The 57,176-nt window shown below is 57.1% G+C and carries 53 protein-coding genes (1 of these 53 running past the window's edge); 37 read left to right on the top strand and 16 right to left on the bottom strand.

What is annotated here, in order from left to right:
• Positions 1–293: 293 nt before the first annotated feature.
• The gene (locus PZA18_RS10960; RefSeq protein ID WP_284100884.1) at positions 294–713 is read right to left on the bottom strand and encodes a GNAT family N-acetyltransferase; all 420 of its coding nucleotides are present in this window, start codon (positions 711–713) and stop codon (positions 294–296) included.
• A 250-nt stretch (positions 714–963) separates the two neighbouring features.
• Here PZA18_RS10960 and PZA18_RS10965 point away from each other — a divergent pair, with 250 nt between their 5' ends.
• The 3 genes from PZA18_RS10965 (at position 964) to PZA18_RS10975 (ending at position 6,518) form a co-directional block, all read left to right on the top strand.
• Positions 964–1,554, top strand: coding sequence for a CHRD domain-containing protein (locus PZA18_RS10965; protein ID WP_284100885.1), 591 nt, complete (start codon positions 964–966; stop codon positions 1,552–1,554).
• A gap of 720 nt (positions 1,555–2,274) precedes the next feature.
• On the top strand, positions 2,275–3,447 hold the full coding sequence (locus PZA18_RS10970) for an efflux RND transporter periplasmic adaptor subunit (protein ID WP_284100886.1): 1,173 nt from the start codon (positions 2,275–2,277) through the stop codon (positions 3,445–3,447).
• Complete coding sequence (locus tag PZA18_RS10975; protein WP_284100887.1) at positions 3,444–6,518, top strand: efflux RND transporter permease subunit; 3,075 nt, start codon at positions 3,444–3,446, stop codon at positions 6,516–6,518. The genes PZA18_RS10970 and PZA18_RS10975 overlap by 4 nt, the downstream gene beginning before the upstream one ends.
• A 71-nt stretch (positions 6,519–6,589) precedes the next feature.
• Here the strand turns inward: PZA18_RS10975 and PZA18_RS10980 are convergent, their stop codons facing one another.
• Positions 6,590–6,931, bottom strand: coding sequence for a DUF4267 domain-containing protein (locus PZA18_RS10980; RefSeq protein ID WP_284100888.1), 342 nt, complete (start codon positions 6,929–6,931; stop codon positions 6,590–6,592).
• Between the two features lie 280 nt (positions 6,932–7,211).
• Between PZA18_RS10980 and PZA18_RS10985 the strand changes: the two genes are divergently transcribed.
• The 5 genes from PZA18_RS10985 (at position 7,212) to PZA18_RS11005 (ending at position 11,395) form a co-directional block, all read left to right on the top strand.
• On the top strand, positions 7,212–7,580 hold the full coding sequence (locus PZA18_RS10985; protein WP_284100889.1) for a hypothetical protein: 369 nt from the start codon (positions 7,212–7,214) through the stop codon (positions 7,578–7,580).
• A gap of 122 nt (positions 7,581–7,702) precedes the next feature.
• Entirely contained in the window at positions 7,703–8,191 is a 489-nt protein-coding gene (locus PZA18_RS10990; RefSeq protein ID WP_284100890.1) for a GNAT family N-acetyltransferase, read from the top strand.
• A gap of 8 nt (positions 8,192–8,199) precedes the next feature.
• Positions 8,200–9,078, top strand: a complete 879-nt coding sequence (locus tag PZA18_RS10995; RefSeq protein WP_284100891.1) for a hypothetical protein — start codon at positions 8,200–8,202, stop codon at positions 9,076–9,078.
• A gap of 89 nt (positions 9,079–9,167) precedes the next feature.
• Entirely contained in the window at positions 9,168–10,574 is a 1,407-nt protein-coding gene (locus tag PZA18_RS11000; RefSeq protein ID WP_284100892.1) for a 3'-5' exonuclease family protein, read from the top strand.
• Positions 10,575–10,669: 95 nt separating this feature from the next.
• Positions 10,670–11,395, top strand: coding sequence for an SDR family NAD(P)-dependent oxidoreductase (locus tag PZA18_RS11005; RefSeq protein ID WP_284100893.1), 726 nt, complete (start codon positions 10,670–10,672; stop codon positions 11,393–11,395).
• Between the two features lie 94 nt (positions 11,396–11,489).
• Here the strand turns inward: PZA18_RS11005 and PZA18_RS11010 are convergent, their stop codons facing one another.
• Positions 11,490–12,122, bottom strand: a complete 633-nt coding sequence (locus tag PZA18_RS11010) for a TetR/AcrR family transcriptional regulator (protein WP_284100894.1) — start codon at positions 12,120–12,122, stop codon at positions 11,490–11,492.
• Positions 12,123–12,304: 182 nt separating this feature from the next.
• Between PZA18_RS11010 and PZA18_RS11015 the strand changes: the two genes are divergently transcribed.
• The 4 genes from PZA18_RS11015 to PZA18_RS11030 all read left to right on the top strand — a co-directional run bounded on the left by PZA18_RS11015 (position 12,305) and on the right by PZA18_RS11030 (position 17,441).
• Positions 12,305–13,327: a zinc-dependent alcohol dehydrogenase family protein gene (locus PZA18_RS11015; protein ID WP_284100895.1), complete on the top strand. Its 1,023-nt coding sequence runs from the start codon at positions 12,305–12,307 to the stop codon at positions 13,325–13,327.
• A gap of 112 nt (positions 13,328–13,439) precedes the next feature.
• Positions 13,440–14,003, top strand: a complete 564-nt coding sequence (locus PZA18_RS11020) for a carboxymuconolactone decarboxylase family protein (RefSeq protein ID WP_284100896.1) — start codon at positions 13,440–13,442, stop codon at positions 14,001–14,003.
• 178 nt (positions 14,004–14,181) lie between these two features.
• Positions 14,182–16,461, top strand: a complete 2,280-nt coding sequence (locus tag PZA18_RS11025) for a peptidase associated/transthyretin-like domain-containing protein (protein ID WP_284100897.1) — start codon at positions 14,182–14,184, stop codon at positions 16,459–16,461.
• A 200-nt stretch (positions 16,462–16,661) separates the two neighbouring features.
• Positions 16,662–17,441, top strand: a complete 780-nt coding sequence (locus tag PZA18_RS11030) for a DUF5602 domain-containing protein (RefSeq protein ID WP_284100898.1) — start codon at positions 16,662–16,664, stop codon at positions 17,439–17,441.
• A 121-nt stretch (positions 17,442–17,562) separates the two neighbouring features.
• Here the strand turns inward: PZA18_RS11030 and PZA18_RS11035 are convergent, their stop codons facing one another.
• The 3 genes from PZA18_RS11035 to PZA18_RS11045 form a co-directional block, all read right to left on the bottom strand.
• A complete protein-coding gene (locus PZA18_RS11035) occupies positions 17,563–17,853 on the bottom strand; it encodes a YciI family protein (RefSeq protein ID WP_284100899.1) in 291 nt (96 codons plus the stop codon).
• A 307-nt stretch (positions 17,854–18,160) separates the two neighbouring features.
• The gene (locus PZA18_RS11040) at positions 18,161–19,780 is read right to left on the bottom strand and encodes a hypothetical protein (RefSeq protein ID WP_284100900.1); all 1,620 of its coding nucleotides are present in this window, start codon (positions 19,778–19,780) and stop codon (positions 18,161–18,163) included.
• Positions 19,781–20,363: 583 nt separating this feature from the next.
• Positions 20,364–21,530 carry a pyridoxal phosphate-dependent aminotransferase gene (locus tag PZA18_RS11045; protein ID WP_284100901.1) on the bottom strand — a complete coding sequence of 389 codons (1,167 nt, stop codon included), beginning with the start codon at positions 21,528–21,530 and terminating at the stop codon, positions 20,364–20,366.
• A 186-nt stretch (positions 21,531–21,716) separates the two neighbouring features.
• Here PZA18_RS11045 and PZA18_RS11050 point away from each other — a divergent pair, with 186 nt between their 5' ends.
• The 5 genes from PZA18_RS11050 (at position 21,717) to PZA18_RS11070 (ending at position 26,898) form a co-directional block, all read left to right on the top strand.
• A complete protein-coding gene (locus tag PZA18_RS11050; RefSeq protein ID WP_284100902.1) occupies positions 21,717–23,327 on the top strand; it encodes an ABC-F family ATPase in 1,611 nt (536 codons plus the stop codon).
• A 226-nt stretch (positions 23,328–23,553) separates the two neighbouring features.
• A complete protein-coding gene (locus tag PZA18_RS11055) occupies positions 23,554–23,712 on the top strand; it encodes a hypothetical protein (RefSeq protein WP_284100903.1) in 159 nt (52 codons plus the stop codon).
• 161 nt (positions 23,713–23,873) lie between these two features.
• On the top strand, positions 23,874–24,614 hold the full coding sequence (gene fabG, locus PZA18_RS11060; RefSeq protein ID WP_284100904.1) for a 3-oxoacyl-[acyl-carrier-protein] reductase: 741 nt from the start codon (positions 23,874–23,876) through the stop codon (positions 24,612–24,614).
• A 174-nt stretch (positions 24,615–24,788) separates the two neighbouring features.
• A complete protein-coding gene (locus PZA18_RS11065) occupies positions 24,789–26,183 on the top strand; it encodes an RtcB family protein (RefSeq protein ID WP_284100905.1) in 1,395 nt (464 codons plus the stop codon).
• 100 nt (positions 26,184–26,283) lie between these two features.
• Positions 26,284–26,898, top strand: a complete 615-nt coding sequence (locus tag PZA18_RS11070; RefSeq protein WP_284100906.1) for a prolyl hydroxylase family protein — start codon at positions 26,284–26,286, stop codon at positions 26,896–26,898.
• Here the strand turns inward: PZA18_RS11070 and PZA18_RS11075 are convergent.
• A complete protein-coding gene (locus tag PZA18_RS11075; RefSeq protein ID WP_284100907.1) occupies positions 26,863–27,894 on the bottom strand; it encodes an NAD-dependent epimerase/dehydratase family protein in 1,032 nt (343 codons plus the stop codon). The two genes, PZA18_RS11070 and PZA18_RS11075, sit on opposite strands and share 36 nt — an antisense overlap.
• A 96-nt stretch (positions 27,895–27,990) precedes the next feature.
• Here PZA18_RS11075 and PZA18_RS11080 point away from each other — a divergent pair, with 96 nt between their 5' ends.
• Together PZA18_RS11080 and PZA18_RS11085 are read left to right on the top strand one after the other, a co-directional pair.
• Positions 27,991–28,893: a LysR family transcriptional regulator gene (locus PZA18_RS11080; protein WP_284100908.1), complete on the top strand. Its 903-nt coding sequence runs from the start codon at positions 27,991–27,993 to the stop codon at positions 28,891–28,893.
• Positions 28,894–29,066: 173 nt separating this feature from the next.
• Positions 29,067–29,828 (top strand): substrate-binding periplasmic protein, encoded by a 762-nt coding sequence (locus PZA18_RS11085; protein ID WP_284100909.1) that lies wholly within the window; start codon positions 29,067–29,069, stop codon positions 29,826–29,828.
• Positions 29,829–29,922: 94 nt separating this feature from the next.
• Here the strand turns inward: PZA18_RS11085 and PZA18_RS11090 are convergent, their stop codons facing one another.
• The 3 genes from PZA18_RS11090 to PZA18_RS11100 form a co-directional block, all read right to left on the bottom strand.
• Complete coding sequence (locus PZA18_RS11090; protein ID WP_284100910.1) at positions 29,923–30,771, bottom strand: polysaccharide deacetylase family protein; 849 nt, start codon at positions 30,769–30,771, stop codon at positions 29,923–29,925.
• Between the two features lie 91 nt (positions 30,772–30,862).
• Entirely contained in the window at positions 30,863–31,687 is an 825-nt protein-coding gene (gene queF, locus PZA18_RS11095; RefSeq protein ID WP_284100911.1) for an NADPH-dependent 7-cyano-7-deazaguanine reductase QueF, read from the bottom strand.
• 63 nt (positions 31,688–31,750) lie between these two features.
• Positions 31,751–32,947: a methyltransferase gene (locus tag PZA18_RS11100; RefSeq protein ID WP_284100912.1), complete on the bottom strand. Its 1,197-nt coding sequence runs from the start codon at positions 32,945–32,947 to the stop codon at positions 31,751–31,753.
• A 321-nt stretch (positions 32,948–33,268) separates the two neighbouring features.
• Here PZA18_RS11100 and PZA18_RS11105 point away from each other — a divergent pair, with 321 nt between their 5' ends.
• Together PZA18_RS11105 and PZA18_RS11110 are read left to right on the top strand one after the other, a co-directional pair.
• Positions 33,269–34,444, top strand: coding sequence for an FIST signal transduction protein (locus PZA18_RS11105; RefSeq protein ID WP_284100913.1), 1,176 nt, complete (start codon positions 33,269–33,271; stop codon positions 34,442–34,444).
• A gap of 20 nt (positions 34,445–34,464) precedes the next feature.
• Positions 34,465–35,982: a sensor histidine kinase gene (locus PZA18_RS11110; RefSeq protein ID WP_284100914.1), complete on the top strand. Its 1,518-nt coding sequence runs from the start codon at positions 34,465–34,467 to the stop codon at positions 35,980–35,982.
• Positions 35,983–36,035: 53 nt separating this feature from the next.
• Here PZA18_RS11110 and PZA18_RS11115 read toward each other — a convergent pair whose 3' ends face one another.
• The 4 genes from PZA18_RS11115 to PZA18_RS11130 are packed head-to-tail and all read right to left on the bottom strand — an operon-like array spanning position 36,036 to position 39,771.
• Complete coding sequence (locus PZA18_RS11115) at positions 36,036–37,625, bottom strand: DHA2 family efflux MFS transporter permease subunit (protein ID WP_284100915.1); 1,590 nt, start codon at positions 37,623–37,625, stop codon at positions 36,036–36,038.
• A 5-nt stretch (positions 37,626–37,630) separates the two neighbouring features.
• Positions 37,631–37,951, bottom strand: a complete 321-nt coding sequence (locus PZA18_RS11120; RefSeq protein WP_284100916.1) for a darcynin family protein — start codon at positions 37,949–37,951, stop codon at positions 37,631–37,633.
• 16 nt (positions 37,952–37,967) lie between these two features.
• Positions 37,968–39,113 (bottom strand): HlyD family secretion protein, encoded by a 1,146-nt coding sequence (locus PZA18_RS11125; RefSeq protein WP_284100917.1) that lies wholly within the window; start codon positions 39,111–39,113, stop codon positions 37,968–37,970.
• Between the two features lie 13 nt (positions 39,114–39,126).
• Positions 39,127–39,771 (bottom strand): TetR/AcrR family transcriptional regulator, encoded by a 645-nt coding sequence (locus PZA18_RS11130; protein WP_284100918.1) that lies wholly within the window; start codon positions 39,769–39,771, stop codon positions 39,127–39,129.
• A 288-nt stretch (positions 39,772–40,059) separates the two neighbouring features.
• Between PZA18_RS11130 and PZA18_RS11135 the strand changes: the two genes are divergently transcribed.
• Positions 40,060–40,782, top strand: coding sequence for a pirin family protein (locus tag PZA18_RS11135; RefSeq protein WP_284100919.1), 723 nt, complete (start codon positions 40,060–40,062; stop codon positions 40,780–40,782).
• A gap of 279 nt (positions 40,783–41,061) precedes the next feature.
• Entirely contained in the window at positions 41,062–41,676 is a 615-nt protein-coding gene (locus PZA18_RS11140) for a Smr/MutS family protein (protein WP_284100920.1), read from the top strand.
• Positions 41,677–41,719: 43 nt separating this feature from the next.
• Here PZA18_RS11140 and PZA18_RS11145 read toward each other — a convergent pair whose 3' ends face one another.
• Positions 41,720–42,400, bottom strand: coding sequence for a cation transporter (locus PZA18_RS11145; protein WP_284100921.1), 681 nt, complete (start codon positions 42,398–42,400; stop codon positions 41,720–41,722).
• A gap of 62 nt (positions 42,401–42,462) precedes the next feature.
• Between PZA18_RS11145 and PZA18_RS11150 the strand changes: the two genes are divergently transcribed.
• Positions 42,463–42,876 carry a MerR family transcriptional regulator gene (locus PZA18_RS11150; protein WP_284100922.1) on the top strand — a complete coding sequence of 138 codons (414 nt, stop codon included), beginning with the start codon at positions 42,463–42,465 and terminating at the stop codon, positions 42,874–42,876.
• Positions 42,877–42,924: 48 nt separating this feature from the next.
• On the opposite strand, the gene trxB is transcribed toward PZA18_RS11150, so the two are convergent.
• Positions 42,925–43,881: a thioredoxin-disulfide reductase gene (trxB, locus tag PZA18_RS11155; RefSeq protein WP_284100923.1), complete on the bottom strand. Its 957-nt coding sequence runs from the start codon at positions 43,879–43,881 to the stop codon at positions 42,925–42,927.
• 322 nt (positions 43,882–44,203) lie between these two features.
• On the opposite strand from trxB, the gene PZA18_RS11160 reads away from it, so the two are divergent.
• The 13 genes from PZA18_RS11160 to bamA all read left to right on the top strand — a co-directional run.
• Positions 44,204–44,932, top strand: coding sequence for an ABC transporter permease (locus tag PZA18_RS11160; RefSeq protein ID WP_284100924.1), 729 nt, complete (start codon positions 44,204–44,206; stop codon positions 44,930–44,932).
• Positions 44,933–44,940: 8 nt separating this feature from the next.
• On the top strand, positions 44,941–45,495 hold the full coding sequence (locus PZA18_RS11165; RefSeq protein WP_284100925.1) for a hypothetical protein: 555 nt from the start codon (positions 44,941–44,943) through the stop codon (positions 45,493–45,495).
• Complete coding sequence (locus PZA18_RS11170) at positions 45,492–46,460, top strand: MlaD family protein (protein WP_284100926.1); 969 nt, start codon at positions 45,492–45,494, stop codon at positions 46,458–46,460. Before PZA18_RS11165 ends, PZA18_RS11170 begins: the two co-directional genes overlap by 4 nt.
• Entirely contained in the window at positions 46,453–47,286 is an 834-nt protein-coding gene (locus PZA18_RS11175; RefSeq protein WP_284100927.1) for a tetratricopeptide repeat protein, read from the top strand. Before PZA18_RS11170 ends, PZA18_RS11175 begins: the two co-directional genes overlap by 8 nt.
• A gap of 168 nt (positions 47,287–47,454) precedes the next feature.
• Complete coding sequence (rpsB, locus tag PZA18_RS11180; RefSeq protein ID WP_284100928.1) at positions 47,455–48,177, top strand: 30S ribosomal protein S2; 723 nt, start codon at positions 47,455–47,457, stop codon at positions 48,175–48,177.
• Between the two features lie 141 nt (positions 48,178–48,318).
• Entirely contained in the window at positions 48,319–49,194 is an 876-nt protein-coding gene (gene tsf, locus PZA18_RS11185) for a translation elongation factor Ts (protein WP_284100929.1), read from the top strand.
• 142 nt (positions 49,195–49,336) lie between these two features.
• Positions 49,337–50,053 carry a UMP kinase gene (pyrH, locus tag PZA18_RS11190; protein WP_284100930.1) on the top strand — a complete coding sequence of 239 codons (717 nt, stop codon included), beginning with the start codon at positions 49,337–49,339 and terminating at the stop codon, positions 50,051–50,053.
• Between the two features lie 172 nt (positions 50,054–50,225).
• Positions 50,226–50,783: a ribosome recycling factor gene (gene frr, locus PZA18_RS11195; protein WP_284100931.1), complete on the top strand. Its 558-nt coding sequence runs from the start codon at positions 50,226–50,228 to the stop codon at positions 50,781–50,783.
• A 277-nt stretch (positions 50,784–51,060) separates the two neighbouring features.
• On the top strand, positions 51,061–51,747 hold the full coding sequence (gene uppS, locus PZA18_RS11200; protein ID WP_407951184.1) for a polyprenyl diphosphate synthase: 687 nt from the start codon (positions 51,061–51,063) through the stop codon (positions 51,745–51,747).
• Entirely contained in the window at positions 51,741–52,556 is an 816-nt protein-coding gene (locus PZA18_RS11205) for a phosphatidate cytidylyltransferase (protein ID WP_284100934.1), read from the top strand. The genes uppS and PZA18_RS11205 overlap by 7 nt, the downstream gene beginning before the upstream one ends.
• A 91-nt stretch (positions 52,557–52,647) precedes the next feature.
• The gene (gene ispC / locus PZA18_RS11210) at positions 52,648–53,853 is read left to right on the top strand and encodes a 1-deoxy-D-xylulose-5-phosphate reductoisomerase (RefSeq protein WP_284100935.1); all 1,206 of its coding nucleotides are present in this window, start codon (positions 52,648–52,650) and stop codon (positions 53,851–53,853) included.
• Positions 53,854–53,857: 4 nt separating this feature from the next.
• Positions 53,858–55,204, top strand: coding sequence for an RIP metalloprotease RseP (gene rseP, locus PZA18_RS11215; protein ID WP_284100936.1), 1,347 nt, complete (start codon positions 53,858–53,860; stop codon positions 55,202–55,204).
• A 58-nt stretch (positions 55,205–55,262) separates the two neighbouring features.
• Positions 55,263–57,176 carry the 5' portion of an outer membrane protein assembly factor BamA gene (bamA, locus tag PZA18_RS11220; RefSeq protein ID WP_284100937.1) on the top strand. Its footprint extends 375 nt past the window's final position, so the window shows 1,914 of its 2,289 coding nt (coding positions 1–1,914); the start codon lies at positions 55,263–55,265; the stop codon falls past the right edge of the window.

Genomic DNA, 57,176 nt, shown 5'->3' on the forward strand with positions numbered 1-57,176 from the left:
TCGAGTTTTGGGGCAGGGCTAGGCAGGGTGAGTGCAGTTTAGCGAGCTAAATAAGCGAACCCTAACGACGCCATGCCCCAAAAATCGACCCGGCCCGGAGGGTTTCGCCGGATTTGGGCCTGCTGCCGCGTTAAAAATCGCTTGCTTAGTCCACTAAGCGGCGCGTTTTTCGCCTTGCATCAGGTCCAAATCCGACGAAACGCGATCCGAAAACAAAACGTCAACAGAGCCTAGGTAGACGCTACCAAGCATCTCCGCGTCCGGTAAAAATGGCCCGGCAGGGTGACGATTCCTTACTCCGTCAGCGTCTTGGTCATGAAGTGCTTGCAACCCGTGCGTGGATAGCCTTCCTGCGTCCATTGCACGGTGTAGCCATAGCGTTCATAAAACGCCCGGGCCTGGAAATTGAGGGTGTCGAGCAAGGCATGGCGACAGCCGCGTTCAATTGCCTGCTGTTCGAGCTTGGCCAATAGCTGGCTGCCCAGATTTTGACCTCTCAGCGACTCGCTGACCCAGATATTCTCGATCAAAAGCCAATCGCCAAATGTTTTGGCCGTGGCACCCGCCTGTAATTCGCCGTCTTCATTTTCCACGATGATGGCTAGTGGATATTTCTGCTTTACCTCCCAATGCTGCACATTGAATTCAGTGATTTTCTGATCAAGCGTTTGCATCAGCGTATCGCTGGGTTGATGAATGATTTTGAGCGGCATGTTTGCTTTCCTGAACAGGATGTTCTTGATTGTGATGACCAGCGGCATATCTGGCTGACCAGTGCCAATGGGCTGACTATGCTGAAGGTAGCTTTTCGCGCTGACCTGAACGGGATGTTGGGGCGTTTGCCATGCAGGCAATGGGGGGTAACCACGCCGCCCCAGCGAGGGCTTTGTCCGGTGCATGCGACCAAGCATCAGCGCGTCTGATGAGGGCCGATTTCAAATGAAAGGGGAAATGGAAATGACGATGCAGAAACTACTACCTTTGGCAGCGTTGGTTCTGGTGGCGCAGATGCCTGCAGAGGCGCGGATCTATACCTTCGTGAATATGCCGTTGACCGGTAGCCAGGCCGGTAACCCGACCAGCTCGGGCAAGGGCTTTGTGAATGCGATGTACGACACGGCAACCAAGACGCTGACGTATCACGTCAAATTCGAGCTGACACCGAATGCCACCGCAACGGCCGCCCATATCCATGGCCCTGGTGACGTTGGCGTGCAAGGGCTGCCAGTGAAGTACGAACTGACAGGGGTTCCGTCGGCCGACAACGGCAGTTTTGGCGGGACGCTGGTGATTTCGGGGACTGATGAAACCGAGCTGCTGACCGGAAAGTGGTATGTGAATATCCATAGCAGCCAGTTTCAGAGTGGCGAGATTCGCGCCCAGCTATTCGAGAACAGCTCGTCGTATAGCGGGGTGGTCTACGATAGCTCGACCAATACCTTCGCCATCAAAGACATCGTGATACCCAAGGTGGGCGTCTACGATGCCGAATTCCTGATCCAGCAAAGCAATACCCTCGGCTTTACGGTGACCAAGGCGGGCAAGACACGCTGAGTGCTGAGGCTGGCGCTGCGCATCTGCCGCACGTTTTCGGCAGATGCGGGGCGTCGCCGTGACTCTGGGATAGACCGCGCCTGGAATCGGCCTGTATTTCCCTATGGGCCGGTTTCTGTGCGGCGCGTGATCGTTTGAAACACTCATCCCTAAGAAGCTGTTTGCAAAAATGAGCGAGGGGTCGTCAGCCGGGGGCGCCCAGCGCGCAGAAACCGGAATGTACTGGTGTACATGAGGATTTCGAGCACTGCGCAACCCCGGATTACGGCCACGCAGCAATTTTGCAAACAGTTTCTCAGAATGGCCGGTTTCCACCCGGATAGGTGCCCGACTCCAGTGCTTGCTCGTCAGCTGCCTTGTCGAAGTGTCCAATTTGTATCAAAAGGTAAAACCGCTTTACCGCCGGAACTCAGGGAGGCTATATAAGGTCGCTTCCGAGAGACGGTCATCGAAACCCGTTCCGCTCTACCCAGGATGCTGTTGACGTTTTGTCCCCTCTGGGTCGGGTCGATTTTTGGGGCATGGCATTGTTGGGGGGCGCATAGTCGCCTCACTAAACTGCGCGCACCCTGCCCCAAACCCGACCCGGCACGACCGGAAACAAGACGATAACAGAGCCGAGTTTCCGGCTGAGAACAACATTCAGCAGAACTCCGGGTCTGAACGGGCTTCCGACCAAGCCGCCCGCCGATATTGCACCTGCATCTACCGAGAGTTTCCATGCCTTCCAAGAAGTCGATCATCATCATTGTGGGCCTTGCCGCCGCTGTGGCTGCGGGCTTTGCCTGGAAAGACCGTCAGCCCAAGGCGGCAGACGCTGGCCCCGAGCGTGCGGGCAAGGGCGACAGCCGCCCAACCCCGGTTACGGCCCTGATTGTTGCCAAGCGTGATATCCCGATGCGCCACGAGTTCTCTGGCACCGTGGTTTCCGCCAATCAGGTGGACTTGCGAGCGCAGGTGGCAGGTACGGTTGCTGCCATCAAAGTGGCCGAAGGGGCGAGCGTCGCCAAAGGCGATCTGCTGGTCGTGCTGGATGACCGTGCCGATGCTGCCATGCTGCAAAAGCTCGACGCTCAGATCGCCCGAACCCGAGCCCAGTTGGCCGATGCCCAGCGGGCGTTAAACCGCAGCCGGGAGCTGGTTGCACAGGGTTTTGTATCGAAAAGTGCCACGGATACTGCAGAAAGCAATGCCAGCGCGCTCACTGCTGCTCTGGCAGCTGATCAGGCAGCGCTGGCTGCGGCCAGAGTCGAGTCGGGCTATCGCCGGATCGTTGCGCCCATGTCGGGCCGGGTCGGGGCGATTGCGGTGCGGCCGGGGAGTCTGGTGCAGCCCTCGGGTGCCCCCTTGCTGACGCTGACCCAGTTCAACCCGATCGAAGTGAGCTTCTCGGTGCCGGAGCGCTTGCTCAGCCAGCTGATCACCGCCCGGCAAGCCGATGCGGTCGAAGTCAGGCTGAGCGTGGCTGGCAAACCGATGGCTGGCAAACTCAGCTTTGTTGATACGACAGTCGATGCCGCCAGTGGCGCCATCAAGGCCAAAGCCACGTTTGCCAACCCGCAAGATCTGCTGTGGCCGGGAGCCCAGCTGCAGGTCGAGGTGACCTTGGGCACCTTGAAAGACGCAATCGCCGTGCCCGCACAGGCGGTGATGAATGGGCCGAACGGTAGTTTCGTCTACCAGATTGGCGACGATGCCAGCGCCAAGCCGCTACCCGTCAGGCTGCTGCGGTTGGGGGAAGGGCTGGCCGTGGTGGAAGGCATCAGCCCCGGCACCAAGGTGGTGGTGGAAGGTGGCCCGAATCTGCGGCCCGGCGCCAAAGTGCAGGAGGCCAAGCCGGGGGATGGCCCGGCTGGCAAATCCGAGCGCAAGCACAAAAAGGCCGACGCATGAACCTTTCTGAACTCTGCATCCGCCGGCCGATTGCCACCGTTTTGTTATGTATTGCAGCCATCGTGGCGGGGCTGGTGGCCTATCGCAAACTGCCGATCGCCGCTTTGCCAAGCTTTAACTCGCCAACCATCAATGTCTCGGCCAATCTGCCCGGCGCCAACCCTGAAACCATGGCTGCCGCCGTCGCAACGCCCCTGGAAAAGCAGTTTTCCACCATCGCGGGCATCGAAACCATCAGCTCGACCAATACACTGGGCAATACCTCGATCACCCTAGAATTTTCGGCCGACCGGGATATCGACGCTGCGGCCGTCGATGTGCAGGCCGCCCTGTTGCGGGCGCAGCGTGCGCTGCCGGCAGAGATGACCTCATTGCCGTCCTATCGCAAGGTCAATCCGGCGGATTCGCCGATTCTGCTACTTGGCCTGTCGTCACCATCGCTATCGCTGGCAGCCATCAACGAGTTTGCGGATTCGGTGATATCGCCCAGCCTGTCCACCATCAATGGTGTGGCGCAGGTGCAGAACTTCGGCCAGAAGCGGTATGCGGTGCGGGTGCAGGTAGACCCTGACCGGCTGGCGGCGCGCAATCTGAGCTTTGATGAGCTGGCAGCTGGACTCAAGACGGCCAACTCGAACAGCCCGCTGGGAGTGATCGAAGGGCCGCGCCAGGTGCTGACTTTGCAGTCGAACCGCCAACTGCTGAACGCCGCTGAATTTGCCGAGCTGATCGTGGCGGTGCGCAACGGCCAGCCGGTGCAACTGCGCGATGTGGCCACTGTCAGCGATAGCGTTGAATCGGTGAAGACGGCGAGCTGGGTCAACGGTGAGCGTGCCATCGTGCTGGCCGTGATGCGCCAGCCCAATGCCAATACCGTAGCAGTGGTCGATGCCATCAAGGCAGCGTTGCCCCGTTTTCGCAGCCAGCTACCGGGCTCGGTCAAGCTGGAAGTGATGAACGACCGCTCGCAGTCGATCCGCGAATCTTTGCACGACGTCAATCTGACGCTGGGCTTGACTGTGGTGCTGGTGGTGCTGGTGATCTTCCTGTTCCTGCGCCGGGCCATGGCCACCTTGATACCGGCACTCTCGCTGCCGGTCTCATTGATTGGCACCTTCTCGCTCATGTATTGGCTGGGATACAGCCTCGACAATATCTCGCTGCTCGGGCTGACGCTGGCGGTAGGACTGGTGGTTGATGATGCCATCGTGGTGCTGGAGAACATCGTTCGGCACATCGAGGAAGGCATGCCGCCGTTCGAGGCCGCTATCAAGGGGTCGAAGGAAATGGGGTTCACCATCATTTCGATTTCGGTATCGCTGGTCGCGGTGTTCATCCCGATTTTCTTCATGCCGGGAGTGATCGGCTTGCTGCTGCATGAGTTCGCCGTAGTGGTGTCGTTGGCCGTGCTGGTGTCGGCGCTGGTGTCGCTGACCTTGATCCCGATGTTTGCCAGCCGTTTCCTGCACCATGACGACCCCTCGCGGGAGCCCGGCTGGAGCCGGCTGGCCGAGCGTGGCTTCCAGAAGGTGCTGGATGCCTATCGCCATTCGCTGGATCTGGCGCTACGGCATCGGCGCTGGGTACTGGCTGCCGCGCTGGCGACCTTTGCCGGCAGCGTCTGGCTGTTCGTGGCGATTCCCAAAGGCTTTTTCCCTAACGAGGATATCGGCCAGCTGATCGTCAACGTCGAGGCGGCGCAGGACGTGTCGTATGAGCGGATGCTGGTGCTGCGGCAGCAGGTCGGCCGCATCATCGAGGCCGACCCGGCGGTGGCGACGGTCACTGCTTCGGTCGGGCAGGGCGGCAGCAACAACGCCCGTTTTTTTGTGTCGCTCAAGCCGCGCAGTCAGCGGCCGCATATCGACAAAGTCGTGGAAGGCATGCGTCGCAAAACCGGCTCGGTGGCGGGTGTCAGCGTGTTTTACTCGCCGACGCAGAATCTGCGCATCGGCGGCCGGCAGGCCAAGAGCCGTTATCAGTACACCTTGCAGAGCGTACACGCGGAAGAGCTGAACCAATGGGCCGAAAAGATGCGCGAAACCTTGCGCGGTGACCCGATGTTTCGCGATGTCACCAGCGATGCCCAGCTGCGTGGCCTGCAGGCGATGGTGGAAATAGACCGCGACCGCGCAAACCGGCTCGGGGTGGCCTTGCAGGATATCCGTAGCGCCCTCTACAGCGCCTTTGGTGACCGGCAGGTGGCGACCATCTACACGGCGACGGATGACTATCAGGTCATTATGGAAACCAGCCCGCAATTCCGCGCCGACGAAGCAGCGATCGGCCGGCTGCAGATCCGCTCGCGCAATGGCAATCTGGTGCCCCTATCGAGCATGGCCACGGTCAAGCGTATGGCGGCGGCGACAGCGGTCAACCATCAGGGCCAGCTGCAGGCAGTGACGCTATCGTTCAACACCGCGCCGGGCGTGCCGCTGGGCGACGCGGCCCGTCGTATTGATGAACTCAAGAACCGGCTCGGCCTGCCGCCAACGGTACTTGGAGGATTCGCCGGTGATGCCGCCGCTTTCCAGCAGACCCAGGGAAACCAGGTGTGGCTGATCGTGGCAGCGGTACTGGTGATCTACGTCTTGCTGGGCGTGCTCTACGAGAGCTTCATCCACCCGATCACCATCCTTGCCGGCATTCCGTCAGCCGCGATCGGTGCGCTGGGTGCGCTGTGGCTGCTTGATCTGGAACTGACAGTGATTGCCCTGATTGGCTTGTTGATGCTGATTGGCATCGTCAAGAAAAACGCCATCATGATGATCGACTTTGCCCTGGTGGCGCAGCGCGACCACGCGGCTGAGCCTGCCGCAGCGATCCGTGAAGCCTGCCTGCTGCGCTTCCGGCCGATTCTGATGACGACCCTGGCTGCGCTGATGGGCGCGCTACCGCTGGCCTTTGGCTGGGGGGCAGGGGCCGAACTGCGCCAGCCGCTTGGCGTTGCGGTAGTAGGGGGCTTGATCTTTTCGCAGCTGATTACGCTCTACATCACACCCGTGCTCTATCTGTACTTCGAGCGCCTGTCGGCCAGCCGTGCCACGGCCGGAGCATTGCAGACGGCATGAAGCGCGGATCGTGGCCGCATTGCGGCCTTCCCCGCCAGCAAGCGCCGTGGGTGCGGATGCGTTGGCCGCCATCAGTCCGCCCGTTTGGCATTGCGATAGAGCGCAATGGTCAGGACGAATGAGCCAATCGCCGCCAGAAAATGGGGGGTGCTGGCTATTCCAGTTTGAGCGCCGGTGATGCAGGCATCTGCCAGCGGGATAAGGCTGCCAACGCCGAAAATGATCAGCACGGCACCTGTCTGGCGCAGGCGCAGCGCCAGCAACATCACCAGTCCGTAGACGAACTGGCGAATGGTGACCCGTTGCAGGCGCGCCGGTTCGGAGCCGGGGTTGAGCATGCCCAGAAACTGGTCGGCGAGTTGCGGTAGCAAGGCAAACAGGCACCCCGTCAGCAGCAGGAAAATCGCCAGCACGGTAGCGAAACGCAGGGGTCAGGCAGACAGGGTGGAAAGTTGGTGTCAGTGATGTTGCAACGTTCCGCAAGCTGTTCAAACAGGTTGCTGGCGCCACCCCTCTGCAATATCGCAAGCGCTTTGGCAGTGTGAAAGGATAACGGTGTGTCGTGGTCGGTAAATTCGGTGTAAATTTTATCTGGAGTTTTTTGGGGGGCTGAGGGGGCTGTCTGCTACGTAGTAATCAATATCGCTTTTGATGGGAAAATACTTATAAATTGGGTATGAAAGGAAAGGGAATATGAAAAAGCTGACCCCGTCAAAAAAGAATGAATTCCCCATGAATGCACGGCCAGAATGGGCAATTAGCCTGATCGGTTTTTTTGGTTCAACTGCCGTTGCTCTTCTGTTTGGAGGAATGTTGACGGGAAATACCTGTTTGTTTATTAAGCTGGGTGTCGGGGCTCTGGGGATTACGTTTATTTTATTTGGCGTGTTTGCATTGTGTTTTTCCTGGACTTTCCCGATTCAGTATTCTCACAAGTCATCTTCCAGAAAAACAGACCCTCTTTTTTGGTATACTATTTGCCTTGGGTCTATATTGACGGGTGTCATGTGTTTGATGCCGGCATTAGGCTTGACTGCTGAAATGGCAAAGATGTGTGGATGAATTCCGCGTTGCTGGGTGGATTTTTTATTGACGCAACTCGTTTACGTGAATCATTTATGAATACATAGTGTCTGATTGTTGGGTATAAATAAGATCTCTCCTGTTTTAAATTGCAGCAACGGATGGTTTGGCAAGTGCGGGGCAATATAGTGTGTTTAACATATGAATTGCAGACTACTGCAGCGGCGGATGCTGAGCAGATTTACCAGATCGTCAAAGCCACCATGTACGAGATGGCTGTGGCCGTACATGGCAGCTGGAATGAAGGTGGTGCGCGTCGCCATACCGAGGAACATGCTCGCTCCGGCGAATATCAGCTGATCAGGTGCGGTAGGGAAATCGCTGGTGCGATGCTTTTGAAACGACATGCCGATCATTTTCAGCTGGAATCGCTGTACATTCTGCCGCCTTGGCAAAAACAGCAGATTGGCAGCCGGATCTTGGCCGATATCCAGGCCGAGGCCCGTGCCTGCCAATTGCCGGTGCGATTGCGGGTTTTATCCAATAACCCGGCGCGCGAGTTTTATCGTCATTATGGTTTCGTGGTGGTGGATTCAACACCTGAACGATTTTTTATGGAATACCGGCCGGAATCTGGCCTAAATCAATAAGGAAAATCATGCATCGAATACGGGGTCTGATCGTTAGTCTCTTCCTGTTGGCAGCAGGGGGCATCAGCTGGGCCGTGGCGCCCTTGCAAGCCGGAAAAGGCAGTTTTGTATTCGAAACGGCACAAGCTGCCGATAATAAACCATTAACGGTTTGGTATTACAAGCCGGCAGGTTTGAAGCCGGATGCCAGAGTCTTGTTTGTGATGCATGGGGTAAAGCGGAATGGCGAGAAATACCGGGATGATTGGATACGTTATGCCGATCAATATAAATTCTTGCTGATTGCGCCAGAATTTTCAGAAAAATATTTTCCTGGTGATGCGTATCAATTTGGCAATATAAAAAACCCGAGCTTTACCGAGTGGAGTTTTATGCGGATCGAGCAATTATTTGCCGAGCTGAAACAAGCCGAGGGTTTGCAAGCGGATCAGTATTCATTATTTGGCCATTCAGCCGGGGCCCAGTTTGTGCATCGCTTCATGCTGTTTACCCCCATCAATAAGGTAGACGTTGCCATCGCCGCCAATGCCGGCACTTACACCCTGCCTTATTACGCCAATGCCGGGGAGGCTGGGTTTCCGTGGAGCCTGGATCGCAAGTGGGTGGACGAAAACCAGCTCAAGGCGGTGTTTGGCCGCAAGCTGTGGGTCTTGCTGGGCGAGGCGGATATCGACCCCGACCACAAACACCTGTCGAAAAAGCCTGCTGCCATGGCAGAAGGCGCCAATCGGCTGGAGCGTGGCAAGCGCTTCTTTGCGACGGCCGAGAAGCTGGCGGCCAGCCTGAACACGCCATTGAACTGGCAGTTGAAGACGGTGCCGGGAGTCGGGCATAGCGACCAAGGCATGGCTAAAGCCGCCGCAAGGTGGTTGTTTGAACAGCGTTGAAAGCAGGCTGATTGGTTTGCCAGACCGGAATAAGCGGGGGTTTCCGGTAAACTGCCGCCTTTCCCCGAAGCTCTCGCTGTGTATTTGCCATGCTGCTCTTGAACGCCCCCGCCATTTTTATTGACCTGGAAACCACTGGCGCCAACGCCGGCCGCGACCGCATCACCGAGATTGGCGTGGTGGAAGTCGGGCCCGAGGGCATGAGCGAGTGGAGCACCCTCGTCAACCCGAAAACACCAATCCCGCCTTTCATCCAGCGCCTGACGGGTATCAACGACGAAATGGTGGCCGATGCACCGACCTTCGCCGAGCTGGCGGAGGCGCTGCACGAGCGATTGGCGGGCCGCGTGTTCTATGCGCATAACGCCCGTTTCGACTACAGCTTTCTGAAGGCAGAATTTGCGAGGGTTGGGCTCAAGTTCCGGGCCGATGTGGTCTGCACGGTCAGGCTGTCGCGCAAGCTCTATCCAAACGAATACCGACACAATCTGGATACGCTGGTGGCCCGACATGGTCTCGGTGAAGAAGTGCGGCACCGCGCACTGGGCGATGCGCGGCTGATCTACCGCTTCATGCAGATCGTGCGCCGCGATATCGCCGAAGACACCATCGAAGCCGTACTGGCCGAGCTGAGCAAGCGGCCCACCCTTCCTCCCGGGCTGGATGCCGAGCAGCTCGACGATCTGCCGGAAGGCCACGGCGTTTATCTGTTTTACGGCGATAACGATCTGCCCCTGTACGTGGGCAAGAGCAATACCTTGCGCAAGCGCGTGTTGTCGCACTTCACGGCGGACGCGACCAAGCAGGATCAGGATATTGCGCGGTCGATCAAGCGTATCGACTGGATCGAATGTGCTGGCGAGCTGGGGGCCTTGCTGCAGGAGGCCCGTCTGGTCAAGGCGCTGCAACCCCTGCATAACCACCGGTTGCGGCGGCATGGCGAGCTGTGTGCCTGGCGTTTTCTGCCGAATGCCGAGGGCAATGCCAGGCCGGAGCTGGTATTCGCGCACGACGTTGATTTTGGCAAGACTACTGATCTGTATGGCTTGTATGCCAGCCAGCGTGAGGCGACCAACACCCTGCGCAAACTGGCGGAAGTGCATCGACTGTGCCATATCGCACTGGGTCTGGAAAAGGCCGGCAAGCGTGCGGCATCCCCGTGTTTTGGTTTCCAGATTGGCAAGTGTCGGGGCGTCTGCGTGGGCAAGGAAGACAAGCTCGCCCATCAGGCCCGCGTCAGCAGTGTGTTGGCCAAGCTCACCCATGCCCGCTGGCCTTATCCTGGGCCGATTGCGGTGGTCGAAACCGAAGAGCGCACCGACTCGACTCAGCTGCATGTCATCGACCGCTGGCACTACCTCGGCTCCGCCCGCGATGAAGCGGAACTGGCCGAGTTGGTGGCAGAGCGTGACAACGCTGAGTTCGACGTGGATGTCTACAAGATCCTGGTGAAGTTCCTGAGCGCTAAAAAGGCGGTTCAGGTGAAGGTTTTATAGGGCGGGTGTTTTGAATGGCATCCCGCCACACGGTCAGGCATATCCATCGCGCCCTGTGCAGAGGGATGACGGCAATAAGCAGAGGAGGTCTCTAGATGAAACTGGCTTTGATTACCGGTGGCTCGAAGGGTTTGGGGGCTGCATTGGTGCAGCAGTATTGCGATGCCGGCTGGCAGGTGCGTGAGTATTCGCGGTCGGGTAGTGCTGCCGGCCACGTCGATTGCGACTTTGCCGATCCGGCCGTAGTAACTGAGGTGTGCGGCAAGGATTTTGCTGCGCTGGCAACCGAGCAATGGGATGAAGTGGTGTTGATTCTGAATGCGGCGGTGCTCGACCCAATCGGGCCGCTGGCTGCATCGACCCCCGCCGACTGGCAGCGGCATCTGACGGTGAACGTAACGGCCACCATCACCGCACTGGGGCTGTTCATGCAACATTTTCAGGCGCTGCCCGCTGCCAAACGGGTGGCAGCAATTTCTTCTGGTGCCGCGCGCAAAGCCTATAACGGCTGGAGCCTTTACTGCGCAAGCAAGGCGGCGCTGGAGCATATGATCCGCTCCATTGCCATCGAGCAGCTGGCCGAGGCGCATCCGATTACCGCGATCAACATTGACCCCGGCGTCATTGACACCGCCATGCAGGCGACGATCCGCGCGGCGGGGGAGGATCGTTTTCCTGATCATGAGCGCTTTGTGCGCTATCACGCCGATGGTGTACTCAAGCCACCGGCACGCGTGGCTGCGGCGATTCTGGCGATACTGGCCGACCCCTGCATTGGCGGAGAGCGCTATTCGGTCGAAGATCGTTTGGGTGGCCGTTAGGCGCGGTTGACGTCTGGCTGGCTGATCGTCTTTGCCGATGCGACGGCAAGCCTTGGCGGTCAATCTCCCTGCGCCACGGGCGCACCCTTCCGTTTCACGTATTGGCTGGTGGAGGCGGTGAGACGGGCCAACTCTGCATGGCCAGCTCGGCAGACTGCAGCAATACCTCCTGGCTGGCGCCGTCGTGCGCCTGCACGGCCATTCCCTGAATCACCAGCGAGTAAAAGGTGGCGAGCGCCAGCGTGTTGGTGCCCACCGGCAATTCGCCTTCCACTATCGCCTGGTCGAGACGCTGCTGCAAAGCCTGTAAGGCGTCGCGTCGCATCTGGCTGAGCGTTTCTGCTATCAGCAGATGATCGCTGGCACATTGCACGTTGGCGGTTGCCACCATGCAGCCCGGCACATGGCCGGCGCCAGTGAACTGCCTGGCTGCACCTTTGAGTACGGCATGCATCGCGGCAAACCCGCTGGTTTGTTCGGCCAATGCCTGCCTGAAGTATTCGGCATGCTGTTGCTGATAGAGCTTGAGTGTCTCGAAGTACAGCGCATCCTTTGAGCCAAAGGCCGCATACAGGCTGGAGGACGTGATGCCGAGAGCCTCGATCAGCTGCGCCGTAGACGTACCTTCGTATCCCTGCTTCCAGAAGAGATCAAGTGCGGTGGCCAAGGCGGCTTCTCGGTCAAAAGCACGCGGGCGTCCTGCCTTGCGCCGGCTGACTGCGTCCAAGATGTTTACTCCTCATAGTCAAATGGGGGATGGCGGCACGTAATGGCCGCCTTGCTTGCGCGCTGAGCGTGCTGAATTCATCCCCGGATTATATATTGGAATGGTCAATCCAAAAATAAATTGACGAGTGCGATGCCTTGCTCATATTATGGAATGGTCAATCCATAATTGAGGTAAAAATCATGTTGCACACTTCCCGTCGTTACACCCTGGAGCCTTCTCCTGAGCGGTTTGTTTTGCAGCGCAGCGTTGGGACTACCGCTGAACTCTCACCAAAACAGGTGCTTATCCGTGTTGCGGCTGCCAGCCTTAACTACCGTGACTGGTTGGTCCTGCATGGTGTGCGGGATAACCGGGCCGGGCTGGTGCCACTCTCTGATGCTGCAGGGACGGTCGTTGCTGTTGGCAGCGACGTATCGCGCTGGCAGAGCGGTGATCGTGTCAGCCCTTCCTTTTTCTCAGCCTGGCATGACGGTGCCTTCCGGCCGCACCATCTGGCATCGGCTCTGGGTGGGGGGCAAACGGAAGGGGTGTTGGCGGAATACATTGTGGCGGATGAATCAGCCGTGGTTGCCGTGCCAGAGCATCTGAGTCTGGCTGAAGCCGCTACTTTGCCCTGTGCCGGCGTGACGGCATGGCATGCCCTGTTTGAGCGTGGCCAGCTGCAGGCCGGCGAGACGGTATTGGTCCAGGGTACCGGCGGGGTGGCCATGTTGGCACTGCAGCTCGCAACGGCGCATGGAGCGAAGGTCATCGTGACATCTTCCTCCGATGACAAGCTTGATCGGGCCAAGGCGCTCGGGGCTTGGCAGACCATCAACTATCGTCGGGATGAGAACTGGGATCAGGCCGCGCTGGCGCTGACCGATGGCCAGGGCGTGGACCACATTCTGGAACTGGGCGGGCCGCAGACCTACGCCCGCTCACTCAATGCGGTGGCGCACGGCGGGCGAATTGCGCAGATCGGCGTTCTGACAGGGTTTGACGCCGCACCACACATCACGCCGATGCAGTTCAAGAACGCCAGCATCCACGGCATCTGCGTAGGCTCGGTCGCCCACTACGCCCGACTCAATCAATTCATCACCCAACACCAGATCAAACCACGGATCGACCGGGAGTTCTCGTTTGAGGATGCTCCGGCCGCTTATCAGACGCTGGCCGATGCCGGTCATGTGGGCAAGCTGGTGATTCAACTCAACTAATTGTGTTGCGCGTGCTTGGCATGTGCCCAAGACCCGGTTTGCTGAATCGCCGATTCGGCAACCTTCGACCTGGATTTTCTTACCCCTAGTTTTTCCTTACAGGAACTTGACCATGAATACCCCATTTGCCCTCCATACCCAGGAAACCGCCCCAGTGGCCAGCCAGTCTTTATTGCAAAGTGCCAAAGCCAACTATGGTTTTGTACCCAATCTGTTCGCGGGTATGGCCGAGAGCCCGCAGCTACTGGAAGCCTATCTGGCAACCAGTGCCGTGTTCAATCAGACCGAACTGAATGACACCGAAAAACAGGTGGTCATGATGACGGTCAATCGCCTGAACGACTGCACCTATTGCATGGCGGCGCACTCCATGGTTTCTACCATGAGTGGTGTGGCGCCAGATGTCCTGCAGGCACTGCGGGCCGGTACCCCGATTGCCGATACCAAGCTGGAGGCACTCCGCCTGTTCACGGTACGCATGGTGGAAAGCCGTGGCTGGCCAAGCGAGCAGGATCTGCACGACTTGTATGCCGCAGGATATGGTCGCCGGACAGCAATGGACGTTGTCTTGGGTATTGGCCTCAAGCTCATGTCGAACTATGCCGCTGCTATGGCCGACACCCCGCTGGACACCGTATTTGCGCCCCACGCCTGGTCAGCAACGCCCCATCGCTGACCAGACCCATGCACCTCCCCCGCCCAGAGTACTGATCGCAAACGGCGCCTGTACCTCCGGCAGCGACCGCCTCCCGCAGCGAGGGCTGCCGACAGACGGCCGGCAATCCTCTCTGGGTAGGCAGTGTGACTTTCTATACTGAAATCAGTTGTTTGCTCTATTTCAGACGGGGGAAGTCATGAAGCCGAATCGGGTATTGCCATGGATGGTGGCCATGGCGCTGTGGGCACCGCCAAGTCTGGCAGGTGTGCCAGGGGAGTTTGTGCTGGCAGGCAAATCCAGTGGCGGGGCCAGCAAGCTCACCTTGAATCTGGATTTACGCCCGGCAACGGCCGACGTCGGCAAGAACGGCGTCGTCTTCGTCGCGGCATTCTGGCGGGGGGCGATTGTGTTCCTGACGCCCTCCGGCTGGGTGCCGGCTACCGGCGCCCCGATTCCGTTGCAGTCCGGCGTGCTCGCCACTGGCACGATCCCGCTCTTGAAGGATGCGGATGTCGCAGCCTTTGATTGTGCGCAAATCTATGCCGGCTATGGTACGGACTACAGCAGCATGCTGGCCAACCGCAGTTTTGGCCTGATCTACGGCACCAGCGGCGCCAGCAATGGGACGTGTGACAATACCGCGCTGGCGCCATTCAATGGCCTGGGGGCTGTCGAGGGTTATCTCTACAGTGGTAGCGGCGGACTGCAGCTATCGCCCAAGTCCACACCGCCAAGCGGGACTTCCGCGCTGTCCGGGGCGACGGTGGCCATCGGCAGTGTGCAGGGCACAACCGACAGTACAGGCTATTTCAGCCTGCGGGGCGTGCTGGCGGGGGGCGGCAAGCTGAAAGTCACGGGTGCGACGAGCGGCGAATTCGGGGTGACGGTGGTGTCCGATACGCTGACGACACTGGGTACCCCAAGTGTTAGCCGCCAGCAGGCAATCGAGTTGGTAAAGGCCGAAGCGACCAAGGTTGGCAAAGTGGCAAGCATGCTGATCATGGGCAGTCAAAACCCCTTGCCGACAGCTACCCGCGTGCGGTCGGCGCTGAAAAGTACCAGCGAACCGCTGGCATTTCGTACCTTGCCGGCACCTTCCTGGCTGTTCTGGGTGGACTTCGAACCTTATCTGGCGTTTGGCCACGCTACCGCCGTGGTGACCGTCGATGCCGAGACCGGCGCCGTGCAAAGTACCTTGATGAACAGCTGGCCGTCGATCAATGGCAGTGAGTTCTATCGTGGCGAGTACAACAAAAACTCGGACGACCTCGTGTCATTCCCGACCGAAGAACCGACCGCTGCGATTCCCCTGGCTTCGGTGGCTACCCTGTACGACATCCCGGCCGAAGCTTACGAGCCCGCGCCAGTCATGAATGACCACGTTGCTGGCTGTACCGACCCGAAAACCTACGCGCTGCTGGTGCGGGGCTATGACGAATCCGACAGCGCCCGTGATGTTGAAAACATCAAGAAGATCATGGGAACACGCGGCCTTGGCGCCAATCCCGACATTAGCGAATACCTGGCGGGCAAAGATACCGACCCGGTATCGGTACTACGGGCCAAATTCACCGAGCTGTACGCCAAAATGCGGCCGTGTGACACCTTCTTCCTCTATATATCGGCCCATGCCACCAAGCCCAACGACTTCACCATCAAAGGCGTGAAACTCAAAATGGGCGGCGTGCAGCTGGAACGCAAAGTCACACCACCTGTCGCAGACGACGCTGGAACGGCAGATGAGTTTTCCGTCATAGATGCCCAGTTCGAGAAAATGCCGGCCTGCCATCTCTATACCATTGTCGATGCCTGCTACTCCGGGGCCTGGATCCCCGAAATGAAGCGCGAGCTGGAAAACCGCACCGGCTTGAAAGCATTTGTGTTTACCTCCACCACCGATGCCGCCAAATCGGTCGGCTACAAATGGTGGTGGCCTACCGCCAGCACGGGTGGATGGTTCACGACCCAGCTCACCAGCGCCTGGCAGGATAGCTCGACCACCGCACAGTCTTCCGACCCGCCCGAACTCAGCGGCACCGAAGCTGGCAAGGCGTTCTCCAAACCCTATAACAGCTACCGCATTGGCTTACCGGGCATCATTGGCCAGAAGCCGCAGTTCTGGATTCGCAACAAGCCCGATGAAACCTGCGGGTGCAGCCTGGGCTTCAGCCTGACCAAGCCCACCACCGAAGTCGCCGCTGCCTTTACCAATGGAACGGGCAGCTGCGGTGCCAATACCACCTTCAATGACACCTTCAGCTTCAAGCAGGCTTGTTCCAGCTTCACCATGACTGAGTCGAACGGTAGCAGTTTCACCGGCACCATCGACGATGCCGGCAATGTCGCCGCGAGCCGGGGCGGCAGTGAGCAGATGAGCGTCAAGCTACAAACCAGTGGTAGCGGAACCGGCAGCTATGCCTTTACCAATGCCCAAGGTTGCAAGACGGTGTGGCAGGTGACTTTTACCCCCAAATAAGGAGGGATTGACCATGCCCGATGGCTGAGTGAGCCGGTGCAGACATCGGGCGGAGGGTTCTGCGGCGTGAGGTGAGAGGCTCATATTGCCTTTCAGGAGCCAAGATCGTTGGAAATCCCTACACCTCTCACTTGCACTCCGCACTTTCATGCTGCCTTGCGCGAAGGGCAGCCATGCTTTCATTTTCAGGAGCACTATCCATGCGGGTTGATCAGCTAGGCGTTTGCGTTTCACTGTCCATTTCCGCTGCCCTGTTAGGGCTAACGACACAGGCTGTGGCGGAAGAGCAGGTGTTTACCGGGGAAAAGGTACATTTAGGAATGGGCAGTGCCCAAGCCTTTGTGCGTAGTGAAAATGGACAGGCAACCGCTGTTGGCATCATGTTGAGCGCCGACTCGCTCAATGGCTTATCCAAACCCCAAAAAGGGCGCAGTGCTTATGCTTCATATTTAATTAAATTGCCTGCCAGTGGACCTAAAACAGTATTCGATCATATCGAAATCAATTGGGAGCCCAAAGGCCACCCCCCACCCAAGGTTTACGATAAACCACATTTTGATTTTCACTTTTATCTGAGTGGTCAACAAGCGCGGAATCAAGTGCATTTCAAGAGCGATGCCGATTCTGCTGATCCAAGCCAACAACCGCCCGCCGAGCAATTGCCTCAGGGCTTTATCGTGCCACCTGGAACTGCGGTAAATCGGATGGGGGTTCATGCGATCAATCCGGCCAGTCCGGAATTTCAAGGCAAGCCATTTACCAGCACCTTCATCTATGGCTATTACAATAAGCAACTTTCATTTTTTGAGCCGATGGTATCCCTCGATTTCTTGAAATCGAAGCCGCAGTTTTCAGAAAAGGTAGCGCGACCTGCAGCTTATGCCAAACCAGGCGCTTATCCCTCTGCATATTCAATTAAGTATGATGATCAAACTAAAATGTACACCATTGCTTTGGAGGAATTGAAAGAAGGGGGTTGATATATCCGATTGGTGGTGGAGGATTATCTGGCGTTACGATGAACTATCTATTAATCCCTATCTTCCGGTCTTGTTGATGGGTTTATATATCCATCAACAAGACCGATTTGCGATAAAACGTTCAGATTGGTATTAATCCTGCTAATTCTGGCGAAGCCATACCAGGAATAAATTCGATACATTCATAATCGGCGACCCCTGCCTGATAAAAGGGGTCGCACTGAATGATTTGATCAAGTACTGCCCGACTGGCTGCGTTGGCAATAATAATGCCACCCGTCCGAGGCTCTTTACGACCGGAAAGCACAAAATGGCCTGCCGCATAATGCTCTTCGAGAAATTTTCGATGCGCCGGCACCAAGCGGTCAACTTCTGAAAGGGCCGCTTTGTAATTAATTAAAACGATAAACATGCAAGGGTGCCTCATTTGCCTTCGTTGATTTGAATTAATCAATGCGTCGCTGATGACTTTATAAGCGACTGATTGAAATGTGTTATTTGGATTTTTCGAGTGGCGTTGATAGCAACCAATGACCCAAAGGCATCCAGAGAAATGAGGCCTGGTTTGATGAGGCCACTTTATAAATAAGGCCTGAGTCTGGTGTGCTATCGCATCCAGTATTTCAAGAATACACCTTATTATTGGTATGAGGTGTCAGAGCCCAAACAAAATCGCCACCTTTAAAGGTGGCGATTTTGTTTGGGGGTGAGTTGGTCAGTTACAGCTTCTCCAACACCTTGAAGTTCGCCAGCACGTTATCCGGCAAAGCTTCGAGGGGGGGCATCAGGTGGATGCGGTAGCGCTTGCTTTGCGCGGAGAGGATCAGCTCGCGTTCGGCCTCGTACTGCGCGGCTGGAATCACCATGAAACGCCCCAGCTGCGGATTGGGGCTTTCCGGCGCGTACACCGCGAAGAACGGATGGCTGCCGTCGGTGGGCGTCAGCTCTACCAATACCGGCGTTTGCGAGATCAGCTCGACCCCGACATTGACCTTGCCTTCGCGGTTCTTGGTGAGACGGCGCACGATACCGACCGCGAATTTGGTGTCCTTTTCTGCTTTGGCACCAATCAGCTCGCCGATTTCCAGTGCGTCGTCAAACGCGGCCCGGTAGTTGGCGCCGATGCCGGTAACGCTTTCATTTTCGACAATCCACTCTTCATGGTCGGGGGCGAACAGCTCGTTTTTATCCTTGTCGCCAGTGATGGTGGCCGGGCCAACGAACTGCACTTTCATCTGATTGCTGGTCGGTGCCTCGTTTTCGGGCTCGCGCATCTTCAGATTGGGCGAGTGCATGAGCTTGATGATGTCATCCAGGCTGTAGACAACGCGTACGCGCTTATTGGTGCTGGTGCGCTCATGCCGGCGGGCGAGGTTGACGCCATCGCGTGACCAGGCCAGCGCCACTTCGCTCAGCAACTGGCCAATGGCAGGCGCACGACCAGAGTCGAGATCACCCAGCTCGGGAGGGAACTTGCCTTGTTTGACCTTTTCCACGAGCTTCTGAACGTGCGCCACCAGATCGTCGGTTTGAAAGTAGCGGTAACGGTCTCCCACCATATTGCGGCGCAGCTTGGTGGGTGGGCGGGCATCGTCGAGGTTGACGGCAAATAGTTGGCGATGTGGCTTGATGTGATTTTCAAACTGCACCAGCGAGATCCAGTTGGGTAGCCAATGGTCGAGCAGCTCGATCTGCTCGGCCCGGCGCTTTTCGGGAATGGCCAGATGCAGCATCAGCAGGCGCAGATATTCCGCTTCGATGGTGGTGGGCTTCTGCCCTTCAAACATGGTGAGTGGCTTCTGGTGATAGCCCTCGGTGGTGGCATACAGGTAGAGCTTGTGTGTGTTGCGCCAGATGCGGGAGTCCACCTCGACATAGCGGCAATAGGCCCATTTGGCCTGCATGGCGAAGTAGTGCAGGGCACGCAGGTTGACGAGTTCGAGCTGCGGTTCCAGTGCCCGGCTCGGGCTGTCGGAATACTGTTTGATACAGACTTTGTAGCCATTGGCCATTTCATGCCAGAACGACATCAGCGTCGGCAGGACATGGCGCGGCTGCACTTCAGGGATGAATTCGTCCCCCTGATAGACAGCGATCAGGTAGCGTTCGAGCGGTTGGGCCTTTTCATCCAGATAGAGCACCGTCCGGAAACGCTCTTTGGCCTTGATCTTGGGATTGTGGTTGAGTCCGTTGAGTGCCTTGACGATTTCGACCAGCGCCTGCTGCATGTCGCTACGCGGCAACTGTTCCATCCAGGTGGTGGCAGACTTGATGTCATGCACCCCTTGCTTGCTATCCCTCCCGAAGAGGGCATCGACCATCCCTTTGAAATCAAACATGGTTGTTTTGTCCTGTCGGTGTTCGCTTGTTATTTAGGTTCTGTTGACGTTGGGTTTACCGTCGCGCCGGATCGAGCTTTGGGGCAGGGCTAGGCAGGGTAAGCGCGGTTTAGCGAGCTAAATAAGCGAACCCTAACGACGCCCTGCCCCAAAAATCGACCCGGCCCGCAGGGTTTCGCCGGAAAACGGCCTGGCCCTGTGTTGCAGCGCGCTTGCATAGAATGACTATGCGGCACGCTCTGCGCCTTGTTCCAGGCCGTTTTCCGACGAAACGCGACTGCAAACCTAACGTCAACAGAACCTAGATGCTATGTCCGGCTGGCTGGCCGCCCGCCGGAATGTCCCTCGTTTTGCTGCTGGCCTGTACAGAGTCCGGGCCGTGACCGATCAGCTGGTCAGGTTGTTTGCCTGAATCGAAGCGATGTGTGGCTTCAGCCATGTGGGTGACATCGCAACTTGACCGGTTCCCTTCGCGACCAACCCGCACGAACGGTGGGCGGCCAGTACCGATACGGTTGCGTTGCAATCTCGCCATACTTTGGTTGAACAAGATGACTGTGCTTCAAAGCCGCCATCTGCTTAGTTATGGCCGGGCATCTATCAATTTGGCAACCCTGAGCAGTGCCTCCTCTATGCGATCAGCATCGGTAGTATAGGCAAACCTTACATAATCACCGGGCTGATGCAGACAAAAGTCCAGCCCCGGTGTGATGGCAACGTGGGCATGTTCCAGCAGACGTTCGGCCAGGGCTTCGCCATCGCCCAAAGCGGCGCAGTTGGCCCAGACATAGAAAGCACCTTCCGGCATCAGGGGGATCGAGAATCCGAGCCGGCGCAAGCCGGCGACCAGCAAGTCGCGCCGGCTGGCCAGAATCTGCCGGCGGGCTTCGATAATGGCGTGGGTATCCGCTGAAAACGCTGCCAGTGCCGCGTACTGGGCGACTGTCGGGGGTGAGAGGAACAGGTTCTGGGCAAGCTTTTCGATGGCGGGAATATAGTCAGTGGGCACTACCAGCCAGCCCAGGCGCCAGCCTGTCATCTGGAAGTATTTGGAGAAGCTGTTGACCACGAATAGCTCGTCGCTGACCGCGAGAGCGGTTTCATTCGGCGCGTCATAAACCAGCCCCTGGTAGATTTCATCCACGATCAGCCGACCTCCCCGCAGCCGGATCGCTGTGTTCAGCCGGGCTATAGCCGGATTGGGCAGCAAGGTACCGGTCGGGTTGGAGGGAGAGGCGACCAGCGCGGCTTGGCTCCGTGGCGTCCAATGGCGTGTCAGCAAGGTTTCATCGAGCTGGTAAGCCGTCTGTGGACCGACCGGAATGTTCACGGCCCGCCCCTCCAGCAGCGCAACAAAATGCCGGTTGCAGGGGTAGCCCGGATCGGTCAGCAACACCTCATCATCCCGACCGATCAAGGCGGCCAGCGCCAGCAGCAAAGCCCCGGAGGCACCGGGGGTGACGATGATGCGGGCAGGGTCTACTTTTACGCCAAAGCGCTGCCAATAATGGCCGGCGATGGCCTCACGCAGTGCCGGGATGCCGGCGGCCGGTGTGTAGTAGGTACGACCATCCTGCAAGGCGCGGATGCCGGCATCGACGATGGGCTGCGGGGTCGCGAAGTCCGGTTCGCCCACTTCCAGATGGATGACATCGTGGCCGGCGGCGCTGAGCTGATGGGCGCGTTCGAGTATCCGCATGACATGAAAGGGCTCTATGGCGTCAATGCGGGCGGCAAGCGGGTGGGGCATGGGCTTTCCTCGGCTGGGGGGAGGGGTTGGCTATGGTAAAATGACGGTTTTCCATCCATTCATATTGCATAGCAGGCTGTCGCAACAGGCTGACGGGTGCGCGAATCCGTCGCAATGGCGGCGATCCCCAACCCGGCTTTGCTGCTTCTTCACCGCTATTTCTTATTTCTATCTAGGGTCGGTCCAGTGATTACCACTTCCAACATTACCATGCAGTTCGGCTCCAAGCCGTTGTTTGACAAGGTTTCGATCAAGTTTGGCGACGGCAATCGCTACGGTTTGATCGGCGCCAACGGCTGCGGCAAATCGACATTCATGAAGATTCTGGGCGGCGACCTGGAACAAACCGCCGGCAATGTCTCGCTGGAGCCCGGCGTGCGTCTGGGTAAGCTCAAGCAGGATCAGTTTGCTTACGAAGAGTGCCGAGTGCTGGATGTCGTATTGATGGGCCACACCGAAATGTGGGAAGTCGCCCGCGAAAAAGACGCGATCTACGCGAATCCGGACGCAACCGAAGAAGATTACATGCGCGCCGCCGACCTCGAAGCCAAGTTCGGCGAGCTGGGTGGCTACGATGCCGAGGCCCGTGCCGGGGCGCTGTTGCTGGGGGCGGGCATCCCGACCGAGCAGCATAATGGCCCGATGAGCGAAATCGCCCCCGGCTGGAAGCTGCGGGTTTTGCTGGCACAGGCGCTGTTCAGTGACCCGGACGTGCTGCTGCTGGACGAGCCGACCAACAACCTTGATATCAACACCATCCGCTGGCTGGAACACACGCTGAATGATCGTGAATCAACCATGATCATCATTTCGCACGACCGACACTTCCTGAACCAGGTCTGCACCCATATGGCCGATCTGGACTACAACACCATCCAGATTTATCCCGGCAATTACGACGACTACATGCTGGCGAGCATGCAGGCGCGTGAACGTCAACTCAGCGCCAACGCCAAGGCCAAAGAAAAAGTATCGGAACTGCAGCAGTTTGCCGCCCGCTTCGCTGCCAACAAATCCAAGGCTCGTCAGGCTACCTCACGATTGCGTCTGGCGGACAAGATCAAGTCAGAGATGGTCGAAGTCAAACCTTCCTCCCGCCAGAACCCGTATGTCCGCTTCGATCTGGAAGACAAGCAAAAGCTGCATCGTCAGGCATTCGAGGCAACCGAGGTGTCGTTTGCTTATGAAGAGGGCCCCACCATCCTCAAGGATCTCAACCTGATCTTCGAAGCCGGCCAGAAGCTTGCGGTGATCGGTGGCAACGGGGTGGGTAAATCCACACTGATGAAGCTGCTGGTAGGGCAGCTCAAGCCCCAGACTGGTTTTATCAAATGGGCGGATAAGGCAGAAGTCGGCTACTTCGCGCAGGATCATGAAGAAGACTTCTCGGAAGACATCACCCTGTTTGACTGGATGAAGCAGTGGAGCCAGCCAGGTGACGATGATCAAACCATCCGTGGCATTCTGGGCCGTCTGCTGTTTAGCGGCGATGACGTGAAAAAGTCGGTGAAAGTGCTGTCCGGCGGCGAGAAGGGGCGCATGCTCTACGGCAAGCTGATTCTGGAGCGACCCAATGTGTTGGTTATGGATGAACCCACCAACCACATGGACATGGAGTCGATCGAATCGCTGAATATGGCACTCGAACTCTACAAGGGCACGCTGATTTTCGTGTCGCATGACCGACAATTCGTCAGTTCGCTTGCCACACAGGTCCTCGAACTGAAGGGTGACGGCAGCTTCGTTCATTACATGGGCAATTATGAAGATTATCTTTCAAGTCAAGGACTTGAGTGATTTTTCTTGCTATTTTGCAGCGCACAAACTAGCTCTAGAGTAAGTGCCTCTTCAAAAAGTTCCTGGTTGGAGTATTTACTCTGTAAACGTTGTGTTTATAATGCGCGCCATCATGTAGCGAACGACAGGCGACAACAACTGTCGGCTACAGGCCAAATCGGTGGGCAGCTAAAGCCGGCCCCCGTCTGTGATGGCGCTCCTTGTTGAGCGCATCAACCAAGAGTGAATGCCGCAACGGCAACTCGACCGGATATTACAAAGAAGATGGATGGAGAAGGCCAGCACAACCGCCCGCGAGGGCGGTTGTGCTTTGCTACGGCTCAGCCTGCTCTGGCAGGCCCGCAAGCCACTGTTTGCTGCCCGTTTGCGATATATGGGCTCTTAGAACCTGTTTGCAAAGTGGCTGTGCGGCCGTAGTCCGAAGATGGGCAGCGCTCGGGACCGTCATGTATCACCCATACACTTCCGGTTCCTGCGTGCTACGCACATTCGGTTGACGACCGCCTGCTCTGTTTGCAGACAGCTTCTCACTCCTAGGAGATCGTTATGCGTTTGAAAGACAAGGTATCAATCATCACCGGCGCGGCCAGCGGTATTGGCCACGCAACCGCTCTACGCTTTGCTGCCGAAGGTGCAAAGGTTGTGGTGTGTGATCTCAACCGTGAAGGCATTGATGCCGTGGTGAGTGAGATCAAGCAAGCGGGTGGTGAAGCTGTCGGGTTTGAAGTCAACGTCACCAACAAACAGCAGCTTGCTGACATGGTGGCTGGCGTGAAAGACAAGTATGGCCGCATCGACGTATTGGTAAACAACGCCGGTATCGTTGCGGATGCACAACTCTACAAGATGACCGAAGAGCAGTTCGATCGCGTCATCGACATCAACCTCAAAGGTGTCTACAACTGCACCAAGGCGGTGGTAGATCACATGTTGGAACAGGGTTCCGGCGTGATTCTGAATGCCTCCAGCGTCGTTGGTCTCTACGGCAACTTCGGCCAGACCAACTACGCGGCAGCCAAGTTTGGCGTTATCGGCTTTACCAAGACTTGGGCCAAAGAACTTGGCCGCAAGGGGATTCGCTCCAATGCGGTTTGCCCTGGTTTCGTGGCGACCCCCATCCTCAAGTCGATGCCTGAGAAAGTCATCGCTGCGATGGAAGACAAGGTGCCGATGAAGCGCCTGGCCAAGCCTGAAGAAATTGCCAGCGTTTATGTCTTCCTGGCATCTGATGACGCCAGCTATATCAATGGCGCGGTGATCTCGGTCGATGGCGGTATGGTCATCTGATTTGCGCTGACCCAGCGTGCTGAGTGCAACAAAACCCCGCCCTCTGCGGGGTTTTGTTTGCGTGGTAGCTTGGCATTCTTTACTATCCAGCCCTTCCTTCTTGTTGCTGCTGCAAGCGAAGGAGTCGAAGCCGGCAATGCCGGCGGTTCGTACTCGTCTTGCGGAGTCTGCAACATGTCGCACTTCCAGCGTCTCGAAAAGGCGCTAAAAAAACTCAACGTTACCGTTAATTTTGAACGCGGTATCTATCGACTGTCCCGTCCGGATAGCGAAGCCACCGTATTACTTCCTGAATCCCTGCCGCTCGAAGCCAAGGCGGTCAAACAGCTGCTGGACTTTGCTGCGGTGCGTCAGCCTGGCCACGAAGGCCACGTCTGCAAAGCCTGTGCGACGCCAGACTTTCATCCTGGCTCAATCGCTCCGGTTGGCTCGGTGGTTGCTACGACGCCAGATTTGGTGATCCCGGCCGCCATTGGTACCGACATCAACTGCGGCATCCGGCTGATCGCTACAGGCATGGATCAGGCACATCTGGCACCGCATGCGGATGCCTGCATTGCCGCCTTGCGACGATGCCTGCTCGAAAATGGCCGCAATGTGCCAGTGCCCTCGAAAGCTTTTCACGCCTTGTTTGAACACGGTCCGGAAGCCTGGCTGGCTGCATTACAACGGGAAGGTGTCTGGGCCGGGGCGGATTTTGATCGGTTGTATCTGGAAATGGCCGAAGCCATTGGCTTGGACCGCTTTGAATCAGCGGCGCGCCATGCCCCGCCAGCGCTGATGCCAGAGCGTGAAGTCGTGCGGGACCCCCAGCTTGGCACGGTCGGCTCGGGTAACCACTTTGTCGAGCTGCAGGTAGTCGATGCAGTGCTCGACCGGCATCTGGCCTATCGCCACGGTTTGCGGGCCGGTATGGTCATGGTGATGATTCACAGCGGTTCACGCGATGTCGGCTTTTATGTTGGCCAGCGCTGGATGGATCGCGCCCGTGCCGAATGGCCGAAGGCCGTCAGTCACCCGGAATCCGGCCTGTATGGCCTGACAGGGCCGCTAGCCACGGAATATCTGCAAGCGATGGGGGCAGCAGCCCGTTATGCCTGGGCCAACCGTGTCGTGCTGGCTGAGCTGGTGCGGGAGGCGCTGGCGACCACGGCAGGGTGTGATGGGGGGCGCCTGATCGTCGATGTGCCACACAACGTCGTGATGCGGGAGCACGGGCTGAACATCCATCGCAAAGGCGCAACCCCGGCCCATGCGGGGGAGCTGGCTCTGATTCCCGGATCGATGGGCGATGCATCCTATCTGGTGGAAGGGCTGGGCAATGCCGACTGGCTGTGGTCGTGCAGCCACGGTGCGGGCCGACGCCTGCGGCGGCAGGCCGTGCGCGCCAGCAAGCTGACCGACGATGCGCCATATCCTTGGCACTGCGTGACATTACGTGAGGAGCGGCGGATCGAAGAAGCGCCGTCCGCGTATAAACCTGTTGGCCCGGTCATCGAGGCGCAAAGCGAAGCCGGCTTGATTCACCCTGTAGTCCGCCTGCGGCCATGGGTGACATTCAAAGCCTGAGCCAGAATGCGCTGGCGTGACGGTCAATCCAGTTTCAATACAGTCCAACCACGCATCCCGATGAAAGCCGGGTGTGTGAGATGCCTGAAGGAAAGACAGCATGAATCCGAATCCCTTGATCAAGGCGGACATTCTCCAGAACGATCCGCTGATCCTGACCATTGCGGCGGCGTTGTCCGAGCAGGAATGTCAGCAACTGATTGCGCGGAGTGAGCGCGAAAACGCCTATGACATTGCAACCATTCAGGGGCGTGATGGCGGAGAAACCCGTCTGGACATCCGCCATAACTGGCGCTGGATGGTTGACGACCCGCAATTGGCGGGCTGGTTGTTCGAGCGTCTACGACTTGCTTTGCCAGACCAGCTCAATGGCTGGCATCTGCAGGGGCTCAACGAGCGGCTACGCTTCTATCGCTACGATCCGGGCCAGACTTTTCGTCCGCATTACGATGGCGGCTTCGAGCGCAATGTCTTTGAAAGCAGCCAACTGACCCTGCTTATCTACCTGAATGAAGCGGTGCAAGGTGGGGCCACCCGGTTTTATCAGGATGACCCCAGCCTGCACGCCAGCGAAGACACCCTGCAGTACAGCATTGCGCCCAAAACCGGGCGGGTGCTGGTGTTTGAACACCAGCAACTGCATGAAGGTGCGCCCGTCGAGTCGGGTCGCAAGTATGTGTTACGAACCGATGTGATGTACCGCTGGCGCGGATAGGTGGGTAGCGGCGGCAGGCGGTGTCTGTGGGCGCAGGCAGCCGATTCCCAATAAGGTGGTTTCGATCGCTACGTCCAGTGGCGTGTGTGGCTCGAAACCGAGCGTATCGACCAGCAAGCGGTTGTCCATGCGGACTTCCTGTTGCCAGAGGTAGCGCATTTCCAGCAGCTCGCGGAAGGTGGCAACGAAGGGTGCGGCCAGACGCACCAGCCACCAGGGAAAGGCTTGCAAGCGGGGTTCGGCGCCGCCGTGACGTACCACCGCACGCTGAATGGCAAGTCCCAGCTCGCGACCATCCTCATCCCAGTAGCCGGCCATCTGGAAGCGTGCAAACGCTGGCAGGGTCTGGCGCCGCTGCAGGAGTTCGACCATGCAGCGGGCAACGTCGGGCAGGTAGGCAAACTGGTGGCCAACCCCCTTCCTGCCCGGTAAATAGACGGTGCTTACGGGGCGGCCCGGTTTAAGCATGCCCTGTGTCAGCCAGTTGTTGCCGCTTTGTGGGCCGAAGAAGTCACCCGCCCGCACGATGATGGCCCGGATGTCACCCTCTGCGGCGGCCAGAGCGAGGCGATGTTCCAGCTCCACGCGAATGGCGCCTTTGCGGGTCACCGGTCGTTGTGCCGAGGCTTCGGTGATCAGTGGAAATGCGTCGGGACCATAGTTGTAGACCGTGCCGGGTAATACCACAGTAGCCTTGTGGGCTTTGGCTGCGGCGATGGTGTTGTCGATCATCGGTAACACCAGCTCTGCCCAGCGCCGGTAGCCGGGCGGATTGACCGCATGGACGATGACCGAGCAGCCTTGCGCCGCCGCGAGCACGTCGCCGGGGTTCATGGCGTCACCGGTAACGCGCTCGATACCATCATGATGGTCTGAGTTGTGGCTACTGCGGACCATCGCCCGAACCTGCCAGCCCGCATTTTGCAATTGCCGCGCCACTTCGCCGCCAATCCCGCCGGTAACCCCCAGCACCAATACTTTTTGTTCGCTTCGCATGTCGCTACCCCTGTTGTGTTGTGGATGGGTGGATTATCAAGCGAGACCTTTCAATAGAAAATTGCCGAAATTTTGATAGCTGTTATACATTTTTGTATGGATAAAAATATTGGATGGGAACTTTACCGGTCTTTTCTGGCGGTACTGCTGGAAGGCTCGTTGTCTGCGGCGGCACGACGACTGGCGCTGACCCAGCCGACGCTGGGCCGGCACATCGCCTTGCTGGAGCAACAGTTGGGCCTGACGCTGTTTACCCGCTCACAGAATGGGTTGATGGCCACCGAAGCCGCGCTGGCCTTGCGTGAGAGTGCGCAAGCGATGTGTGCAGCAGCCGCCTCGCTGGAGCGGGTGGCGCGTGGTCTGGGCGAGGCAGTGCAGGGCGAAGTGCGCATAGCCGCCAGCGAGGTGATCGGCGTCGAGGTACTGCCGCCTATCCTTGTGGCCTTGCAGCAGCGCTACCCGAAATTGAAGGTCGAGCTGGTATTGAGCAATCGGCTGCAGGATCTGGTACACCGCGAGGCCGACATAGCGGTAAGGATGGCCCCCCCGCAGCAGGAGGTACTACTGGCGACCCGGGTTGGCGACGTTGTGCTGGGCCTGCATGCGCATCGTCGCTATCTGGCGCAACAGGGCACGCCCACTGGCATTGCTGATCTGGTTGATCACACCTTGATCGGATTTGATCAGGAAACGCCGTTTCTGCGTGCGGCCCGTGCCAGTCTGGACCTGCCTTTGTGGGTCCGAGACAACTTTGCCCTGCGCTGCGATAGCGACCTCGGTCAGCTGGCCATGCTACGGGCAGGGGCGGGCATCGGCATCTGCCAGATAGCGCTGGCACAGCGGGATGTCGATCTGGTGCACCTGCTGCCCGAGCAGTTGTCGCTGAGCCTGACAACCTGGGTTGCCATGCACGAAGGGCTGCGTACCAGCCCGCGTTGCCGCGTGACGTTTGATGCGTTGGTCAGCGGGCTGCGCGCCTATCTTGGGCAGCGTCATTAACCTGCCTGGGCTGATTGCGCAGACGAAACGCCGCGTTTCGAGAAGCCTGTTTACGGCGGCAGGCTGTCTGTTTGTTTTCTACCCTTTCAATAGACGCTGTATACGCCCGGGGGCGCTTGGGAGCATGGCATTGGCGTTCCCTTGTTCTGGATGAGGCGGAGAAGGAGAGATTGGTGAATCGGGCGGGCGGTTGGCTGGCACTGGTGGCCTTGTGTACCTGCTGTAGCGGGCTGGTATCGGCACGGGAAATCCGGCTGGCCAGCGGCGAATGGGCGCCTTATCTATCAGAGAAATCCCGCCATTTCGGTTTTGCCTCACATATCGTCACCGAGGCATTCAAACAGGCAGGGGTTCAGGTGCGCTACGAGTTCTATCCCTGGGCGCGCTCTGAAGCCCTGGTCAAGGTTGGGGCGGTGGACGGATCGCTGGTCTGGTCGCAGACATCGCAGCGTCAGACATTTGCCTGGTTCAGCGATACGGTCATGACTGAAGAAGAAGTGGTGTTTCATTTGAAATCGACGCCGCTGGTCTGGGAGCACATCAGCGATCTGCACGGCCGGAAGATGGGGATTCCATTGGGCTCCAAACCGGGACGTTGGGAAGAAGCGATACAGTCGGGCAAGCTGGTCAGTTATCCGGTTCAGGACATCGAGACTGGCATGAAAATGCTGCTAGCTGGCCGGATTGATATCTTCCCCTTGGTCAAGACGGTCGGTTACGACACCTTGCGCAAGAAATTCAGTGCCGAAGAGGCCGGCAAAATCGGATATTCCCAGCGCATTGTGGAGCGTATCGAGTATCGCCTGATGCTGTCGAAGAAGCAGGACCCGAATCGGGTGCTGCTGGAAAAATTCAACGAAGGGCTGAAAAAGCTCAAGAAGAGCGAGGTCTATCAGGAAATGCTACGAGGGCTGGAACGTGGCGACTATGAATGAGTCTTGGTGCTGTGGTTCCGGGCAACCGAGTATTGGGCGGGAAAGACAGTTGGAGGGGGCTGGCCTGCCAGGGAGCGACAGGCCAGCCAGGGTTTCAGGCGGGAAAGCGACGTCCTTGCCGGGCGGGTGCCGAGGGTTGGACCGGACCTAGTTCTACTTCGTGATAGGGCAGGCTGGTCAGGTCGAGGGCATCGACATACTCGACCAGGCTGGCAATACGGTGCCCCTGTTCTTTCCATCCTGCCAGTAACCGCTCGAAATCGGCGGACAGCGCCATGCCCTCCAGCTCGGCTTCGCCGGCATAGACATGCAGGGTCTGGCTTTGGCTGTCATGCAGGATGTCTGCGACCGCATCCCGCCCTGGCAGGTGCAGCTGATCAAAATTAGGCAAAGTGATGGGAATCTGCGGGCAACGTACCGGTTCGCCATCAATCACCGGCCAGTAAGGCGCCAGCCCCAGCGTGTCGCTGCTGTAGCTGAAATGGTGGCGCTGGGCGAGCCGCACGGCCGTGCGGTTGAGCCGCTGCAAGGGCAGGGCACGGCCGCGAGGGACTTCGCCCATCAGGGTTTCGAAGGCCCCCGTGCTTTCACACAACAAGGATTCGGTCCAGCTCATGTTTTGCTGCCTTGCCTGGTACAGCCAGCGCGGGGCATCCACGCCCCCCACCGCGACTTCACAGCCTGCAGCCTTTGCCGCCTGCATGGCCTGTCGCATACCGCTATCGAGCGAGCGGGCGGGTACCAGGCGGCTTTTCAGCCAGCTCCCCACGCCCAGACCCCGACGCCGCAACCAGCGCCAGGGCATGTGGCCCACGCGATCCGGACCCAGATTAAAGAAGAAAGTGGCGCCAACCTGATGGCGGGCCAGCATATCCAGTAGTCGCGGCACGCCTTGCTCGGCGCCGCGCAGGGTCGCAACGTCTATCCTCAGGGCAATCGACATCTACCGCGCTCCAAAAAAATGAGGCCGGATGATAGCTGACTGGCCGCCACTATGGCGCGCCCGCATCAGCAAAATCCCCGGCAGAGGCTATTTATTGTCTGGCCTGCCGCACATTGGCAGGCATGGGCTGGCTGAAGTTGGTGCGGAACGGGTTGATATCCAACCCGCCGCGCCGGGTGTAGCGGGCGTAGACGCTGAGCCGTGTTGGCCGGCACTGACGCATGATGTCGGTGAAAATCCGCTCGACACACTGCTCATGAAACTCATTGTGCTGGCGAAAGGAAATCAGGTAGCGCAACAGTGCCTCCTGATTGATAGGAGCGCCGATGTAGTGGATCTGCACGCTTCCCCAGTCAGGCTGGCCGGTCACCAGACAGTTGGATTTGAGCAGGTGTGAAACCAGCGTCTCTTCGACTTCGGCTTCGGCCGGGTCGGTGTGCAGCAGCTGCGGTGCCGGCTGGTATTGGGCCACATCAATGTCCAGCCGATCGAGCAGCTCACCCTCCAGCCCGCCGATCTTTTCGGTGCCCCAGTCGGCGGGTTCCAGCAACTTTACGCTGACGCTGGCGCCGCAGGCGGCAGACAGATCGGCAATCAGTTTCTGCTTGAGTTCATCGACACTGGCAAGGCGAGTCTGGTTGAAGGAGTTGAGGTAGAGCTTGAATGACTTCGATTCGATCAGATTCGGAGACTCGGCCGGGATACTGAAGCGTGCAATGGCCACCTGTGGCTTGCCGCGCGCATTGAGCCACGACAGCTCATAGCCATTCCAGATATCGACGCCGCCGAAAGGCAGGCTGCCGTCAATGCCGATTTCCTGACGTTTGGTCAGGCGCGGAATGGGGAAGAGCAACTCTGGCGCATAGTGCTCGATGTAAGCAGTGCTCTTGCCCAAGGGGGAGTGTTGTTCATGCATGGGTTCGGTCCCGATTGGCGTTTTGGATTTGGATTTGGATCTGGATATGGGTGGCATTATCGCCTAAGGGCGCCTGGCGGTGATCAGCAGATTGCGGGGCGTGAGGCTGGTGGGGCAGAAAGTGCCGACTGCAACCTGATAACCCGCCTCCTGCAAGGCGAGGGCCAGATCGAGTACCAGCCAGGTTTCGATGGCGCGGCGGAAAGCAAAGCGCGGGAGCGAACGCTGGCTGAAGCGTAAGAACGCCACATTGGCCTCGTGTTCCCAGTATGGCCAGTCGAGATCGGCCGGCAAGGCGAATGCCCGCCGTTGCGCCATGTGCTGGCAGAAATCGGCAAAGCTGCCACTCAGCCATGCGGTGGGGATAGGGGCCTGCGGCTGATACGCTGCGTCACCAGTGAGCTGTCGGCGCAAGGCATCGAAACCAAGGCGCCAGGCATGGCCCCGCTGCCGCAGTCGGTTCTCGCGACCATCGGCCGTCACGGTTTCGGTGACGGCGAGGCGCAGATCATCGCGACTCAGTCGCAAGCCAGACCGGCGTCCGGCTGTGGAGCGTGCTGTGTAGTATTCGTCGGCCCAGCGGTAGTAACAGCAAGGCGCCAGCTGCAGCGAAGGCAAAGACGTGTTGCAGGCGAGATTGACCAGATGCCGGTGCAGCGCGCCGCAGGCGTGCAAGGCATGGCAATGACGGCCGGCTATCAAGGTTGCGGCGGCGGGGCTTAGCACATCAATTGCCGTAAAGCGCTGGGTTTGCCGGGTGCGTCGGGTCAGCGCTTCACCAGCCGCACACAGCACCGGGTCCAGTTCCAGACTCAGTACATCCGCGACACCGCCAAACGCCAGCAAGCGGCCAAGATGTCCCTTGCCGGCACACCACTCCAGCGCAGGACTGGCCTGGGAGCTGACGGCGACGAAGGCTTCGATCTGGGCCTGCTTGCGGCCGGGGATATCCCGCCAGAAGTGGGCATCGGGCGTCGCGGTGGGGTGGGTTGGCAGGGCGGGCAGGTCGATCAGGCCGGCCAGTTCGGCCAGCACCGGCAAAACCGGGCTGAGCCAGGCCAGTAATGCCGGGTTGTTGCTGGCCAATTGCTCGGTGGTCGCCAGTTCCAGCGATTGCAGACGCTGATCTAGCTGCGGCAACTGTTGGCACCAGTCCGGCTGGGGCTGTTTGAATGGTTGCGGTTGCCAGATGGCCTGATGGACTTGCAGCAACTCGCCGATGCGGTTGAAACGTTCTGACAGCGACAGGGTGGAATTCATAAAAGGGCGAAACACCATCTGGAAATGACACTTCAACAGGAGCAAACGGGAAAGGGTTTTTAGAGGGTGGCCGCCAGACCCGCCTGAAGCCGCCGCAAATCGTGTTATCGCGCGGGGCGAATTGACAGTACCGCCAGCAGTTGCTGCGCCAGCGCCTACACTGAATGGAGAGTTCGGGTTCTGTTGTCATTCGCGTTGCTGACGTTTTATTTCTGGTCGCGCCGGGTTGGTGCGATGGTCAGCCTGACGCCAACAGAGCCTCACTATCCATTGATCGCTGCGCCCGCGCTCTGCGGCCAGCATCCCGTCGGGAGGAGCGCCATGCAAGCCAAGTCCGTCAGTACCATGGTATCCGACCCCTATCGTGCCGGCATAGCACTGGGCGAAGCCCTGGCGCCGATCCAGCCCGAGCTGGTGCTGCTGTTCAGCACCGTACATTACGGTGGCAGCACCGATCTGATCGATGGTGTGCGAGACGCACTTGAATCTGCAGCCGTGCTGATCGTCGGCAACAGCGGTGACGGCATCTACGAAACCCGGCGTGCATCTGATCAGGGAGCGGTGGCGCTGGGCATCAACTCGGGTGGTGCCGTGCATTGGTACGCCGCCGCAGCACAGGGGGTCGGCGCCGACCCGGAACGCTGCACACGACAGGCGCTGACTCAGCTTGAGCAGCAGCTGGCTGGACGTACACCCCGCTTCATTCTGCTTTTTTCAGACTTCCGTGCCGATGCGACGCGCATCGAAGCGGTGATTGAGCGTGAAATCAGTGTGCCGGTCGTGGGCGGGCTGGCCGCCGACGATAACCGTATGCAAACCTGCTACCTGTATCACGGCAGCGAAGTGCTGCAGGATGGCATCGTGATGCTGGCGGCTGAAGGGGCATTACGATTCGACATCAGCGTTGGCAATGCGCTGACAGCCATTGGCCAGGCCGGGCTGGTGAATTCAGCGGCAGGTACCCACGTTGAGCAGATTGACGGCGTACCGGCCATGGAATTCATTGAGCGGGAGACGGGTAAGCCGGTGTTGCAGACGGATCGTGGCATCCTGACTTTGGAAGTCGTGAACCCGGCCCAGCCGGCCGAGCGTCGCCTGCGCTCGATCGTGCCGGATTTCTCGGCAGGCCAGGGCCAGCTGGGACTGTATGGCGGCATCGAAGCGGGCAAGCAAGTGCGCGTCTGCCTGGCCAGCCCCAGCGAGCTGATGGCAGAAGTCTACCGACTGGCAGCCCGACGCGAGGTGCTGGGCTTTGAGCCAGCCGCTGCGCTGGTGGTGAGCTGCGCCGGCCGCAAGGCGATTTTGGGGAGTGCCATTGAGGTGGAGGTCAGTGCCATTGCCAAGGCGTTTCCGCAGGGCCTGCCGCTGGCAGGCTTTCCTTCCTTTGGCGAGATGGCACCCTTGCGCAATGGCGATGGCTATACGCCCAATCTTTTCCACAATATGAGCTATGTGCTGCTGTTGCTTGGCCCGGAAGCCGGGTCGCTTGCTGGATGACCGATTGATCGAGTGGCCGCATGAGTGACCGTTTTCTCAGTGCAGTAGATCCTCCCCCTCCGGGCTTCATGGCGGTGACGCTGACCCGTCGCCAGCTGCTGGCTGCACCGGTCGCGGTGTTCGCGCCGAGCCTGGACGAGGTGCAGGTGCTGCTTGGTGACTTTATCGACCGGGCACAAGGCGTGGTGTTCACGCTGGGCGACGGGTTTCGTCGTTACCGGATTGGTGCGCTGCTCTGGCATATGACGGTTCCGTCTGCCGCACTGGCCGATCTGCAGGTGATTGCCGGGGCGGTGCTGGATGCGGTCGATGTCGGCATGGTTGAACGGGAGCGCAATATCGAGCTGTTCCGCATGGTCGAACGGGTGCGGAACGACCTGGATGTCACCCGTGCCGATTACAACCGGGTGACAGGAAAACTGCAGATGCAACTCAAGGATTTGCAGCAGGCTCAGGTCACCATGGCAGAAAACGAAGCCCGCCTGCGACAAGTGTTTGATCTGTTGCCAGTGCTGGTTTACGCCACCGACGCCCAAGGCCGGGTACTGCTGATCAATCAGGCACTCAGGGCCTTGCTTGGCGACGGCGGCCTTGCACTGCCCGAGCGGAAAGAAACCGCCTTGGCACGCTTCTTCAGTACGACCGGACAGAATCCGGGGCCGCTGGCCTTGTCCGAAATGTCAGTAACTCATCTCGATGGCAGTCTGCATACGTATCAGGTGGTGCGTCTGCCGCTCCATCTGGCAAAAGAGGCCGAGCCGGCACTGCTGACGGTGGCTGTCGATATTTCGGCGCGCAAAGATTACGAGGCGCACATCCTGCGCCTGAATGAGCAGCTGGAGGCTAGAGTCGAGCAACGGACGATTGAGCTGGAGATGCTGAACCGGGAGCTGGAGGCGTTTTCGTATTCGGTATCGCATGACCTGCGGGCACCGCTGCGGGCCATCATGAGCTTCAGTCAGATTCTGGCCGGCGAGGCACCGGGGCTGGCGCAGGATCATCAGGACTTGCTGAGGCGGGTGATTGCCGCCAGCCAGCGCATGAACCAGCTGATCGACGATCTGTTGACGCTGGCGCGCGTCAACCGGGCAGGGCTGGAGCGGCAGGTATTTGATTTGTCGGTATTGGCACAGGAGGTCTTTGCCTCGCTGCAGCACGATGATCTGCGGCAGATTGTGCTGGATTGTCTGCCGGGCATGATGGTGCAGGCCGATCCCCGCCTGATCCGGGTGGTGCTGGAAAATCTGCTGGGCAATGCCATCAAATTCACCCGCCGGCAGGCGGTGGCACGCATCCGGTTCGGCCAGACGGACGATGGCAGTTATGTGCTGTCAGATAATGGCGCGGGCTTTGATCCGCAGTATGCCGACCGGCTGTTCACGCCATTCCAGCGGCTGCATTCCGAGCGGGAGTTCGAGGGCACCGGTATTGGGCTGGCGACGGTCAAACGGGTCATTACCCGCCACGGCGGCCGGATCTGGGCCGAATCCCAGCCGGGGCAGGGTGCCAGCTTTCATTTCACCCTGCCGGCCGACTAGGTTCTATTGACCTTCAACACAGTTGCTAACGTCAATAGAACCTAAGATCGGGTTCAATGGGCAACATCGCTGCTGCCGGCCAGCATGCGCTGTTTGCGCATCACCAGCAGCAAGGGCAGGGTGGCGCAGATGGTGATGCCAAACCACAGGAACAAATCGCTGAACGACAACATCATCGACTGCTTTTCAACCTGCAGGCTGACGAGTGCATAGGCTTTCAGTTCGGCCATGCGCTCGTGGATGCCACTGTGCATGAACATCTGCTTGAAGGCCGCCAACCGGCTTTCTGCCGCAGCGTTGTCGTGGGCGATGTGATCGACCAGTGCGGCATGCTTGGTGTGGTCGAACTGGCTCAGCAGGGTAGCCGACACCGCAATGCCGACGCTGCCACCGAGTTGCCGTGTCAGGTTGTAGACACCCGTTGCGTTGGGGATGGCGGCCGGGGCGATATTGGCCATGGTCAGGTTGTTGAGTGGCATGAAGATCATGCCAAGTCCGACGCCGCGCATGATCAGCGGCCAGAAGAAATCATCCAGACCGGACTCGGTGGTAAACAGGTGATGGCGCCACATTGAATACATGAAAATACCGGCGCCAATGATGATCAGCAGCCTTCCTGGTACACCTCGGGCGATCAGTTTGGACATCACCGGCATGACCAGGCCTGCTGCAATCGCAGACGGCAGGATGATGAAGCCTGTCTGCATGGCATTGAAGCCCATCAGGGTCTGGGCGTAGACCGGGAACAGAAACACCGTGGAAAACAGTGCTGCACCCAACAGAAAGGTAATGGCCAGGCCGGCTGAATACTGGGCATCGGCCATCACCCGCAGATCGACGATGGGGTGGTCGATTTCCAGTTCACGGATTGTGAACAGCCCCAGGCCGATCAGGCTGGCGACGGCATAGCCGACCACTTCCGCCGACTCGAACCAATCCAGCCGTTCGCCGCGCTCCAGCATCAGCTGCAGCGCCCCAATGCCGATGGCTAGCAGGACCAGCCCCATATAGTCCACCGATGGCGGCATCTTGCGATGCTTCGAGTCCGGCACGAACAATAGGGTCAGCAATAGGGCAACGACGCCCAAGGGCAGGTTGATGTAGAAAATCCAGGGCCAGGAGTAGGACTCGGTCAGCCAGCCCCCGACAGTCGGCCCCAGCGAGGGACCGAACATGATACCGATGCCGAATATCGCCATCGCCGACGACATTTCCTTGGCAGGAAAGACCTCGAACAGTGTCGATTGTGCCGTCGCAATCAGGCCGCCCCCTCCCAGACCCTGCACAATGCGCCAGAAGACCAGGCTGCCAAGGCTTTCGGCGTTGCCGCAGGCAAATGAGGCAAGGGTGAACAGGATGATGGAGAAGGCAAAGTAATTGCGCCGACCAAACAGATTCGACAGAAAGCCACTGATCGGCAGCACGATGACGTTGGCGACGACATAACCGATCGACACCCAGGTGATTTCATCGAGTGTGGCGCCGAGTGTGCCCATCATGTGCGGCACCGCCACGTTGACGATACTGGTGTCGAGCAATTCCAGCACGCAGGCAAGGGTGACCGTCATCGCAATGACGTAGCGGTTGGCGTAGATCGAGGCATCGTCGCTGCTACGCGACAGGGCTGGCAGAAATGGCTTCATGGAGATCAGGAGCGGGGAACCGGGTGTTCTTCGATGGCGGGTACGATGTCAACAAACTCGAAATAGGGCACGCTGAATACCCGGCTGTCGCGCAGGCTGTCGATCAGCAGATGGTAGGCATGCACCTCTTCCGTCTCGAAGACGACAATGTTGCTGTAACGACCGGTGAAGGCTTCGCAGTCATACATCCTTACGCCAACTTGGGGAAACCGCGCAAACAGGGCGCCCAGCTCTTCCGAGTTGAAGCGGTTGCGTTCACTGCGGGGCAGTGCCAGCCAGGCTGGCGTGGCTTTTAGCAGGGCAAAGAAGCTGTATCGGGTCGCCATGATGGGTTTCCTGAGGTCAGTTGATAAGAATGTCGGCAAATACGCTCATGCCGGGCCGCAGTGGGGTTTTGCCGGCATCGACGCCATTGAGCCGGATGCGCACCGGCACCCGTTGCACCACCTTGGTGAAGTTGCCGGTGGCGTTGTCGGGAGGCAGCATCGCAAACTTGGCGCCGGTTGCCGGGCTGAACGATTCGACTTCACCACTGAAGCGCTGGCCCGGATAGGCATCAACTTCAATCTCGGCTTTCTGGCCTACCTTGACGCGCGAGACATCGGTCTCTTTCAGATTAGCGACAACCCAGACCTTGTCGGTAGGAACAATATTGAAAAGTGTCTGGCCGGGCTGGATCAGTTGGCCGATTTCCACTGCACGCTTTGAAATCACACCGCCAATGGGGGCGTTGATCTTGGTGTCCGCCAGCTGATTGGCGGCCAGATCACGCAGGGCACGGGCAGAGTCAACCTTGGCCTGGGCCGAGCGTAGGCCGGCCGTGGAGACGCCAATCTGCTGGCTGGCTGCCTGGGCAGTTTCGCGGGCAGTTTTCAGCTGGGCTTCAGCGACCCGCACGGCGGCTTCGGCATTGTCGAGCTGGGCTTGACTGACCATCGACTTGGCGGCCAGAGAGCGGCTGCGCTCCAGATCGTTGCGGGCGCGCGTCAGGTTGGCTTCAGCCTGCTGGATAGTGGCATTGGCTGCCGCAGCATTGGCCTGCGCGTAATTGACCTGTGCCCCAGCCTGCCCGGTTTCTCCATGACGGCCTGCTGAGGCAATGGCGATATTCAGATCGGCTTCCGCCTGATTCAGCTTGGCGATGAAGTCCCTGTCGTCAATCTTGACCAGCGCATCGCCCTTGGCCACCTGGCGGTTTTCTTCGATATTGAGTTCCCGCACGAAACCGGAGACCCGAGCCGAGATCGGCACGATATGGCCATCAATCTGGGCGTTATCGGTGGTGACGTGATGCATGCCATGCCAGTAGCGATACCCCAGCCAACCGCCAATGCTCAGCAAGGCCAGCAACAGCACCATGCGGGCGGGGCCTTGCTTGCGGGGGGCTGGTGGTGTCGCAGCGGGTGGAGTGGGGCCAGCCGGGGCGGTATTGGCCGGTGTTGGGGGGGGCGCATCATTGCCAGCTGGCGGGGTGCGGGAATCGCTCATGGTTTTGCTGTCCTTATTGTCTGATGCCATTCATCAGCACATCGAAGTGGAAACGGGCAAAGCTGCGGATTTCGACACCTTCGCAGCCAAGGGGGCCGAATGCGTGGGCCCAGGTGCTGGCCATCACGATCGGGGCGGAGATTTCACGCGCTGCCAGGTAGGCATCAACCGGGCGGAAGGTTCCTTCCGCAATGCCGCGCTCAATGACGGCGGTAAACAGGCGGGTGCTACGAACGACGACTTCGTCGTAATAAAAACGCGCCAGTTCGGGAAAATTGGCGGCCTCGGCTACCATCAGCTTGGAGATGCCGCCTGTCGGGGTCGTGGCCAGTCGCTCAGCCCAGATCGTCAGAAGATGCAGCAGCAGGCTGGCGGCATCGCCCTGATAGTCAGCCACCACATGCTCTGCCGAGGTGATGTTGGGCAGCAGTGTCTCCTGCACAACGGCCTTGAACAAAGCTTCCTTGCTATCGAAATACAGATAGAGCGTGCCTTTGGTCACACCGGCTGCGCGGGCTACTTCATCCAGCTTGGTAGCGGCAAAACCACGCTCGACAAACAGCTTGAGTGCGGCTTCGACGATTTCGGTCGGTCTGGCTTCTTTGCGGCGTTGCCAGCGCGGATTGCTGGCGGATTCATGGTCTGGCTGTTGCGTCACGATCAAGTGTTGGTAAGTGAGTAATAACTAACTGGTTGGTAATTTATTACGGAAAACTGACCCAAGTCAAGCTCTTGACGGCAGGCGGTGGATGGAACGGTATAGCAGGTTTATGGCAGAACGTTGAACATTTGCCTGCAGCATGGCGGCAATCGCTTATTCTGACGTTTGGGCGCTGCCTGCGGCCTGTGTGTTGTCGATTCTGTGCGGCAGAGGTGCCGCCGGGCTTTTGCCGATAGCGGCGGAAATCAATGAATTGGGAAGGGATGTCAATGCGGGAGGCAAATCATGCATGAAATCAGAAAGGCGGATGATCGTGGGATGGCAGACTTGGGTTGGCTGTTCTCGCGCCATACCTTTTCGTTTGGTGATTATTTTGATGCCCATCAGCGTGGGTTCTCTGACCTGCTGGTGATCAATGACGACAAGGTGGAGCCGGGAGGCGGCTTCGAGACGCATTCACACCACGATATGGAGATCATCTCCTACGTATTGTCCGGTGCGCTGGAGCATGAGGATTCAACGGGTGAGGGGTCGGTTATCCAGGCCGGAGACGTACAGGCCATGAGTGCAGGGCGGGGCATTGATCACAGCGAATACAACCATTCAGATGATGAGCCCGTGCATTTTCTGCAGATCTGGATCTTGCCCAACCGGCTGCGGGTGGAGCCGCGTTATCAGCAAAGGCACGTTTCCGCTGCTGAAAAGCGCGGCTGTCTGCGCTTGATCGCCTCGGCCGAGGGAACCGGACAATCCCTGCGGATCCATCAGGACGTCCGTATCTATGCGGGTTTGTTTGATGGAGATGAAACCGCTCAACTGGATCTGCCGGGAGAGCGGTTTGCGTATATCCACCTTGCCAGAGGCAGTGCCTGTATCAATGGTTTGCACCTGCAGGAAGGCGATGGCGTGCGGATACGGCATGAGCCGACCATTACCATTTCTGAAGGTGAGCAGGCAGAAGTCCTGGTATTTGACTTGCGGCCAAACGAAAAGCCGAGAATGACCTGAGTTCTGTGGACGTCAGGTTTGCAGATCGCTTGCCGGTGAAACCCGGTGCGACCGGAAACAAAACGTCAACCGCACCTAGCCGCGCTGAGTTGGTGGACTCGTGGCAGTAACGCGTGACGGCGCTACGAGTTTTGCTGCGAGCGCAGCAGACCTTGATGGCGGCTTTGATACAGCCAAGGGGCAAGTTCTGCGACAATCCGGCGCCCGACGAACAGCGTGCCCGCCTGTTGGTGGACATCCGTCGGTCTGAGATGCCTATCTTTTGACGTTGACGCCCGCATGAAGCAACCTTCCCTCGACCTGTTGCGCCAGCTCAAGCAGCAGCTCAAGCAGGCAAAGCCACCGCCCAAGCCCCAGCCCGCGCCGCCAAGCGATGCGGAGCTGTTCCAGCGTGAAGTCGCCGATGTCACGCCCTTGCCCGCACCATCCAAAGTGGCACACGACTTGCCGCAGCCCCCGCCACGTGCCTTGCAGCATGAGCAAGATGAGCACGAGGTCATGCACGATGCCATGACCGACTACTGGCCCTGGGATGAGTTGGAGACTGGCGAAGAGTTGCTATATCTGCGCCCGGGCCAGCGCCTGGATACGCTGAAAAAGCTGCGGCGTGGCCATTGGGTGGTGCAGGCGCAGCTGGACCTGCATGGCATGAATTCCGACCAGGCCAGGCTGGCAGTCGGGGTCTTTGTACATGAGTGCCGCCGCCAGAATCGTTGCTGCGTCCGCATCATTCACGGCAAGGGGCGAGGCTCCTTCAACAAAGAACCGGTGCTGAAAAACAAACTGCGCAACTGGCTGACCCAGCGCGACGAGGTCTTGGCCTTTTGTCAGGCAAGGCCGGTAGATGGGGGGGCTGGTGCTGTCATCGCCCTGCTGAAAGGCCCGGCCCGTTGAGTGGCGCGGATTGTTGCCGGACACTCAACAGAGCCAAGCCCTCTCAGGATCTACCCGATGCATTCGCACGCCGATAGCTGGGGCTGCGGGTTGAGGGGTGGGACGTTGTTGGCGTTGCTGCCAGTTCCTGGCGGGCCTGCCTGATCACCACCCAGGCTGCCTGCAATGCCAGCGTGGCCATGATGAGGGCGACCAGCAGATCCGGCCAGGCGCTGCCGGTGCCGAATACACCAAGCGCCGCCAGCAGCACGGCGATGTTGCCGAGCGCGTCGTTACGGGTACAGAGCCAGACACTACGCATATTGCTGTCGCCATCCCGATAGGCATATAGCAGGCCGGCAACCGTCAGGTTGGCCAGTAATGCAGCGGTGCCGACGAATCCCATGGTTTCAGCCTGGGGCGTGCCGCCAGTCAATGCATGCCAGATGGCGCTCGCCAATACGCCCACTCCAAATAACCCCATCGTCCAGGCCTTGATCATTGAGGCCCGCGCCCGTGCAGCCAGACTGCTGCCCAATACCACCAGGCTGATGCCATAGTTGGCTGCATCCCCCAGAAAATCGAGTGAGTCAGCCAGCAGGGAGACTGAACCGGCACGTAATCCCGAGGCGATTTCGACGAGAAACATGCCCAGGTTGATAAACAGCGCCAGCCACAGGATGCGGCGATAACGACGGGATGTCTGGGGAGGGGAAGTGTGGTGCTGACAGCAATGTGCGCCCATGACTGGCTCCTTGTGGGTTGATGAGCGTATCCTGAACCCTGTAGCAACTACGGAGTCAAGCCATGCCAGTCACAATTGGAAGTTTGAGTCAGGAATCTGGCGTTAATCTGGAAACCATCCGCTACTACGAGCGCACAGGCCTGCTTCAGGCGCCGATCAGGGCAGCCAATGGTTATCGCCATTACGACGAGCAGGCAATCAAGCGTCTGCGTTTTATCCGGCGAGGCCGGGAGCTGGGGTTTTCGATTGAAGAGATCAAGACGCTGCTGAGTCTGGCGGATCATCCCGAACAACCCTGTACTGAGGCTGATCGGCTGGCCAGGGAGCACTTGCAGGCGGTCGAAGAGCGGATTCGCGACTTGCAGGCGATGCGGGAGGTGCTGCTGAAGCTGGTTGATTGCAATAGTCCGAGTGCCGAGCACTGCCGCTTGATCGAGACGCTGGATCAGCGAGACTGCTGCCAGCAGGGGACGTAATCAATGCAAAGCACGCAGGGGCGGTATCGCCCCTGCACAACGCGCTGGCTACTTGTGTGCGGCCAGATAACGATCCGCATCCAGAGCGGCCATGCAACCAGTTGCTGCACTGGTAACAGCCTGTCGATAGATGTGATCCTGCACATCACCCGCCGCAAAGACACCAGGAATGCTGGTGGCCGTTGCGCCCCCCTCGCGGCCGCCCTGGGTGATCAGGTAGCCGGTGCTATCCATCTCCAGCTGACCACGGAACAGGTCGGTATTGGGCTTGTGGCCGATAGCAATGAAAACGCCGGTGACATCCAGTTGCTTGGTCTCGCCGGTCTTGGTGGACTTCAGGCGGGCGCCGGTTACCCCGGTGTTGTCGCCCAGTACTTCGTCCAGCACATGATCCAGCTCCAGGCTGATTTTGCCGGATGCAACCCGTTCCATCAGGTGATCAATCATGATGCGCTCGGCACGGAAGCTGTCGCGACGGTGGACGAGCGTGACATGGCTGGCAATGTTCGAAAGGTAAATCGCCTCTTCAACAGCGGTATTGCCACCGCCGACAACGGCAACCTTCTGGTTACGGTAGAAAAAGCCATCACAAGTGGCGCAGCCCGATACGCCACGGCCCATGAACGCTTCTTCCGAAGGCAGGCCCAGATATTGTGCGGAGGCCCCTGTCGAAATGATCAGCGCATCACAGGTGTAGGTACCGTTGTCGCCGATCAGGGTGAATGGCCGTTCCGTCAGGTTGGCGGTGTGGATGTGGTCGAAAATCATCTCGGTGCCAAAGCGCTCAGCGTGGGCCTGGAAGCGCTGCATCAGCTCCGGACCCTGCACGCCGCTTGCGTCAGCCGGCCAGTTGTCAACGTCAGTGGTGGTCATGAGCTGGCCGCCTTGCGCAAGACCGGTAATCAGAACGGGCTTGAGGTTGGCGCGAGCAGCGTAGACGGCGGCGGTGTAGCCAGCCGGGCCGGAGCCGAGAATCAACAGACGGCTATGTTTGACGTTGGACATGGTAGCTTCCTTGAGACGTGGTGCTATTGAATGAATGACTATTCATCTATATGACTCGCATGCCGAGTGAATAGGCACATGAATCAGGTGGTAGTCTATCGGACCCTTTAATCGTATGAACTTGCGCCCTACCTTGCCAGATTCCGTTCGAATGCGGCGCATGGCATTTCGCCAGCTGGCTGGCAGCGCAGCCTGAATGCGTGACTATTCCTGAAAAAGGTAGGACTTCGCGGGATTGGTCGATAGTATAAGCCATTGATCAATTTGTTTCCGATTGATTGTTTCTATTGGGTTGATTGCATACCTATTTGGAGAGGATTGGATGCTCAAACGCCTGCGCTATGGCGCACCGCATCTGTTGCCAGAGTTTCTGGCGGCATTGCCAGCTTTGCGGCGATGGCCCGTACGTCGGGTACTAGCCAAGCAGCTGTATTTCTCGGGTATCGAATCGCTAGGCATGGTTGCGCTGATTGCCATGGCCGTGGGCGGGATCATCGTCGGCCAGCTGCACTTCCAGTTTGGTCAGAGTGGGCAGGGCGCACTCAAATTGCTGGCGTCCATCACGCTCTCAGAACTGGCCCCTCTGGTAACGGGATTCTTGCTGGTTGCCCGCAGCTGCTCGGCCATGGCCAGTGAGCTGGCGACCATGCAGGCGGGTGGAGAGATTCGCAATCTCTATCGCATGGGTGTGCCGCCCGTGCCTTATCTGGTGGTGCCCCGGGTAATCGGCATGTCGATTTCAGCAGCGGCGCTGACGATTTACTTTGCCCTGATTGCCATCCTCACGGGTGCGCTGGCGGTGGGGGGGATGAATACAAATATTGAACTGGAAGCGCTGCTGGATGGACTGACCTTGGCCATTCTGCCCATCTGTATGATCAAGGGTATGGCAATGGGGTGCGCGATTTCGCTGGTGGCGTGCGCTCAAGGCCTGTCTGGCCCGCCACTGACAACTGAAATCCCCAGGGCAGCCTCCCGCGCCGTATTGCGCGGCACCATTGCGCTGTTTGGTGTGGATCTGCTGTTTGTCTTGATGGCGAGGCTGATATGAGCTCTGTCATGACACTGTCGATTGCCGACGCAACACTGATCTTGCCTGCCGGCCGCTACTGGTTGTCCACCTGGGATGCCGCCATGACGCAACGCTGGATTGATATGGCGCTTGATTCTGCCATGCAACAAAACCTCAATCCTGCCTGGCTGGCCGCTGACGGGGGGCTGCTGGCCAATCTGAGGGTCTGGGAGAACATTGCATTCCCTGCCGGATTTGTCAGCGACTGGCCTTTGGCCTTGCTGGAATCGCGCTTGGTACCCTTGCTGCGCTTATTGAAGATTGACGAATCTGAATGGAAGCGCTGGCTAGGGCGGCCGGCCGTACAGTTGGAGCAGCGGGAACGTCGTTTGCTGGGTATGCTGCGCGTGGCCTTGCAGCGCCCCGCCTTGCTGGTGGCTGAGGCTGGTTTTTTTACGGAAGAATCCTTGCCATCGCCTAGCCTGGATCTTTGCAATGCAGCCCTTGCCGACGGCGTCGTACTGGCCATCGGCCCCGTCGCGCCGCCGCCGGGGTGGCAATTTGCCGAGATCGGCCTTGAAAGGAAGGAAGTACAGACATGAAGTTGTTGCGTGACAGCGACCCACGCTTTCGCTGGCTGGGCGCCAAGTTGTTGGCTTTCATTGTGCTGGCGGTACTGGCCGTGGCGGGCTTGGTGTATGCCATTGCCGTCAAGCAAGGTTACTTCGTCGCCAAGACCCCATTGCTACTGGTCAGCGAGTCAGGCACTGACCTGAAGGTTGGCATGGCGGTGAAGTTTTCCGGCTTCAAAATTGGGCAGGTTGAGAAGCTGACTCTGGACGAGGTCGGGCATGTCAACATCGAAATAGTGGTGGAGGATCGCTATCTGAAGTGGATCAAGCGTGATTCGGTGGGCCACATGATGAAAGACGGGCTGATCGGTGACAGTTATATCGGTATCAGTGGCGGCACAGGCTTTCTGCCGCCAGTCGATCGAAATTCCCAACTCATCTTCGTTGCGGGCAAAAGTTTCGATGAAATTGCACAGGAAGTGCGCGACCGTGTGGTGCCGGTGATCGAAGAAGTTGAAAAAACCTTGCATTACGTGAACGATCCAAAGGGCGACGTCGTGCAGGCCCTGCAGAATTTCAATCGCCTGTCCCAAGATTTGCAGCAGACCCGTTCCCGTATCGACTCGGCCATTGCGCATTTCGATGCGTTGGCCGCCAAAGATGTGCCTGAAACGCTGCTCTCAGCCAGAAAGGCACTTGAGCGAGCCGATGCGGCCATTGCACAAGTGCAGGAAAAACTGCCACCTATCATGGACAAGGCGAATAGCACGCTGGCAAACGTCGAAGCGGCCAGTGCGGAAGCCAAGCAAGCAGCAGAGGCGCTTCGCAAGACGGCTGAAACCGCTGCGCCGGATGCCGGCCGCTTGCTGAAGCGAGGCAATGAGCTGCTGGATACCGGAGCGGATACGCTGGATTCGGTACGTCGTAGCTGGCCATTGAATCGCATGGTCGCCCCGGAAGAACCGCAGGCTCCAAGGATTGAAAGCCATGAATAGCAAAGCAAGCATCGGACGTTTAGGGCAACTGAGTCTCGTCTGCATACTGCTAGCTGCCTGCGGAACGCCACCCGATCCTGTATCGGTCATGCGTCGCGACGCAGATCGGTATGTGTCGCGTGCGCGGCGCGAATCCAGCGAAGGCAATTGGCAGGAAGCGCAACAAGCGTGGCGGGATGCTGGTTTGCGTTTTGCCGCCCTGGATGACCGACAAGGAGTTGGTGAATCACGACTTGGAGTTGCATTGGTGATGCATCGGCAGGGGCGCTTTGTCGAGGCGAAACAGCAACTGGAGCAGATGCTGGCTGATGCCGCAGGCTACCCGGAAACCATCCAGTTCGAAGTACATTTGCAATTGGCGTTGCTCGACGTAAGGGGAGGGCTGTATACCGCAGCCGCTGAGCGCTTCGGGCAGGCAGAGGCACTATGCAATGCTGGCTGTAGCCGGCGCGCTGCCCTATATAACGGCAAGGCGAGGTTGGTCATACAGCAATCCCATTTTGACGATGCAAAGCGCCTGGCAACTATTGCGCTGCAGGCCGCTGGGTCAGACAAGGCCGAAAGTGCAAATGCCCAGCGCCTCCTGGGGCAAATTGCAATACAACAACAAGATTGGGCGGGTGCACACACTCTTCTGGAGGCGGCGCTGACGGCAGATAAGCAGATTGGTGATCCTTCCAGAATTTCCAAGGACCTGGCCTTACTCCATAAACTCGCCCACTCCCGAGGTGACCAAGCTGCTGCGACTTCGCTGCTCGCTCGCTTGACTGCGCTCTGCCAAAGCCTAGCAACTCCGCCCGCTGATTGCGGCGCAACGGATAACTGAAACAACGAGTGGCTTGAGCAGAGTGGCCGCTACACGCTATAATCTTGGATTAACTCGGCCAGGGTGGCTGAGTAATTCGCACACTCGGTTGTGCCAAGGGTGCGCTGCAATAGCGGCGTCGCGTAACCGAGTGGAGGCTTTAACCCTTAGCAAAATTGGAGTTTTAAGATGTCCATTAGCATGCGTCAAATGCTTGAGGCCGGTGTTCACTTTGGCCACCAAACCCGTTACTGGAATCCGAAGATGGCTCAATACATCTTCGGTCATCGCAACAAGATTCACATCATCAACCTGGAAAAGACCCTGCCGCTGTTTGAGAACGCGCTGAAGTATGTGACGCGTCTGACAGCTAACAAGGGCACCATCCTGTTTGTTGGCACCAAGCGCCAAGCTCGCGAAATCGTGCGCGAAGAAGCCACCCGTGCCGGCGCCCCTTTTGTTGATCACCGTTGGCTAGGCGGTATGCTGACCAACTACAAGACGGTCAAGCAATCCATCAAGCGTCTGAACGAGCAGCAAGCCCTTCTGGCAGATGCCAATAGCGGTTACTCCAAGAAAGAATTGCTCGGTATCCAGCGTGAGATCGAGAAACTCGAGCGTTCTTTGGGTGGTATCAAGGACATGGGTGGTTTGCCAGATGCACTGTTCGTAGTTGATGTTGGCTATCAGAAAGGTGCCATCGTTGAAGCCAAGAAGCTCGGCATTCCTGTGATCGGCATTGTAGATACCAACAATTCGCCCGAAGGTATTGATTATGTAATCCCCGGCAACGATGATTCGAGCCGCGCCATCCGTCTGTACGCTCGTGGCATTGCGGATGCGATTCTGGAAGGCCGCAATCAGGCATTGGCTGAAGTTGTTGCGGCTGCAGCAGGAAATCAAGCAGCTTAAACGCTATCGATTGCAAATCGGCAAGAGGGGCGTAAAAGCCCCTTTTTGCTGCGTAGCACGAATGTTGTGTCATTGAATTAAGAATTCATCAAATTAGTGCCATTGCCTGCATGGCATGCAATGGCAAGTAAGGAGTCAAAAATGGCTGAAATTACCGCAAAGATGGTTGGCGAACTGCGCGAGGCAACGGGCCTTGGCATGATGGAGTGCAAGAAGGCGCTCGTTGAAGCCGAAGGCGACATCAAGAAAGCAGAAGAAATTCTGCGCATCAAAAGTGGTAACAAGGCTTCCAAAGTAGCGGGCCGCACCGCAGCTGAGGGCAATGTTGCTGCTTTTGTTGCTGCAGGCGGTAAAACTGGTGCATTGGTCGAAGTGAATTGCGAAACAGACTTTGTGGCAAAGGACGTTAACTTCGCTGCATTTGCTAAGACTGTAGCGGAAGTTGTTGTGTCGGCTAACCCGGCGACAGTTGAAGCGCTGGCAGAAGTCAAGCTGGCATCTGGTGAGTCGGTTGAAGAAGCCCGCAAGGCGTTGATTTCCAAGATCGGTGAGAATATTTCGATTCGTCGCTTTGTGCGTTTCGAAACACAAGGCCAGCTGGCCACCTATCTGCATGGCACCAAGATCGGTGTAATTGTTGACTTGGCAGGCGATGAAGCCCTGGGTCGTGACATTGCGATGCACATCGCTGCTAGCAAGCCTATCTGTGTTTCCAAAGATCAGGTGCCTGCAGAAAAGCTTGATGAAGAGCGTAAGATCTTCTCGGCACAAGCTGCTGAATCCGGAAAGCCTGCCGATATCATCGCGAAGATGGTGGAAGGCCGTATCACCAAGTACTTGGCAGAAGTGACTTTGCTGGGCCAGCCTTTCGTGAAGAATCCTGATCAGACCATCGAGAAGCTTTTGGCTGAGAAGAAGGCTTCCGTTAACACCTTCCAGATGTATGTGGTTGGTGAGGGGATTGAAAAGAAGGTTGTTGACTTCGCTGCTGAAGTAGCTGCTGCAGCTAAAGTATAAAGGCATGGCGTCAGGTTGATGACGCTGTTGCCGATGGCCGCCGCGGGCACCGGATTCTGGGTGCCTTCGGCGGCTTTGTTCCACCTGCAGCTTGCAGGGAACGTCATTTTATTTCTGCCAACTTGCCATATAAGGGTGATACATGAGCCAGCCGGTCTATAAGCGAATCCTTCTTAAATTGTCGGGTGAGGCATTGATGGGCGATGACAGTTACGGTATCAACCGTCAGACTGTTGAGCGGATTGTGTCTGAAATTAAAGAGGTGGCAGATCTCGGTGTTGAGATCGCGATTGTCATAGGTGGCGGCAATATATTTCGCGGCGTGGCGCCCGCAGCGGCCGGTATGGATAGGGCTACTGCAGATTATATGGGTATGCTTGCAACGGTGATGAATGCTATGGCTTTGCAAGATGCCATGCGCCAAGTGGGCTTGGTGTCACGGGTGCAATCAGCCATTACGATTCAACAGGTTGCTGAGCCATATATTCGTCCCAAGGCAATTCAATACCTTGAGGAAGGAAAGGTTGTTGTATTTGGCGCCGGTACGGGAAACCCTTTCTTTACCACTGATACTGCAGCAGCGTTACGTGGCATGGAAATGAATGCCAATATCGTGCTCAAGGCTACAAAGGTTGATGGTGTATATACAGATGATCCGAAAAAGAATCCGGATGCAGTTCGTTATCAGACCATCACTTTTGATGAAGCAATTGCCAAGAACCTGAAAGTCATGGATGCAACTGCGCTCGCTCTGTGTCGGGATCAGAACATGAATATCTGCGTATTCAGCATATTCAAGCCTGGTGCATTGAAGCGTGTAATATTTGGCGAGAATGAAGGTACCTTGGTTCATTGCTGAGCGATAACCAAATTTTTTGTACTGATTATTGACATGAGCGCCGCAGGTTAGGCTGCTAGATTCAGCAGGAACTTGGTTCTTATGTATAGGTCTATTCAAGATACTTCTTGGCGGTAAAAGAAGACTTTGAATGATTTGTTTGAAGCTAACTTGAAAATAGCAAGGAGCGGAAATGATTGCTGATGTAAAGAAAACCGCTGAGCAGAAAATGCAAAAATCCCTTGAGACGCTGAAAGCCGACTTGGGAAAGGTAAGGACTGGACGTGCTCACGTTGGATTGCTTGATCATATCATGGTTGATTATTACGGTAGCCCGACAGCAATCAATCAGGTTGCAAACCTGACTTTGATTGATGCGCGTACGATTGGTGTGGCTCCATATGAAAAGAAAATGCTGGGTGCTGTTGAAAAAGCCATTCGTGATTCGGATTTGGGGTTGAATCCGGCAAGTATGGGAGAGTTGATCAGAGTGCCGATGCCTGCACTGACTGAAGAACGGCGCAAAGAGCTGATCAAGGTGGTAAGGTCCGAAGCAGAAGGGGCGAGAGTTGCGATTCGCAATGTACGTCGCGATGCCAACAATGAGCTAAAGAATTTGGTGAAAGACAAGGCCATTTCGGAAGATGAAGAGCGTCGTGCTCAGGACGATATCCAGAAATTGACTGATAAATTTGTTGCAGAGGTTGATAAAGCCCTGCAAGCCAAAGAAACTGAATTGATGACCGTATAGCCTTTTTGCTGAGGCAATGAATATTAGGGGATCGTGCTGGAAATAATTGAATGTGATGCATTCAATTTCACCGCCGATCCCCTTGTTAATTGTCGTTACATGCTGAGTGCCATATGGATGCATCGTCAAAAGCTATGCCAGATTTTCGTAATGGATGTGATATTCCGAAATCAAGGCTGAGTATTTTGTAACGGGGAATCTCGCAGTGGGTCTATTTAAGAGTTCAACCCAGGAAATTCCGCCAACTACGGCGGTGCCTCGTCATATTGCAGTCATCATGGACGGCAATGGACGATGGGCGAAACAACGTTTTATGCCCCGTATTGCCGGTCATAAGCGTGGTGTTGAAACAGTTCGGGAAGTGGTTAAGGCATGTGCCGAGAGGGGTGTCGAATTTTTAACCCTATTTGCATTTTCCAGTGAGAATTGGCGCCGGCCACAAGAAGAAGTTTCGTTTTTAATGGAACTGTTTCTGCGTGCGCTGGAGCGTGAAGTCGAGAAACTTAATAACAATCAGATTAAGTTGCGCGTGATTGGGAATCGTGAGCGTTTTGATTTACGAATTCAGGAATTAATTATTTCTGCAGAAGAAAAGACGCGCTTTAACACCGGCTTGACCTTAACAATTTGTGCGGACTATGGAGGTCGTTGGGATATTTTGCAAGCTACTCGGCAGATGCTCCAGCAAAAGCCAGATTTGATAGCAGCTGGTTTTGCAGAAGAAGATTTAACTCCATTTCTGGCAATGAATTATGCACCAGAGCCGGATTTGTTTATCCGTACTGGCGGCGAGCAAAGAATTAGCAATTTTCTGCTCTGGCAGTTGGCCTATACGGAATTATATTTTACAGAGACACTTTGGCCTGATTTCGATCGTGACGCGCTGGGCTCGGCGATTGATTGGTATCAACAGCGTGAGCGCCGATTTGGACGAACTAGCGAGCAACTGACCAAATCATGTTGAAAACCCGCATCATTACAGCACTTGTTCTGTTGCCCTTGGTACTGCTTGCCTTGTTTGCATTACCGGCGCAGGGCTGGGGGGCGTTTACTGTTCTTGTCATTGGGTTGGCTGCTTGGGAGTGGACCAAGCTTGCCAAGCTACAAGGCCCGGAAGCTGGAGTATTCATTCTCGCTAGCGTTGTTCAGAGTGCCGCATTGGCATTCCTGCCAGGCGCGACGGCAGCTCATTTGTTACTGGATCCCTTGGCATTGCTGTTTTGGTGTGCCATTGCGCCGCTATGGCTTGTTCGGAAGTGGACATTGGCGCCACGATGGTTGGCCGCCCTCATCGGATGGTTGATTCTGATGGCTGCGACGGCCTCCTTGCTGCGTTGGCATGCTCTTCCGAACGGTGCGATGGTAATGCTTGCACTCTTTGCAATTGCATGGGTGGCAGATACTGCTGCCTATTTCTCTGGCCGCAAATTTGGTCGGCACAAGCTCGCACCATCCATCAGTCCGGGAAAAACCTGGGAGGGGGTGTTTGGGGGTTTGATTGCCGTAACCGTATACCTGCTGGTATTGCGAGGGATTGGTTTTGCACCATTCAGTGTATTACCGCTTTATGTTTTGTTGCCTGTAGGTTGGGTGCTGACGGCGGTCAGCGTCGTGGGTGACTTATTGGAGTCGCTTTTCAAACGTCAGGTAGGCTTGAAGGATAGTAGTGGCTTATTGCCCGGGCATGGTGGCATTTTGGATCGCGTAGATAGTCTGCTGGCGCTGCTTCCCGTTGTAAGTGCACTGAAGTTCACGATATTTGCAGCTTGGTAACTCTTTGGATCTCCTTCTTATCTGTTTTGAAGCGCCGCTGATTGCGATGGCGCATTCAAATGTTCCCCTTGAGGAACTGGAGTTGTTTTGAATGAGTAAGTCGTCACATGCGTTAACCATATTAGGTTCAACTGGCAGCATAGGGCTCAGTACGCTGGATGTCGTAGCTCGTCACCCCGACCGCTACAAAGTCGTTGCACTTACGGCAAATCAGCAGATTGAACGATTATTTGAACAGTGTCTGCAGTTTCGTCCCGCTTATGTTGCTGTTTTAAAGGCGGATTTGGCGGCTCAGCTCCGGAGCCGTGTGCGCGATGCAGGTTTGCAGATTGAGGTGCTCGAAGGCGAATCTGGACTACAGCAAGTGGCGACACTGCCTGAAGTCGATACGGTTATGGCTGCCATCGTTGGAGCCGCCGGGCTGGTCCCGACCCTGGCTGCAGCGAAGGCAGGTAAGCGCATTCTGTTGGCCAACAAGGAGACGCTGGTCCTGTCTGGGCAGCTTTTCATGGATGCGGTCAAGCAGGCGAATGCCTGCCTGTTGCCGATAGATAGCGAACATAACGCCATCTTCCAGAGCTTGCCCCATCCTTACCCTGGCAACCCTGCTGCGGCAGGTGTGCGCAAGATTATTCTGACCGCCTCTGGTGGGCCGTTTCGCGAGTGGGAATCCAGTTCGTTGGAGCAAGTGACGCCAGCGCAGGCAATCAAACATCCCAACTGGAGCATGGGCCGTAAAATCTCGGTTGATTCTGCAACCTTGATGAATAAAGGACTTGAGGTAATAGAGGCGCGTTGGCTGTTTGATGCATTGCCAGATCAGATTGATGTGGTGATTCACCCTCAAAGCATCATTCACTCCATGGTTGAATATCTGGATGGATCAACTCTTGCCCAGCTCGGCAATCCGGATATGCGCACACCAATTGCCTATGCATTGGCCTACCCGGAGCGAATTGTGTCGGGGGTAGAGGGGTTGAACCTGGCTGCGGTCGGCCGACTTGATTTCATGGAGCCAGATCTTGAGCGTTTCCCTTGTCTGCGCTTGGCATTCGATGCCTTGAGAATGGGAGGGGCTGCTTCAGCAGTGCTTAACGCAGCTAACGAAGTTGCGGTTGATGCCTTTCTGGACGAACGGTTGAGGTTTGATCAGATTGCCGTGTTGAATGAACGTGTCATGCTGCGACTTGCAGATAGTTATGCAGGCAACCTTGAAGATTTATTGGCAATTGATCAAGAAAGCCGGAACCTCGCCCACGAGTTGTTGTCCCGAGTAACTGGCAAAATCATAGTGTAAGCAGATGTCGGTATTACTGAGCATTACAGCATTCATCATCACCATCGGCATTCTTGTGACATTTCACGAGCTTGGACACTACTGGGTGGCCCGTAAATGCGGTGTCAAAGTGCTGACTTTCTCCTTTGGCTTTGGCCCATGCTTATGGTCCATGCAGAGGGGGGATACGACGTGGCAAATTGCCGCGATTCCGCTGGGTGGCTACGTGCGCATGCTGGATGAACGGGAAGGGCCGGTTGCCCCCAGCGAAAGGCAATATGCGTTTGATCATCAATCGTTGGGAAAACGCGCTGCCGTCATCATCGCAGGCCCGGCTGCAAATTTCCTGCTCGCAATCGCAGTCCTTTGGGGCATTTACAGCTACGGAGTTGAAGAACTGCGCCCGGTAATTGGCGCCGTTGTACCAGGTACGCCCGCTGCATTGGCTGGACTGCAGGCCGGTGATGAGGTGAAGGCTCTGAACGCTTCGCCGATTGCCAGCTGGCAGTCACTACGCATGGCTTTGCTGGACTCCGCGTCAGCCAAGGCGGTTGCCCTTTTGGAGGTGAGGACAGCTGGGGGCGCTTACCTCACTCGAGAGCTGGACTTGCGCAAGCTAACTGCAGCTGATGTGGATGAACATCTGTTGTCTCGCCTGGGGCTGAGCGCCTATCGGTACTTGCCGGTGGTTTACGCCTTGGTGCCAAATAGTGCTGCTGCACAAGCCGGTGTTTTGGCGGGTGACAAAATCATTAGTGTGGATGGGCGATCTGTGTCTGACTGGAACTTGTTTTCCAGTGAAATTCGTAGCCGGCCAGGGCAGACCATCCAATTGGGGTTGGTACGGGGGACTCAACAGTTATCCATGTCCATTGCCATTGCAGCAACTGAAGAGGGTGGAACAAAGATGGGCCGCCTCGGAATTCTTCCATCGCCAGACTTCAAGCAGATTGAAAATCTACGCATCAATGTACAGTATGGTCCGATTGAAGCGCTTCAGGCGGCACTGACAGAAACGTGGGATAAAGCCGGCTTCAGCCTGAAAATGCTCTGGAGAATGGTGGCTGGTAATGTTTCGTGGAAGCAAATTAGTGGTCCCGTTTCAATTGCTGATTATGCTGGGCAATCAGCAAAGGCAGGTTTTCAACCATATCTGGAATTTTTGTGCTTGCTAAGTATCAGTATAGGTGTGCTGAATCTTCTGCCTATCCCGGTGCTGGATGGTGGGCATTTGTTGTATTATGCGGCCGAATTTATCAAGGGAAGTCCCTTGTCTATTCGAACTATCGAGATTGGACAGAGAGTAGGCCTGTTGCTACTGTTTTCGCTGATGGCATTTGCTCTGATCAATGATATGCAGCGATTCGGCTGAATTTCCGATTAACTCAACTCAGGCATATAGGGGCTTGGCCTCGGAAGCCATATTGTTTATGACGTTAAAACCCAGTTATCTTTTTATTGCGGCCGCCTTTGGTGTATTTACACTTCCTTCCTGGGCGTTTGAGCCATTTGTAATCAAGGAAATCCGGGTAGAAGGAATTCAGCGTACCGAAGCGGGTACGGTTTTTAATTACCTGCCTGTAAAAGTCGGCGATCGTATTGACGATGGCAAAGCATCTGAAGCAATCAAGGCTTTGTTTGCTACAGGATTTTACAATGATGTGCGTCTGGAAGCTGACAAAGACACCTTGGTCGTTTCTCTGGATGAGCGGCCGGTTATTGCAGAAATGCGGGTTGACGGCGCCAAGGAAATTGAAAACGATCAGTTGCTAAAGGTGCTGCGCGAAGCGGGCCTTGCCGAATCAAGAACCTTTGATCGCGCGTTGCTGGAGCAGGCTGAGCAGGAAATCAAGAAGCAGTATTTTAGCCGGGGAAAATACTCGGTTAAAATCAATGTTGATGTTAAACGACAGGAACGTAACCGGGTTGGCATTTACTGGACGGTTTCTGAAGGGTTGACCGCCAAAATTCGGCAAATCAATATCGTTGGAAATAGCAATTATTCTGAGAAAGAACTACTTGACTACTTCCAGTTAACTACCCCGGGTTGGCTGACCTGGTTCAGCAAGAATGACCAATATTCCAAACAGAAGCTGCAGGCGGATACTGAGACACTGCGCTCCTTTTATCTGAACAGAGGCTACCTTGAATTCGCTATCGAATCTCAGCAAGTGGCCTTGTCTGACGATAAAAAAGATATTTTCCTGACTATCAACATTAATGAAGGTCAAAAATATAAAGTCAGTGCGGTGAAATTTGCTGGAGAGATGCTGGTTCCCGAAGAGGAGCTGAAAAAGTTGGTAAATATCTCGGCCGGCGATGTTTTTTCGCGTGAACAAATCAATGCAGCAACTGAACGTATCAGCGCAAGATTGGCGGATGAGGGGTATGCGTTTTCTAACGTCAATGCAATCCCGGAGATTGACAAAACCAAGGCAGAAGCGGCATTCACCTTCTATATTGATCCCGGTAGAAAAACTTATGTAAGACGGGTAAATGTCAGCGGTAATATCCGGACACGCGACGAGGTGATACGCCGGGAATTGCGCCAGGTTGAGGCGGCCCCCTATGCGGGTTGGAAAATCAAGCGTTCGAAAGAACGGCTTGACATGCTTGGCTATTTCTCTGAGGTGAATATTGAAACACCGCTGGCCCCAGAAAGTCAGGATCAGGTTGATGTCAATGTCAACGTGGTGGAACGGCAAACAGGGAATATTGTGGTGGGTGCTGGCTACCAGAAAGGGGATGGCTTGGTGCTGTCTGGCTCGGTCGAGCAAAGCAATATCTTTGGTAGTGGTAAATATCTGAAGTTGGAGCTCAACACTAGCAAGAGCCAGAAGGTATATGCCTTGTCGTTTACCGATCCTTATTCGACCCCTGATGGCGTTTCGCGTGGTTATGATATTTATCAACGCACAACGGATCCGTCGAGTGAAGCCACGGCGCGCTATAAGAACCGTAGTACTGGCGGTGGGATACGGTGGGGAATTCCGATTTCCGAATACGATGGGATCAATTTCTCATTGAATGCTGACCGATCCCGCCTGAGCCTCTACCCCGATAGTCCTCGTGTGATTGTGGATCTGTATAACAAATATGGCGCGAACTACACGACGCTTTCTGCGTCCGCTAGCTGGGTGAGAGATAGTCGCGATAGCTCCTTGTTCCCCACACGAGGGGTGTTAAGGCAGATCAATGCGCAGTTGGCGCTGCCTGGTGGTGATTTGCGCTATTACCGATTGCTGGGGCAGCAGCAGTATTTCCAGCCGATCAGTAAGGATTTCACCTTGCTCTGGAATGTTGAGGGTGGCTATGGCAAGGGCTACGGCGGCCAGAACCTGCCC

The sequence above is a fragment of the Parachitinimonas caeni genome (assembly GCF_030129945.1).
In the GTDB taxonomy this organism is placed as follows: Bacteria; Pseudomonadota; Gammaproteobacteria; order Burkholderiales; family Chitinimonadaceae; genus Parachitinimonas; species Parachitinimonas caeni.

What these genes read in the sequence shown, in the direction of transcription:
- PZA18_RS10960 (WP_284100884.1), bottom strand. Translation starts at nt 713, where the DNA reads ATGCCGCTCAAAATCATTCATCAACCCAGCGATACGCTGATGCAAACG.
- PZA18_RS10965 (WP_284100885.1), top strand. Translation starts at nt 964, where the DNA reads ATGCAGAAACTACTACCTTTGGCAGCGTTGGTTCTGGTGGCGCAGATG.
- PZA18_RS10970 (WP_284100886.1), top strand. Translation starts at nt 2,275, where the DNA reads ATGCCTTCCAAGAAGTCGATCATCATCATTGTGGGCCTTGCCGCCGCT.
- PZA18_RS10975 (WP_284100887.1), top strand. Translation starts at nt 3,444, where the DNA reads ATGAACCTTTCTGAACTCTGCATCCGCCGGCCGATTGCCACCGTTTTG.
- PZA18_RS10985 (WP_284100889.1), top strand. Translation starts at nt 7,212, where the DNA reads ATGAAAAAGCTGACCCCGTCAAAAAAGAATGAATTCCCCATGAATGCA.
- PZA18_RS10990 (WP_284100890.1), top strand. Translation starts at nt 7,703, where the DNA reads ATGGTTTGGCAAGTGCGGGGCAATATAGTGTGTTTAACATATGAATTG.
- PZA18_RS10995 (WP_284100891.1), top strand. Translation starts at nt 8,200, where the DNA reads ATGCATCGAATACGGGGTCTGATCGTTAGTCTCTTCCTGTTGGCAGCA.
- PZA18_RS11000 (WP_284100892.1), top strand. Translation starts at nt 9,168, where the DNA reads ATGCTGCTCTTGAACGCCCCCGCCATTTTTATTGACCTGGAAACCACT.
- PZA18_RS11005 (WP_284100893.1), top strand. Translation starts at nt 10,670, where the DNA reads ATGAAACTGGCTTTGATTACCGGTGGCTCGAAGGGTTTGGGGGCTGCA.
- PZA18_RS11015 (WP_284100895.1), top strand. Translation starts at nt 12,305, where the DNA reads ATGTTGCACACTTCCCGTCGTTACACCCTGGAGCCTTCTCCTGAGCGG.
- PZA18_RS11020 (WP_284100896.1), top strand. Translation starts at nt 13,440, where the DNA reads ATGAATACCCCATTTGCCCTCCATACCCAGGAAACCGCCCCAGTGGCC.
- PZA18_RS11025 (WP_284100897.1), top strand. Translation starts at nt 14,182, where the DNA reads ATGAAGCCGAATCGGGTATTGCCATGGATGGTGGCCATGGCGCTGTGG.
- PZA18_RS11030 (WP_284100898.1), top strand. Translation starts at nt 16,662, where the DNA reads ATGCGGGTTGATCAGCTAGGCGTTTGCGTTTCACTGTCCATTTCCGCT.
- PZA18_RS11035 (WP_284100899.1), bottom strand. Translation starts at nt 17,853, where the DNA reads ATGTTTATCGTTTTAATTAATTACAAAGCGGCCCTTTCAGAAGTTGAC.
- PZA18_RS11040 (WP_284100900.1), bottom strand. Translation starts at nt 19,780, where the DNA reads ATGTTTGATTTCAAAGGGATGGTCGATGCCCTCTTCGGGAGGGATAGC.
- PZA18_RS11045 (WP_284100901.1), bottom strand. Translation starts at nt 21,530, where the DNA reads ATGCCCCACCCGCTTGCCGCCCGCATTGACGCCATAGAGCCCTTTCAT.
- PZA18_RS11055 (WP_284100903.1), top strand. Translation starts at nt 23,554, where the DNA reads ATGCCGCAACGGCAACTCGACCGGATATTACAAAGAAGATGGATGGAG.
- fabG (WP_284100904.1), top strand. Translation starts at nt 23,874, where the DNA reads ATGCGTTTGAAAGACAAGGTATCAATCATCACCGGCGCGGCCAGCGGT.
- PZA18_RS11065 (WP_284100905.1), top strand. Translation starts at nt 24,789, where the DNA reads ATGTCGCACTTCCAGCGTCTCGAAAAGGCGCTAAAAAAACTCAACGTT.
- PZA18_RS11070 (WP_284100906.1), top strand. Translation starts at nt 26,284, where the DNA reads ATGAATCCGAATCCCTTGATCAAGGCGGACATTCTCCAGAACGATCCG.
- PZA18_RS11075 (WP_284100907.1), bottom strand. Translation starts at nt 27,894, where the DNA reads ATGCGAAGCGAACAAAAAGTATTGGTGCTGGGGGTTACCGGCGGGATT.
- PZA18_RS11080 (WP_284100908.1), top strand. Translation starts at nt 27,991, where the DNA reads ATGGATAAAAATATTGGATGGGAACTTTACCGGTCTTTTCTGGCGGTA.
- PZA18_RS11090 (WP_284100910.1), bottom strand. Translation starts at nt 30,771, where the DNA reads ATGTCGATTGCCCTGAGGATAGACGTTGCGACCCTGCGCGGCGCCGAG.
- queF (WP_284100911.1), bottom strand. Translation starts at nt 31,687, where the DNA reads ATGCATGAACAACACTCCCCCTTGGGCAAGAGCACTGCTTACATCGAG.
- PZA18_RS11100 (WP_284100912.1), bottom strand. Translation starts at nt 32,947, where the DNA reads ATGAATTCCACCCTGTCGCTGTCAGAACGTTTCAACCGCATCGGCGAG.
- PZA18_RS11105 (WP_284100913.1), top strand. Translation starts at nt 33,269, where the DNA reads ATGCAAGCCAAGTCCGTCAGTACCATGGTATCCGACCCCTATCGTGCC.
- PZA18_RS11110 (WP_284100914.1), top strand. Translation starts at nt 34,465, where the DNA reads ATGAGTGACCGTTTTCTCAGTGCAGTAGATCCTCCCCCTCCGGGCTTC.
- PZA18_RS11115 (WP_284100915.1), bottom strand. Translation starts at nt 37,625, where the DNA reads ATGAAGCCATTTCTGCCAGCCCTGTCGCGTAGCAGCGACGATGCCTCG.
- PZA18_RS11120 (WP_284100916.1), bottom strand. Translation starts at nt 37,951, where the DNA reads ATGGCGACCCGATACAGCTTCTTTGCCCTGCTAAAAGCCACGCCAGCC.
- PZA18_RS11125 (WP_284100917.1), bottom strand. Translation starts at nt 39,113, where the DNA reads ATGAGCGATTCCCGCACCCCGCCAGCTGGCAATGATGCGCCCCCCCCA.
- PZA18_RS11135 (WP_284100919.1), top strand. Translation starts at nt 40,060, where the DNA reads ATGCATGAAATCAGAAAGGCGGATGATCGTGGGATGGCAGACTTGGGT.
- PZA18_RS11140 (WP_284100920.1), top strand. Translation starts at nt 41,062, where the DNA reads ATGAAGCAACCTTCCCTCGACCTGTTGCGCCAGCTCAAGCAGCAGCTC.
- PZA18_RS11145 (WP_284100921.1), bottom strand. Translation starts at nt 42,400, where the DNA reads ATGGGCGCACATTGCTGTCAGCACCACACTTCCCCTCCCCAGACATCC.
- PZA18_RS11150 (WP_284100922.1), top strand. Translation starts at nt 42,463, where the DNA reads ATGCCAGTCACAATTGGAAGTTTGAGTCAGGAATCTGGCGTTAATCTG.
- trxB (WP_284100923.1), bottom strand. Translation starts at nt 43,881, where the DNA reads ATGTCCAACGTCAAACATAGCCGTCTGTTGATTCTCGGCTCCGGCCCG.
- PZA18_RS11160 (WP_284100924.1), top strand. Translation starts at nt 44,204, where the DNA reads ATGCTCAAACGCCTGCGCTATGGCGCACCGCATCTGTTGCCAGAGTTT.
- PZA18_RS11165 (WP_284100925.1), top strand. Translation starts at nt 44,941, where the DNA reads ATGACACTGTCGATTGCCGACGCAACACTGATCTTGCCTGCCGGCCGC.
- PZA18_RS11170 (WP_284100926.1), top strand. Translation starts at nt 45,492, where the DNA reads ATGAAGTTGTTGCGTGACAGCGACCCACGCTTTCGCTGGCTGGGCGCC.
- PZA18_RS11175 (WP_284100927.1), top strand. Translation starts at nt 46,453, where the DNA reads ATGAATAGCAAAGCAAGCATCGGACGTTTAGGGCAACTGAGTCTCGTC.
- rpsB (WP_284100928.1), top strand. Translation starts at nt 47,455, where the DNA reads ATGTCCATTAGCATGCGTCAAATGCTTGAGGCCGGTGTTCACTTTGGC.
- tsf (WP_284100929.1), top strand. Translation starts at nt 48,319, where the DNA reads ATGGCTGAAATTACCGCAAAGATGGTTGGCGAACTGCGCGAGGCAACG.
- pyrH (WP_284100930.1), top strand. Translation starts at nt 49,337, where the DNA reads ATGAGCCAGCCGGTCTATAAGCGAATCCTTCTTAAATTGTCGGGTGAG.
- frr (WP_284100931.1), top strand. Translation starts at nt 50,226, where the DNA reads ATGATTGCTGATGTAAAGAAAACCGCTGAGCAGAAAATGCAAAAATCC.
- uppS (WP_407951184.1), top strand. Translation starts at nt 51,061, where the DNA reads ATGGACGGCAATGGACGATGGGCGAAACAACGTTTTATGCCCCGTATT.
- PZA18_RS11205 (WP_284100934.1), top strand. Translation starts at nt 51,741, where the DNA reads ATGTTGAAAACCCGCATCATTACAGCACTTGTTCTGTTGCCCTTGGTA.
- ispC (WP_284100935.1), top strand. Translation starts at nt 52,648, where the DNA reads ATGAGTAAGTCGTCACATGCGTTAACCATATTAGGTTCAACTGGCAGC.
- rseP (WP_284100936.1), top strand. Translation starts at nt 53,858, where the DNA reads ATGTCGGTATTACTGAGCATTACAGCATTCATCATCACCATCGGCATT.